Source organism: Mesorhizobium helmanticense, assembly GCF_003034915.1.
Lineage (GTDB): Bacteria > Pseudomonadota > Alphaproteobacteria > Rhizobiales > Rhizobiaceae > Mesorhizobium > Mesorhizobium helmanticense.
The window spans coordinates 110,106-166,687 of sequence record NZ_PZJX01000040.1; the positions used below are offsets into that span (position 1 = coordinate 110,106).

Sequence of the window (56,582 nt, forward strand, 5' to 3'; positions counted from 1 at the left end):
CGATACTGCCGAGGTACTTTGCCGGCGGCTTGCCAAGCGCCTTCTTGAACATGGTGATGAAGGCCGTGACGGAACCATAGCCGAGATCGCCAGAGACCTGCTGTACGCTGGCACCGGAGGCCAGTTCTCGAATTGCGACGATCAAGTGCAGTTGCTGGCGCCAGCGCCCGAAGCTCAGCCCCGTCTCCTTTACCACGAGGCGGGCGAGACTGCTCTCGCTGAGTGCAACGCGATTGGCCCATTCTGCCAGTGTGCTGCGGTTAGCAGGGTCTTGCGCCAACGCTTCGGCGATCCTCTTCAGGCGAGGCTCGGATGAGATCGGCAGATGCAGCCGCTGCACAGGCATACGCGGCAGTTCGCTGAGCAGCGTCCTGATCAAGAGCCCGTCCCTCGCCTCATCATCCTCCACGCTATCGGACAGCTCGATGATCAGTTCGCGCAGCAACGGCGAGATCGAATGTGTGCAGCACCGGTCCGGCAGATCGGCGGCTCCCGGTTCAATGTAGACGAAGAAAATCCGGGCATTGGCGGTCGCAACATTGCTGTGCTCCATGTCGCCGGGAATCCACACCCCGCAATGAGGCGGCACCATCCACAGGCCGCTGGGCACGTGGCATGTGACGCCACCTCCGAGCGCGAAGACGAGTTGGCCCTTGCGGTGCCGATGGGCGGGTACCTCCGCTCTGGTCTCGGGGACGTCGACGCGTACGGCAATCGCCGGCGCGGAAGGGTCATCCACATCGACATCGAGCCAAGGGTAACGGAGGGGTTGTCTCATGATTGACTGTTTTTAGCGATTAAATGCCTTGATATCCAGATTATTCGACAGGGAAAATCGATAAGTTTCCGCTCGTGAATGAGCGACTCTGGAGTCGTGCGTAGCTGGCGACCTTTCTTCGGCCGGCGGCCGCCGACGCTCCAAAGTCGAACCAGCAAGACCGGGCATACAACTGCCCTAAGAGCTGTGCGTCCGCGCAGCAGTGAGGTATGAACCATGCTCGCCCTTGTCATCTCTTCCGATAGCGCGACCGGACTGGGGATCGCGGAGCTCGCCGAGCCTCAAGCGGCCTCGAACGAGGCGCTTGTCTCGGTCCACGCAACCTCGTTGAACCGCGGCGAACTGCGCCTGCTCTCCATACGACCGAACGGCTGGATACCCGGCCAGGACGTCGTCGGAGTTGTCGAACGGGCGGCAGCCGATGGCTCCGGACCAGCCGTGGGCACCCGGGTTGCGGCTTTGGTCGACCAGGCCGGCTGGGCCGAACGTGTCGCCGTTCCTACCGACCGTCTCGCCGTCCTGCCAGATGACGTCAGCTTCGCTTCCGCCGCCACGCTTCCGGTCGCGGGCACGACGGCGCTAAGGACTTTGCGCCATGGCGGCGACCTTGCCGGCCAGCAGGTCCTGATCACCGGCGCAAGCGGCGCGGTCGGTCGGTTCCAGGTCCAGATCGCCCGCGAGCAGGGCGCGTCGGTGACCGCGGTCGCCGCTGCCCGGCATGCCGAGGATCTCCGCGGCCTGGGCGCCGGGCAAGTTGTCGAGTCGATCGAGCTGGCCGAGGGGCCTTTTTCGCTGATCACCGAGTCAGTCGGCGGTGAAAGCCTCGCACACGCGATCGAACGCGTCGCACCTGGCGGCACCGTTGTCATGTTCGGGTCGAGCAGCGGCGAACTCACACCCATCGGGTTCCGCCAGTTCGTTCCGGGTCACGAGGGGGCGAGGCTTCAGACTTTCGCCTACTACGCCTCTGGTCCGAGCATTGGTGCGGACATCGCCTCGCTGCTCGCTCTGGTCGCGGCCGGCCGGCTGGAAACCCGCGTGGCCATGACCGCGCCGTGGACAGACATCGCGCAGGCCCTGGACGCACTGCGGCACCGCAGCATCAGCGGCAAGGCTGTTCTCACCATAACCGAATGAGCAATCCTGCCAACAAAGCAGGCGCCGACACGATGATCAGAAGACCGCACCAATGCTATTCTTTTGAAATCGTGAGGCCTGCGTCGATCAACAGTTTTCTGATTTTTTGAACGTCTTCGGGCGGAACATCCCACTGCCATGTGACAGGCGAGAGTTGCCGCAGAGCGCCGTAGGCGTTTTCTTCAATCCAGTGCTCCAGTCGCTTGCCGTCCAGCCGGCGGTCCAGATGCCCCTGTGACAACAGGTTGAAAGGAAATACGTCGCGAAGATTTTCGTTCAGATGTCGTTTGTCCCTGTCGGCACGGAACGTTCGGCCGAATGCCAAGGATTGCTCTTTCATTTGTGCTGGCGGACCGTGGAGCGTCTTGTCGGCCGTCGCGAAGCGAGAAGACGATGAGCCATGTGCGAACGCTCTCGGTCCCCAAAAATATGGCATCGAGAGGCCAATCCCATAGATTGGTTGCAGCTCGTCGCTGACAAATTGGAGGATTCTCTGGAACGTCCCTTTCAAATCCGCAACTGCAGCCTGGTCTATGTGAATCTCGAACAGCTTGAAGCGATCGATGGAACAGCCAATTTCTATCGCAAAGTCCGACAACACATCGGGACTACGCTTCCATAGATAGCCGACCGATTCCCAATTTTTCTTGCTTATGACGTCGCGTTTGAGAAAATTGCCGTTGAGATAGTCCTTACCCGTTGTGCCATCGACAACGGTGGCCATGTCGGGCAATGAGCCAATGATTTCCGTGATTTGATCCAGAGCTTCGCTTGCACGGCGAATGCTGAGAGTTGCGGCCCACTCATAAATCAGGAGTGAGCCGACCACGTTGGTTTCCGTGAACCGCTCATATCGGCCAGTCTGCTCGCTCACACGTGCTGGCCGCCATTGATGTGGATTTCCGAACCCGTCACATAGGAGGCCTGCTGCGAGCACAGGAAGAAGATGATGTCGGCGACTTCCGCAGTGGTGCCGAGCCGTCGCAGCGGGATGGTCTCGACGATCTTTTCCGTGCCGGGCGACAGGATCGCCGTATCGATCTCGCCGGGCGCGATCGCATTGACGCGGATGCCGTGCGGGCCGAAATCATGCGCCATTTCGCGCGTCAGCGAGCCAAGTGCCGCCTTCGATGTCGCGTAGGCGGTGCCGGCAAAGGGATGCACGCGGGTGCCGGCGATCGAGGTGACGTTGACGATCGAACCCTTCGCCGACGCCAATTCCTTGAACAGCCCCCGCGCCAGCATGATCGGCGCGAAGAAATTGACCTGGAACACGTCGCGCCAGACATGCATCGGCGTGTCGATCGAGTTCATCCGGCTGTTGCCGTCCTCCAGCTTTGGCGAAATGCCGGCATTGTTGACCAGCGCATGCAGTTGCCCGCCATGCGCTTCCAGCCGATGTCGGATTTCCGAGACGGCAATGCCGACATCCTCCTGGTCGGCGAGATCGACCTTGATGTGGTCTTCCGGGCCGGCCGGCCACGGGCAGTCCTCGGCGAATGCCTGGCGCGAACAGGTGATGACGCGCCAGCCCTCGCGTGAAAAGCGCTTGACCGTCGCATGGCCGATGCCCCGGCTGGCGCCGGTCAGCACGATCGTCTTTCTGGTGTCGGTCTCGGCCATGTCGCGGTCTCCAACCGGAGATGTAGCGGAACACGGCAGCGGTGGCGAGGGGTGGATCAGAGCAAGATGAGGTTGGGTTTAGCCGTTCAGCCCCCGGTGAGGATGTCGAGGATCGAGGTCTGCCGCTTCTTGACCGGGCCGCCGACATTGCCGGGCGGCACCGGGTGCTTGATCGATCCCGTGGCGCCGTCATTGCCCGGCATGCCGAAGCCGCCGGCATCGACTGTTTCCGCGGGACGCGCTGCGCGCGCCGGTGCAGGCGCCTGGGCAGTCGAGGGCGCCCGGGCGGCCGGAGCCGGCTGGCCAACCGAAGCGGGCGGCGCCGGCTGTGCGGTATTGGACGGAATCTCATCCTGCACGATCGTATCCGCCGGCGTCGATTTCCATGTTCCGGGCAGCGGCCTGACCGGCACGCCTTCGTGTGCAGCGACCATGAATTCGTGCCAGGCCTGCGCCGGCAGCGCACCGCCGGTGACCTTCTTCATCGCGCTGCCATCGTCATTGCCGAACCAGACGCCGGTGGTGAGGTTGGCGGTGTAGCCGACGAACCAGGCATCGCGCGAATTCTGGCTGGTGCCGGTCTTGCCGGCCGACGGCCAGGCGAACGCCGCCTTCCTGGCCGTACCGACCTCGACGGTGCCTGTCATCATCGAGTTCATCATGCCGACGATCTCGGGTTTGACGACACGCGGCGCGCTGCCGCCATTGTTGTCGTAGAGCACCTTGCCGTCGGTCGTCGTCACGCGGCGGATGAAATGGACGTCCGGCCGATAGCCGCCATTGGCGAAGGGGACATAGGCCAACGTCAGCTCCAGCGGCGTCACTTCCGAGGTGCCGAGCGCGATCGACGTGTTGGCCGTCAAATCGGACTGGATGCCCATGCGATGCGCCGCCTCGACCACCGCGTCGGGTCCGACTTCCATGGTCAGCTGGGCGGCCACCGAGTTCAGCGATTTCGCCAGTGCGGTGGCCAGCGTCACCTTGCCGAAATACTTGCCGCCGTAATTGTCGGGCGTCCATTTGCCTATTTTGATCGGCGCATCGTTGCGTACGCTGTCCGGCGTCCGGCCGGCTTCCAATGCCGCCATGTAGACGAAGGGTTTGAACGCCGAGCCCGGCTGGCGGCGCGCCTCCGAGGCGCGGTCGAACTGGCTGGTCGAATAGTCGTAACCGCCGACCATGGCGCGCACCGCGCCGGAATTGTCGATCGACACCAGCGCGCCCTGGGTGACATTGAGCTTCTTGCCGCTCTCGTCGATCAGCCTGCGGATCGATTGTTCGGCGAGCTTCTGCAAATTCAGATCGACCGTGGTGTCGACGACGATGTCGCCGCGCACGTCGCCGATCAGGTCGGGCAGTTCTTCCATGATGGTGTCGGCGACATAGTTTTCCGAGCCGGTCCAGTAGGATGGCGAGCGGGTCGCCGGTGCGCTCATCGCGCTGGTCAGCTCCTTGGCGGTGATCTTGCCTTCGTCGCGCATGGCGGCGAGTACGAGTTGCGAGCGCTCCTCGGCCGCCTTCGGGTCGCGCGACGGCGACAGCCGCGACGGCGCCTTCAGAAGACCGGCCAGAAGTGCCGCCTCCGACAGCGTGACGTCGCGCGCGCTCTTGCCGAAATAGCGGCGCGAGGCCGCTTCGACGCCATAGGCGCCGGAGCCGAAATAGACCCGGTTGAGGTACATTTCGAGGATCTGGTCCTTGGTGTGCTTGTGCTCCAGCCACAGCGCCAGAAGCACTTCCTGCACCTTGCGCTCCAGCGTGCGGTCGGGCGTCAGGAACAGGTTCTTGGCCAATTGCTGGGTCAGCGTCGAGCCGCCCTGCGAGAAATGTCCACCGAGAAGGTTGGTGACCATGGCTCTGGAAAGACCGATCGGGTCGATGCCGAAATGCGAATAGAAGCGGCGGTCCTCGATGGCGATGACGGCCTCGGGAATGTATGGCGACATTTCATGCAGGCCGACGGCCTCGCCGCCGCTCATGCCGCGATTGGCAAGCAAATGCCCGTCGACGGAAACGATCTTGATGTTGGGCGCGCGGTCGGGGATGGCCCAGGTGGTGGCCGCCGGCATTTTCGCGCCGTAGTAGACGACGATGCCGGCAGCGGCGATGCCGCCCCAGATGGCCAGCACGAAGCACCAGTAGACTAGGCGGCCAAGCACGCCGAACAGGCCGCGCCGGCTTTTGCCGCGCCCACGACGCGACGATTTCGCCTTGGCCGATTTGCCTTTTGTGGCGCTCTTGCGGTTGCCCGGCACGACGCGATCCTCCTCGCTCACCGAAAACCCGGCCGATGATTTCGCCCCCGGGGCTCCCTCGAAGCTGGGTTCGATGCGGCTGTCTTTGCGGTTCGCCATGCGCTGTGCTGTCTGCCCCGATGCCTATGGCGCTCGGGGTGAAGAGTAGATGCGGCGATTTAAGGGCGCGTTAAGCCGAGGCCCTGCCAAGCCTTTGAAATCCGTTAGGAAATTGTTAATCTGTCACCGCGTGTTACCGTGGCCGGCCGACCGGTTATCGATACCAACGGAAAGAAGGCCAGCGTCTGCTCTTCGCAGGTTACGGCCACAACGCTGTTCGATCGATCGATATCGAGGCCTTTCGGCCCGCCTTCCTCGGCACTGGCCCTGCCCCGCGCAAACGTTTCATCGTCAATAACGGCGATCGAGTGGGAGGGCATGCGGCAGCCGCTCCAGCCGGCATCGCCATCGTAGACGTGAAGCATCGGACTGCCTGCATCGGCAACCAGGATCTGCCGGTCATCGCCGGTGAAACGCAGGCCATGCGGATAGTTCACGTTCTGCAGGATCCCGGCGGGTTCGGTGTCCGGTCCAAGCGACGCGGACATGCTATAAATCTTCACATCCTTGGTGCCGTGGCTGCTGACGGCGACCCACTGGCCATCGTGGCTGAGCGCAATGCCGTCCGGAATATCGAGGCCATGCTTGAGAAGCAGCTGGTTGCTGCTGGCGCGATATCCCCACCACCGGTTGACGACGTGCCGAGTTACCCGGTTTCTGTAGTTGTTGCAGACGAGAAGGCTGACCCGACCCCACGACTCGCGCCGAACGGCCACCGAACCAGGCGTTTTCAACTTGCAGAACAGGCCGCCTTTGATCTGGCGAATAGGTGCGATTTCGCACTGGCGGCCGGCCGGATCTCCCGAGGGCAAGGCGAATATCGCAATCAACCCATCGCGATTGGCGACTACCAGGGTCCGGTCATCGATGAAATCGAGGCCGTGGACTTCACCCATGCTTGCCGACGTCAACTCCATGAAATCATGGATTGTGATTTGCGGGCCACTTGGCGCCGATATGACATCGATCCGCAGCACCAGACAGCGTTTTCGTGCAAATCCTGCAATTGCCAGCAGCCGATTGTCCGGCGAAAAGCGCAGATCTTCCGTGCGCCCGATCGCTGAAAGCGCAGCGCGGACAGCTTTACTGGCTTTGAAGTCGATCCGAGGCGTCACCGGAGAGTGGGACCCGAAGGATGATGGAAGGTGGGTCATCTGCACCCTGGTGCACCTGACCGACGCGATCAGTTCTGCTGGATCGAAATGCCCTTGTCGTCGATCTTGAGCTCCACGCCCTTCGGCTTGGTCTGCTCGCGGTAGACATAGATGCCGAGCGCTATGACCACGACCAGAAGCGCGCCAACGAGAAGATAGAGCGTGTTCTGTTTCATGGCGCGCCCTTTTTCATATTGAACATCACGCTCGCTTCAGGACCTTGACCAGCACTAGCAGGATGACGGCGCCGATCGTGGCGTTGATGATGGCGGCGATGGTGCCGCCGCCAATGGCGAAGCCCAACCTTGGGAAAAGCCAGCCGGCGATCAAGGCCCCGACGATGCCGACGACGATGTTGCCGATCAATCCGAAGCCGAAACCCGAGACGATGAGGCCGGCGAGCCAGCCGGCGATGGCTCCGATGATGATGAAGACGAGAAGGCTTTCGATACCCATAGAGCGTTCCTCCGCGAGAAGAGGCTGCAGCGGAAAATCCGAATCAGCCTCGATATCAACGGCTTCAAGCTATGCGAAAGTGGCCGGTCCCGCCAGCGGCGGCGTCATTCGTCGTCGCTGTCTTCGGAGGTCGGCCGCCAGCTCGTCGGCTCGACCCTCTTTTGCGTGTCGCTGTCGATATAGGTCCACCAGCCCGCATCGCGATACTGCGCGATGGATTCGTTGATCACGCTGTTGCTGTCTTTCCAGTAGACGGTGACCTTGGAACCGTCCTTCGGCGCTGTCTCGATTGGTTGACGGGCAGCCATCTCATCCCCTCCATGGACCGACGGAACGCCGGGGAGCACACCCGGTTCCATCATCAACTATGTGCAAAAATATCCTCTTCGTCCCAGCCCATCAGGTCGAGCTTGGCACGCGTCGGCAGGAAGCGGAAGCAGGCGTCTGCTTCCTTGGTCCGGTTCTCGCGCGCCAGCCGAGCGCTCAGCACGTCGCGCAGCCGGTGCAGGTACAGCACGTCGGAGGCGGCGTATTCGAGCTGTTCGGGCGACAATGTCTCCGCCGCCCAGTCCGACGATTGCTGCGCCTTCGACAGGCCGACACCAAGCAGTTCGAAGCAGATGTCCTTCAGCCCGTGCCGGTCGGTATAGGTGCGGGTGAGCCGCGAGGCGATCTTGGTGCAGAACACCGGCTCCGCCATGACGCCGAAGGCGTTGTAAAGCACTGCCAGGTCGAAGCGGCCGTAGTGGAACAGCTTGGTCACATTGCGGTTCCTCAACAGGCTGACCAGGTTCGGCGCCTTCTTCTGGCCCGGCGCGATCTGGATGACGTCGGCCGAGCCGTCGCCCGGCGAGATCTGCACCACGCACAGCCGGTCGCGATGCGGGTTCAGCCCCAGCGTCTCCGTGTCGATGGCGACCGCCCCGACATTGTAGTGCGAAAGGTCGGGCAGGTCATTTTTGTGGAAGCGGATGTCGCTCATCGTCTTCTCCGGTGAGGGCGTGCATCGTCCTCGCCGCGATCCGATCAAAAATCAACAAAAAGTTGATTTTTCACGTCATTGTTGATTCTCAGCTGGTCAGCGCATCGAGAATGCGCGCCCATGAGCGCTGTCCCTTGTGGAAGGAACTCATCTCGTATTTCTCATTGGGCGAATGGATGCGGTCGTCATCGAGGCCGAACCCGACCAGCAGGGATTCGATGCCGAGATAGGTCTGGAAATCACCAACCACCGGGATCGAGCCGCCGCTCCCCGTGGTCACCGCCGGCTTCGGCCATTCGTCGGACAGCGCGTCCTTGGCTTTGGCGAGGAACGGCGAGTCGTAGGAGAGCTGGATTGCCGGCGAACCGCCATGCGGATGGAATTCGACGGAACAATCGGCCGGAATCCGCTCCCTGACGAACTTCTCGAAGGCGGCGCGGATCTTCTCGGGGTCTTGCTTGTGGACCAGACGGAACGACACCTTCGCCGAGGCTTCCGCGGCAATCACCGTCTTGAACCCCTTGCCGGTATAGCCGCCGGTGATGCCGTTGAATTCGGCCGTCGGCCGCGCCCAGGTGAGTTCGAGCACCGAGCGGCCCTTTTCGCCCGAGGGGATCGACAGGCCGACCGGCCCAAGGAAGGTCTCGGCGGTCTCGCCAAGAGTTTCCCACGATTTCAGCACCTGCGAAGGCGTCTCCTCGACGCCGTCATAAAAACCCGGAATGGTGACGTGGCCGTCCTTGTCGTGGATGTCGCCCAGGATCCTGGCCAGGATGCGGATCGGATTGGCGGCGGCACCGCCGTAGAGACCGGAATGCAGGTCGCGGTCGGCGGCTTTCACCGTGATCTCCTCGCCGACCAGCCCGCGCAGCGAAACGCAGATCGAGGGCGTATCGCGGTCCCACATGCCGGTGTCGCAGACAAGCGCGAAATCGGCCTTGAGCTCGGCCGCGTTTGCCTCGAGGAACGGCTTCAGCGACGGCGAGCCGGACTCCTCCTCGCCCTCGAACAGGATGGTGATGCGGCACGGCAGGCGGCCATGGACCTGCTTCCAGGCGCGGCAGGCTTCGACGAAGGTCATCAACTGCCCCTTGTCGTCGGCCGAACCGCGCCCGGTGATCACCTTGTGGCCGGGCTCGATCTCCTTGACGGCGGGCGCGAACGGGTCGTTTTCCCAAAGCTCGATCGGGTCGACCGGCTGCACGTCATAATGGCCGTAGAACAGCACATGCGGCGCGCCCGCCGGGCCTTCGTGATGCGCCACCACCATCGGATGTCCTGGCGTGTCGCGCACGCCGGCGTCGAAACCGATCAGCCCGAGCTCCGCGACCAGCCATTCCGCCGCTTTGCGACACTCCGCGGCATAGGCCGGATCGGTGGAAATCGACTTGATGCTGAGCAGGCCGAACAGCCGCTCCAGGCTCTGATCGAGATTGCTGTCGAGACGGTCGAGGACGGGGGAAACTGCGGACATTTTTCAAGCCTTTCGATTCAGAACCGGCACCGTAAAGGCAGGACTGGAAAACGAAAAGCCCGTGATCGTTGGACCACAGCCTCGGTGAATGCCTGGCAAAAGGCAAAAAAATGCCGCCGTGGTGGAGGGGAACCACGGCGGCCTTTTACTCGAAACGATGCGGCAGCCCGGAGAGGGGGGATAGGCTGCCGCAAGTGTCCGGGATAGGCGGGGGACGGGCCTTGCTCCGGACTTCGGCGAAAACTGCCGATGACGTCTATTTGTGTCTTCGAACGTGGCGATTCAAGGGCGTGAAAATTACACTTTTGTAACGTGCGCGTGATCGGCCCAGCCCTCGGGTTGGAAACTCCATCAGGTGGCCAGTTCTGTCAGGGTGTTGCCGGAACCGGTGATCAGCGCCGCCTTTGGCATGGACCGCAACGCCGCGCCGCGCTATCCCTGCCGGCATGAAAAAAGGCGATCATCTCTTTCTTGTCGACGGCTCCGGCTACATTTTTCGCGCCTATCACGCGCTGCCGCCGCTCAACCGCAAATCGGACGGCTTGCCGACCAATGCCGTGCTCGGCTTCTGCAATATGGTATGGAAGCTGATGCAGGATGCCCGCAATACCGACGTTGGCGTGGTGCCGACGCATTTCGCGGTCATCTTCGACTATTCGTCGAAGACCTTCCGTAACGACCTCTACCCCGAATACAAGGCCAATCGCTCGGCTCCGCCCGAGGATCTGATCCCGCAATTCGGCCTGATCCGCCAGGCGACGACGGCCTTCAACCTGCCCTGCATTGAAATGGAAGGGTTCGAGGCCGACGACCTCATCGCTACCTATTGCCGGCTCGCCTGCGAGGTCGGCGGCGACACCACCATCATCTCGTCCGACAAGGACCTGATGCAGTTGGTCGGCGCTACCGTCGGTATGTACGACCCGATGAAGGACCGCCAGATCGGCATTCCCGAAGTCATCGAGAAATGGGGCGTGCCGCCGGAAAAGATGATCGACCTGCAGGCGCTGACCGGCGACTCCGTCGACAACGTGCCGGGCGTGCCCGGCATCGGCCCGAAGACGGCGGCGCAATTGCTCGAACAGTTCGGCGATCTCGACGGCCTGCTCGCCCGCGCCGGCGAGATCAAGCAGGACAAGCGGCGGGAATCGATCATTGCCAATGCCGACAAGGCGCGCATTTCACGCGAGCTGGTGACGTTGAAAAAGGATGTGCCGGTTGTCGAAGGGCTCGACAATTTCGTCCTTCATGCGCCCGACGGACCGAAGCTGATCGGCTTCCTCAAGACCATGGAATTCACCACGCTGTCCCGCCGTGTCGGTGAAGCGACCGGAACCGAGGTCGGCGATGTCCAGGCCGTTGCGGTCACCATCGAACGCGCCGACACCGCGCATGGCCCCGATGTCGGGTCTGGAGCGCCGGCAGCCGCCGAAAACGCGGCTGGTGCCGGGCCTGACGAAGCGGCGTCCGCCAAGGCGCAGGCACCCTCGCAAGGCGACACCCCCTCCCTGCTCTCGGCGCTGCGCCTGGAGGCAGCTTCCGCTGGCAAGGTCGATGCATCAGCCTATGTCGCCATCCGCGATACCGCGATGCTGAAAGCCTGGTTGGCGGAGGCGAAGGAGACAGGTGTCGTCGCCTTCGATACGCAGACCACCTCGTCGGACCCGATGCTAGCCGACCTCGTCGGTTTCTCCATGGCCATCGCGCCAGGCCGCGCCGCCTATGTGCCGCTCGCCCACACGAGCGGAGACGGCGACCTGCTTGGCGGCGGGCTGATCGAGAACCAGGTCCCGGTCCGCGAGGCGCTGGCCCTCCTGAAACCCTTGCTCGAGGATCGCTCCGTCCTCAAGATCGTGCAGGACGTCAAGTGCGACATCGTCGTCATGAGCCGCCATGGCATCGACGTCGCGCCCTTCGACGACACCATGCTGATCTCCTACGTGCTCGACGCTGGAACCGGCCATCACACCTTGGCGGCTCTTTCCGAAAAATGGCTTGGCCATGCGACGACCCCGCTCAAGGATCTCGCTGGGTCGGGAAGAAGCTCCGTCGGTTTCGATCAGGTCGACATCGACAAGGCGACCGCCTACGCCGCCGGGCAAGCCGACGTGACGCTGAGGCTGTGGCGGGTGCTGAAGCCGCGACTTGCCGCAAAGGGCCTTGTCTCCGTCTACGAGCGTCTGGAGCGGCCGCTGGTGCCGGTGCTGGCGAGGATGGAGCAGCGCGGCATCTCGGTAGACCGGCAGATCCTGTCGCGGCTCTCCGGCGAGCTGGCGCAAGGTGCGGCACGGCTGGAAGAGGATATCTATGGACTCATTGGCGAGCGCATCAACATCGGCTCGCCCAAGCAGCTCGGCGATATCCTGTTTGGACGCATGGGCCTGCCGGGTGGTTCGAAAACCAAGACCGGACAGTGGTCGACCTCCGCGCAACTGCTGGAGGATCTCGCCGCCGAGGGTCATGAACTGCCCAGAAAAATCGTTGACTGGCGCCAGCTCACCAAGCTGAAATCGACCTACACCGATGCGTTGCCTGGTTTCATCCATCCCGACACCAGGCGCGTGCACACCTCATATGCGCTGGCCGCGACGACGACGGGCCGTCTGTCGTCCTCCGATCCCAATTTGCAGAACATCCCGGTGCGCACCGCCGAGGGCCGCAAGATCAGGACCGCCTTCATTGCCGACAAGGGCCACAAACTGGTCTCGGCCGACTACAGCCAGATCGAGCTGCGCGTGCTTGCCCATGTCGCCGAAATCCCGCAGCTCACGCAGGCTTTCGCCGACGGCGCCGACATCCACGCCATCACCGCCTCGGAGATGTTCAACGTGCCGGTCGAGGGCATGCCGTCAGAGGTGCGCCGCCGCGCCAAGGCGATCAATTTCGGCATCATCTACGGCATCTCGGCTTTCGGTCTGGCCAACCAGCTGTCGATCCCGCGCGAGGAAGCCAGCGCCTATATAAAGAAATATTTCGAACGCTTCCCCGGCATCCGCGACTATATCGAAGCGACCAAGGCCTATGCCCGCGAACACGGCTTTGTCGAAACCATTTTCGGCCGCCGCATTCATTACCCGGAGATACGCTCGTCGAATCCTTCGATCCGCGCCTTCAACGAGCGCGCCTCGATCAATGCGCGCCTGCAAGGCACCGCCGCCGACATCATCCGCCGCGCCATGGTGCATATGGACGAGGCGCTGGAGAAGGCAGGGCTCTCGGCCCGCATGCTGTTGCAGGTGCATGACGAGCTGATCTTCGAAACGGTGGAAGCCGAAGTCGAAGCGACGATTCCCGTCGTGCGCCAGGTGATGGAACACGCGCCGATGCCGGCGGTTTCAATGTCGGTGCCACTGCATGTCGACGCCCGCGCCGCCAGCAACTGGGACGAGGCGCATTAAGTCCAGGTTCAAGCCGCCTCGGCCAAACACTTGGCGCACGTCCCCCGAAACTCGATCACCGCCTTCTTGGCAGCGAATCCCGTGGAGCGCACCCATTCGTCCAGCCGGTGGCCGACATCGTGGTCGGACATTTCGGTCACTTGCCCGCATGTGTCGCAGATGGCGAAGGCGGTCATCGAATGGCTGTGGTCGTGCGGCTCGGCGCAGGCGACGAACGAGTTGAGGCTTTCGAGCCTGTGCACGAGACCGGACTTAACCAGCGTATCGAGCGCGCGATAGACCTGGAGCGGCGCCCGGAAACCACGCTCGCGCAGCTGGTCGAGCAACGTGTAGGCGCTGAGCGGCCCGCTGGCGGCCTCGAGTTTCTCAAGCACGCACAATTGGTTCTTCGTCAGCACATCCCTAGCCGCCATGATCCCGTTTCCAGCCTGTCTGCGCCATCTGCACGCCACGTCTGCATGCCAATGGATCCTCGTCCCTACCCAGATAGCGACGAACAGGCGTTTTTGCTACTGTTTCCGCCTGAAGGCTTCGTAGCGCAAAGGCGCGTCGCAGGCCGAGCGTGGCGCCGCATTCGAAATACCTGAGTGGGTACACGTTCGAATGAAAGACGGCGGGACCAAGCCCGCCGCCTTATATTTTGCCGGCTATTGATTACCGGTCACTTCCTCGGGGGGCCTTTGCGTTCGGCCGAGGCCGCCCACAGATTGATGTCGGCTTCGCGCGCGTAGGTGTCGATCTCGGCGAGTTCGGCATCACCGAAATCGAGCGCCTTCAGCGCGCCGGCGCAATCCTCGACCTGTTCCGGCCGGCTGGCGCCGATCAGCGCCGAGGTCACCCGGCCCTTGCGCAGCACCCAGGCCAAAGCCATCTGTGCCAGCGTCTGGCCGCGGCGGCCGGCAATCGCGTTCAGCGCCTTGATGTTGGTGATGGTCTTGTCGTTGATGAAAGCCGACTTCAGCGATTTGCCTTGTGAAGCGCGGCTGCCCTCGGGGATGCCGCCGAGATATTTGTCGGTCAGCATGCCTTGCGCCAGTGGCGAGAACACGATCGAGCCGACGCCGAGCCCTTCCAGCGTGTCGAGCAGTCCATCCTCCTCGACCCAGCGGTTGAGCATCGAATAGCTCGGCTGGTGGATGACGCAGGGCGTGCCGAGCTGCTTCAATATGTCGGCCGCTTCACGCGTGCGCTGCGAATTATAGGAGGAGATGCCGGCATAAAGAGCTTTGCCCGAGCGCACCGCATGGTCGAGCGCACCCATCGTCTCCTCCAGCGGGGTATCGGGGTCGAAGCGGTGCGAATAGAAAATGTCGACATAGTCGAGCCCCATCCGCTTCAGGCTCTGGTCGAGGCTGGCCAGCACATATTTGCGTCCGCCCCATTCACCGTAGGGTCCGGCCCACATTTCATAGCCCGCCTTGGTCGAGATGATCAGCTCGTCGCGATAGGCGGCAAAGTCGGCGCGCAGGATTTCACCGAAAGCGGTCTCGGCCGAGCCGGGCGGCGGGCCGTAATTGTTGGCAAGGTCGAAATGCGTAATGCCAAGGTCAAAGGCCTTGCGCACGATGGCCTGCTTGGTCTTGTGCGGCGTGTCGTTGCCGAAATTGTGCCAAAGCCCGAGCGAGATTGCCGGCAGCTTCAGGCCGGACCGCCCACAGCGGTTGTAGATCATCTTCTCGTAGCGGTTTTCGGCGGCGACATAGGGCATGGGAAATCCTCGTATCTGAACGGACCGAGGGCCGTCGTCGCGAATGTGACGAGGAGGCCCTGCGCGCCATCCTTACCCTCTCCCCAGGGCAACAGGGAGAGGGGCAATCAAAATTATCGATAATCGCTGCGGCTTATTTCTTCTTGGCCAGCAGCGCCTTCGCTTCCTCGATGCCGAGTGCGGCCGGCCGTTCGCAGCTCGTCTGCATGGCGACGAACTTGCCGGTCTCGCCGGAGAGCAATATGCCGGTCATGACGTCGACGGCATGCAGCGCCAGTTCCATCGAGCAGCGGTGCGGCCGCCCTTCGGTGATCGCCAATGCCATGTCGGCCAGGCCGGCGGTCCGGTAGTTGGCCATCATGCCGTGCGAATGCATCTCGTTGGCGACGCTGAACGGATGCTTCCATTTCGGCAGCTTCTTGACCGGCTTGGCCGCCTCGGTGAGACGCACTTCGCCACCGAAGAAATTCGGATCCGGCACGAACACCGTGCCCGCCTCGCCATAGAGCTCCATCGGCGCATGGCCATGGCTCCAGACGTCCCAGCTGGTATTGAGCGTCACCACGGCGCCATTCTCGAACTCCAGCAGACCGTGGATGGTCGTCGGCGTGGCGACCGGGATTTTTTCGCCCGCGCGCGGCTTGGACGAAATCGTCCGCTCTTTCGCCGGGATCGAGGCGAAGGCCGCGACTCGGCTGACCGGCCCGATCAACTGGATCAGATTGGTGATGTAATAGGGTCCGATATCGAGCACCGGTCCCGCGCCAGGCAGGAAGAAGAAATCCGGATTGGGATGCCAGTGCTCCATGCCGTGGCTCATCACATGGCAGGTGCCGCTGGTGATCTTGCCGAGCTTGCCGGTGTCGATCAGGTTGCGGACAAGCTGATGCGCGCCGCCGAGGAAGGTGTCGGGCGCCGAGCCGATGCGCAGCCCCTTTTTCTCTGCCCGTTTCTTCAGGTCGAGTCCTTCCTTGACCGACAGCACGAAGGGCTTTTCCGAATAGACGTGCTTGCCGGCATCGAGGATCTGCTTCGACACCGCGTAATGCACCGCCGGAATGGTGAGGTTGACGATGATGTCTATGTCGTCGTCCTTGAGCAGATCGTCGACGGTTTCCGCGTGCAGCTCGAATTCCTTCGCCCGCGCCTTCGCCGCCTCCATGTTGATGTCGGCGCAAGCCCGCATCTCGATGCCGCGGAACAGCGGGGCAAGCGAGAAATACGCCTTCGAGATATTGCCGCAGCCGATGACGCCGATACCCAGTTTTTTTGCCATGTTGGTTGTTCCTAGTAATTCTTGACGGATGCGATCGAGCGGCGGGCGAAACGCTCGACATCGTTGGGATTGTCCTGCTCCATGACGTAGTACTTGGCGGCGCTGTTGGCGCGCAATGCCTTGATCAGGCCGGCCCAATCGATGGTGCCGTGGCCGACATCCGACCAGCCGTCCTCGTCGAGCCCCTCGCCGGGCTTGGCCATGTCCTTGACGTGGACGGCGACGATGCGCTTGCCGTGCTTTTCGATCCACGGCAGCGGATCGCCACCGCCGCGCACCACCCAGGCGACGTCCATTTCCCAGCCGATGTCGGGAGCGGATGACAATATGTGGTCCTGCGGCACCGAGCCGTCGGCAAGCGTCTTGAATTCAAAATCATGGTTGTGCCAGGCAAAGCCGTAGCCGGCTTTCTCGGCGGTCTCGCCGACCTTGGCCAGACGCTCGCCGAAGTCGCGCCAGCCGGCCGCGTCCGCCGGCCTGGCCTCTGCCACCAGATAGGGGCAGATCAGCAGTGTGATGCCGAGCACGTCGGCGATTTTTCGCACGCCGTCGAAATCCTTCTCCAGCGCGTCGATCGAGAAATGCCCGGTCGGCATGGCAAGCCCGTTCTTGTCGAGCTCGGCGCGGAAGGATTTGGGATCGTCATAGACGCCGCCAAAGCCTTCGACTTGCGCGTAGCCGAGCTCGCCAAGCGTCTTCAGCACGCCCTCCCAGGGCAGGAAATTGCGGGCGCTGTAAAGTTGGAATGACCAGTTCATCGTCTCTGTCCGTTTTCTTGGGGGGATGGATCTCTTAGGGAGTTTAAAGGCGGTTGCCGGTTTTGGCATCGAACAGCGAGGCGCGCATCGGATCGAAACCGATGCTCACCGTGTCCGCATTGTTTGGCGTGCGTTCCGACGTCACCCTGACGGTGAAATTCTGCCCGCCGAGCTTCAGCCACACCAGCGTGTCGGAGCCCATCGGTTCGACGACTTCGACACTTGTCGTCGCGGTAAACGGCCAGCCCGCCCCGCTGTTGAAGGCGACATGTTCGGGGCGGATGCCGAACACCGCCGGCCCCGGCGTCGGCTCCTTCTCGAACGTGTAGGTCGCGAGCGGGATACGCACATCCTCGACGGCGAAATACCAGTCGCCTTTGTCCTTCTCCAGCCTGCCTTCCAAGAAATTCATCGCCGGCGAGCCAAGGAAGCCGGCAACAAACCGGTTGACCGGCCGGTTGTAGATCGTCTGGGGCGCATCGAGCTGCTGGATGACGCCGCCCTTCATCACCGCGATGCGGTCGGCCAGCGTCATGGCCTCGATCTGGTCGTGGGTGACGTAGATCATCGTGTTCTCAAGCTTGCGATGCAGAAGCTTGATCTCGACGCGCAGTTCGGAGCGCAGCTTGGCGTCGAGATTGGAGAGCGGCTCGTCGAACAGGAAGACATCGACGTCGCGCACCAGCGCCCGCCCGATCGCGACGCGTTGGCGCTGGCCACCGGACAGGGCGGCAGGCTTGCGCTGCAGCAGCGGCTCGATCTGCAGGATTTCCGCGGCGCGCGCGATGCGCTTGGCGATCTCGTCCTTGGCCAGGCCGGCGACGCGCAGGCCGAAGGAGAGATTTCTTTCCACCGTCATTTGCGGATAGAGCGCGTAGGACTGGAACACCATGCCGATGCCGCGGTCCTTGGGCTCTTCCCAGGTGACGTTCTTGCCCTTGATGAAGATGCGGCCGTCCGAAATGTCGAGCAGGCCGGCGATGCAGTTGAGCAAGGTCGACTTGCCGCAGCCTGACGGCCCGAGCAGCACGATGAACTCGCCCTCGGCGACGTCGAGGTTGAGCGTCTCCAGCACCGAGATCGCGCCGAAATTCAGCGACAGGTCCTGGATCGACACGCTGGGGTTGGCTATTGCTGTCATCATCACCCTTTCACCGCGCCGGCGGCGATGCCGCGCACGAAGAGCTTGCCGGAAATGAAATAGACGATGAGCGGCACAAGGCCGGTCAGGATGGTGGCGGCCATGTTGACGTTGTATTCCTTCACGCCCTGCACCGAGTTGACGATGTTGTTGAGCTGCACCGTCATCGGATAGGTGTCGGGGCGGGTGTAGACGACGCCGAACAGAAAGTCGTTCCAGATGCCGGTCACCTGCAGGATGACGGCGACGACGAAGATCGGCAGCGACATCGGCAGCATGATCCTGAGATAGATGCCCCAGAAACCGGCGCCGTCGACGCGCGCCGCCCGGAACAGCTCCTCCGGCATGGAGGAGAAATAGTTGCGGAACAGGAGCGTCAGGATCGGCATGCCGAAAATGGAGTGGACGATTACCAGGCCGCTCAGGCTGCCATAGAGGCCGATCTCGCGCAGGATGATGACGATCGGATAGATCATCACCTGATAGGGGATGAAGGCGCCGACAATCAGGATGACAAAGAACGTGTCGGCGCCCTTGAAGCGCCAGTTGGCGAGTGCGTAGCCGTTCACCGAGGCAATGGCGATCGACAGGATCACCGAGGGAACGGTGATGCGCACCGAGTTCCAGAAGCCACGTGAGAGCCCGTCGCAGTTGAGCCCGGTGCAAGCCTGCGACCAGGCCTTCACCCATGGTTCGAAAGTGATCTCGAGCGGCGGCGAGAAGATGTTGCCGAGGCGTATCTCGGGCATGCCTTTGAGCGACGTGACGACCATCACATAGAGCGGCAGCAGATAGTAGAGCGCCACGACAATGAGCGTGCCATAAAGGAAAATGTTGCGGCGCGAGAATGTATGCCGCGGCTTCGGCCCACGCGGCCCCAAGGCTTCGCGCCCGATGGTGGCAGGGGGCAAGGAGACAGCCTGGTCAGACACGCTTCCTGCCTCCGAACTCGAGATAGGCCCACGGCACGATGACGATCATCACCGACAGCAGCATCATCGTCGAGGCGGCGAAGCCCTGGCCGAGATTCTGGGCGAAGAACATGTAGTCGTAGACATACTTTGCCGGCACTTCGGAAGCGATGCCGGGGCCGCCGCTGGTCTGGGCGACGACGAGGTCATAGACCTTGACGATGCCGGAGGCGATGATGACGAGCGTGGTGATGAAGACCGGCCGCATCATCGGGATGATGATGAACAGATAGGTTTTCCACATGGGTATCCCATCCACCCGCGCGGCCTTCCAGATGTCCTCGTCGATGCCGCGCAGGCCCGCCAGCATCAGGCACATGATGAGCCCGGTGCCTTGCCAGAGTGCCGCGATCGATATGCCGTAGATGACGATGCTGGAATCATAGAGCGGATTGAAGCTGAAGCTTTCCCAGCCGAGGCTTCGCACCACATGCTGTATACCGAAATCCGGATTGAGCAGCCATTGCCAGACGAGGCCGGTGACGATGAAGGAGAGCGCGAAGGGATAGAGGAAGATGGTGCGGAACGTGTCCTCGAAACGGATCTTCTGGTCGAGCAGCGCGGCAAGGACGAAACCGATCACCAGCGAGAACACCAGCGACAGCACGCCGTAGATCAAGAGGTTCTCGATCGAGACCAGCCAACGCGGCGTCGACCACAGCCGGTAATACTGGTCGAGCCCGACGAAGTTCAGCCGCGGCAGCAGCTTCGAGTTGGTGAAGGAATAAAGCACCGTCCAGGCGGTGCCGCCGACGAAGACCACCAGCGCGGTGAGGATCATCGGGATCGATGCGACCTTCGCATTGAGATTGCGAAAAAGCTGGTTGGGGCGTTCGCTCTTGCTCATCTCGACAGCCGGGCTGGATCGGAAGGGCGGCACGATCCCGGCCACGCGCTCGCGCGGCCGGGAGTGGGGCGATTGGTCGAAAGGTCAGTCGGCCGAGCCGACGATGTCGGCGAAGCGCTTCTGTGCCTCTTCCACTGTCATGTCGGGCTTGGCGAAGAATTCGGAGAAAAGATCCTCCTTCTGCTTCTGGGTATCCTGCGAGAGCAGCTGGTCCGTCCAGGGCATGACGCTGCCCTTGGCCAGGATGTCCAGGCCCTTCTTCATGCAGTCATTCGCCGCTTGCAGGTCGACATCGCCGCGCACCGGCAGCGAGCCCTTCTTGAGGTTGAAGGCGACCTGCGTCTTGGGATCGAGCAGGGTTTCGGCCAGTGCTTCCTGCGCCTTGGCCTTGTCGGCGTCCTTCAGCAGGGGGAAGTAGAAGGCGTCGCCGCCTGTGGCGATCACTTCATTCAGGCCAAGGCCCGGAAGGCAGGTGTAGTCCTTGCCCGCGGTCTGGCCGGCGACCTGGAACTCGCCCTGCGCCCAGTCGCCCATGATCTGGCCGCCGGCCTTGCCGGTGATGACGAGGTTGGTCGCCTGGTTCCAGTCCTGCACATTGGTGTTCTTCGCCATCTTGCGGGCATCGTCGGCGGCCTTGAAGACCTTGGCGACTTCGGGTCCGGCGGCGAATGTCGCGTCCTTGTCCTTGTAGACCTTGAGGAAGGCGTCGGTGCCGCCCACCGCCGCCAGCAGCACGTCGAAGGCGCCGGAGGACTGCCAGGGCTGCCCGCCGACGGCGAGCGGGATGATGCCTGCCTTCTCCAGCGCGGGAGCGGCGGCCACATATTCATTCCAGTTTTTCGGCACCGGCACGCCGGCTTTTTCGAAAGCCGCGTTCGACAGCCACAGCCACTGCCAGGAATGGATGTTGACCGGTACGCAATAGATCTTGCCGTCGATGGTGCAACTGTCGAGCAGGCTCTTCGGCCGCACGACTTCCGTCCATTTGCCCTTGGTGGCGATATCGGTGAGGTCGCGCATCAGCCCGGCCTGCACCAGTTCTTCGGCCTGGCGGCCGTGGTTGAACTGGGTCGCGCCCATCGGGTCGCCGCCGGTGATGCGGCTGATCATGATCGGCCGCGCGGTGCCGCCGGAACCGGCGATGGCGCCATCCACCCAGTGATTGCCGGTGGCATCGAAAGCCTTGGCCAGTTCGGCAACCGCCGCCGCCTCGCCGCCGGAAGTCCACCAATGGGTGACTTCCAGATCCGTCGCCGCCGCCGGGCCGGCAAGCTGCAACGCGGCCGTCGCTGCCAGCGCAGCAGTCATAAGTCTGTATCGCATTTCGGTTCCTCCCAGAATCTGAAACGTTACAGATTTTCGATACGGCAATTGCACGATGCGCGCAACCCCTCGGGTGAAAGGCGGTCGATATTTTTTCGAAACCCGAACAAAATCACATCGCCGAGCGCGCTTTTGTGCGCCGCAGCACACAGAACTGCGCCGCAAAATGACAAAAGCCGCCAAAGAGCTCGCTCGATACGCCTGGGGCACTGATTTCCAACGGTTTTCCATCCCAGGGGCACCGAGGCCATACGATACCTGTCAGGATCATTCCTCGCGCAGTCGTGACAATCTGTAACGTTTCAGTATATTGCAATTCAGATCGGCGGAGAATCGCGATGGAAGCGGTTCGCCGATTGCCGGCCTGCCCGGCAACTGCTATGCGCCTGACGGGCGGGACGAATGGACAGACATCAAACTGAGAAGGACGACGAGACGTCGGCGCCAGGCCGGCCGACGCTGAAGACGCTCGCCTTCATGACCGGGCTGGGCGTCACCACCGTGTCGCGCGCGCTCAAGGACGCGCCCGAGATCGGCGCCGAGACCAGGCGGCGCGTCCAGCTCGTCGCCAAGCAGATCGGCTATCGGCCGAACCGCGCCGGCGTGCGCCTGAGAACCGGCAAGACCAACGTCATCAGCCTCGTGCTCAACACCGAGCGCGAGATCATGAGCTTTGTCTCAGATATCATCTACGGCGTCTCGGAAGTGATCGCCGACACGCCCTATCACCTGATCGTCACGCCCTACTCACGCTCGCAGGATCCGCTCGACCCGATACGCTATCTCGTGGAGACCGGTTCCGCCGACGGCGTCATCATTTCACGCGCGCAGCCGAATGATCCCAGGGCCCGTTACATGCTGGAGCGCGGCATCCCCTTCGCCACGCATGGCCGCACCGACATGGGGCTCGTTCACCCATATCATGATTTCGACAATTACGCTTTCGCGACCGAAGCGGTGCGCCATCTCGCCGGCATCGGCCGCCGCAGGCTGGCTCTGCTGGCGCCGCCTGTCGGCCTGACCTATCACGGCCACACGGTGAACGGCTTCACCGATGCGCTGAGCGAGGTCGGCGCCAGCGAGGTGCCGTTCAACACCGTTTCGATCGACCATTCGATCGAGCAGATCAGGATGAGGACGGCGCAGGTGATGCGCCGCCAGGACCGGCCGGACGGCTTCGTCAGCAGCGCCGCCGCCGCGACGCTCGCCGTCGTCGCCGGCATCGAGGACGCCGGCCTGAAGCTCGGCCGCGATGTTGACGTGGTGTCCAAACAGTCGTCGGAACTATTGCATCTGTTCCGACGCGAATTGCTGGTCGTCAACGAGAACTTCCGGCTGGCCGGCTCCGAGCTCGCCCGCGCCGTGCTGGGCTGGATCGGCGGCGCGGAACCTGGCTCCTTGCAAAGCCTGAGCGCGCCGGGCGAAGTTCTGGCCTATCGCCGCTCCGGCTAGAGCGGGATATGTCCAAATTGAACTGGCATCCGGCTCCATCTATTTGCCTTAGCCGCATTCTGCGACGCTAAGTGCTCCATTTGGCTGGAGAATGCGCGCTGCTGACTGGCAACCTTGGGGCCGGAAGCGGACTGTCGGCGTCTGGGGGGAGTTTGGCCCAAAGCTGATGTATCGTGCCGTGTATCTGGGTTTGGCACCTTCTGACGATTGGTGGCGCAGGACGACCTGACTGAGAGGAGTATCATCTGGCGGGGTCCAGAGCCTTCCTCAACCCTTCAGCAATGCGCGCACCCCGCGTATCGGAAGTTCTAGGCGCGGAACTCCTTCCTCTTTCCGTAGGCTGGCAACTGCGCGATACTACAGATGGTAGCCGCGAAGGAGTTCCAAGGGGAGGACAGGAGTCCCGAGGGGAAGAATGTGACTGACGACAGCTTAGCCGAACGGGCTCCAACGTCTTTCTCGTTCGGTCCTTTCACGCTTGTACCAAATCGCCAGTTGCTCCTGCAGGGCGAAGTCCCGGTTCGGATTGGCGGCCGCGCGCTTGATATCCTGACAGCACTCGTCGAGCGTCCCGGAGAAGTGCTCAGCAAGCGCGAATTGATGGTGCGCGCTTGGCCGAGCATCAACGTCGATGACAGTAATCTGAAGGTCAACATGGCCGCCTTAAGACGAGTTCTCGGCGACGGGCCAGGCGCAGCAGAGTACATTGCGACGGTCACAGGGCGAGGTTATCGGTTCATTGCACTCGTTCAACCCAGGGCGGCGTTCGTCTATCAGTCGGACTCCTGGTCAACGCCTCGCAGCAACAATTTGCCGATCGCGTCAACGAGAATCTTCGGTCGAAGAGAGGCGATCGACACTATTCGGCAGGATCTAGATAAATCGCGGCTTGTTTCGATTGTCGGCGCCGGCGGCATTGGCAAGACGACTGTAGCACTCGCTGCCGCTGAACACGCGCTCGGGTCATTCAAGGATGGCGTCTGGCTTGTCGATCTTGCGCTACTTAGAGACCCGACTCTTGCCGCCAACGCAATAGCGACAGCGATAGGCTTGGCCATGCACTCCGCGGACGCACTCGCCACGTTGCGCGAGCATCTGCGCGACCGCGAGATGCTGATCGTGCTCGACAGTTGTGAGCACATCATCGAGGCGGCTGCCCAGTGCGCGGACCTAATCCTGGCGGGCGCGGCAGGCGTTAAGATCGTCGTCACCAGCAGAGAGCCACTTCGCGTCAAGGGAGAGCGCGTGCGCCGACTGCCGGGGCTAGGCACTCCCGCGCCCTCGGCTCAGCCGGGCGCCGTGGAAGCACTGACCTACCCCGCCATCCAGCTCTTCGTGGAGCGAGCCACCGAGAGTTTGGAGCACTTCGAACTGACCGATGCTGACGCGCCAGCGGCAGCCGAGCTGTGCCGGCGGCTCGACGGGGTCGCGCTGGCGATCGAGCTGGCTGCGGCGCGCATCAACCCCTTTGGGGTCGGCGGCCTGATAGGGCAGCTCGACGACCGCTTCCGCCTGCTGGTGGGGCGTCGCGCGGGGCCGGCACGGCACCGCACGCTGATGGAGACATTGGACTGGAGCTACAGCCTGCTGACGGAACGCGAGGCAGCGCTCTTGCGCGCAGTTTCCGTTTTCGCCGGCGTCTTCAGCGTCGATGATGCTTCGGCGATCTCGAACATGGCTCTCGCCGATGCTACGGACGCGCTGGCAGAGCTTGCTGCAAAATCGCTACTTGCCACGGACCTCAATGCCGACGGCACTGCCTACCGGCTTCTCGAGACCATGCGCGCCTACAGCCTTGAGCAGCTGCGCGCCAGCGGCGAGGATCCGGCCGTGCGGCACCGTCACGCTAAACATGTGCTCAAGGCGCTCGAGCGGGGCGCGGACGAGTGGACGCAACGCCCGGCCGGCGAATGGGGGATTACCTACGGCCGCTTAATCGACGATTTGCGCGGCGCGCTCGTCTGGGCCGGGCAGGACACTGCCAATCGGCAGCTTCGCATCCGCCTGACGGTCGCGGGACTTCTGCTGTGGAACCATCTCTCGCTGACCGAAGAATGTCGCGTCCACGTTTCGCAGGCAGTCGATGAGCTGGTCTCGGCCGGGCTCGCGGGGACGTCCTTCGAGATGCAGCTCAAGGCCTGGCTCGGCGGCGCGACGATGTTCACGAAGGGCCTCCTGCCTTCGGCGATCGGCGCTATGCGACGAGCTCTGGAGATCGCAGTCGAGATCGGCGACATCGATTGTCACGTCCGCTGCCTCAGGCTGATCGGCGTGTTCCAGTTGTTCAACGGCGAGAACGACGCAGCAGTCCGCACGCTGGAGGAATTCGCCTCGATCGCGGCGGCGGAGGTCCCTTCCGCGGTGCTCGAAGCGGAAGTCGCGCTCGGTATCGGCGAGCTCTTCGTCGGCCGCCTCCAGGACGTCCGCGGACGCTTTGAGCGTCGCCAGGAGCTCAACCTGCGAGACATCAGCGACGCGCAGCGCCTGCGCCACCATGTGCGATATTTGTCCGACAGGATTGTCGATGTGACGAACCTGCTGTCGCACGCCCAGTGGCTGACTGGTTCGCCCCACACCGCGCTGAACACGGCTCGCGCGACGGTCGAGTACGCGCTGAGGACCAGGCATCACCTCTCGCTCTGTAATGCACTGTCCTGGGTCTGCCCGGTGTTCTACTGGACCGGGCGGCATGAGGAGTGCGCCCGCTATGTTGCAATGCTCGACGACCAGGCGAACCGACACGGCTTCGACGTCCGTCGGCCCGTTGCAATGTTCTATCGCGCGGCGCTGAGATGCGCGCAGGAAGACGCGGCAACGGATGAGATCGAGCATGTCGAGCGGGCGATCGAGGAATTCCACGCCACCGGACACCTTGCCAGGTTGCCCTACTATCTTGGCGTTCTGGCCGAGTTGCAGGTAAGACAGGGTCGCCTCCGCGAAGCCGGGATCACGATCGGAGCCGCGCTCGATCGGGCCGACGCGAAGAACGACCGATGGTGCGCGCCCGAACTCCTACGGGTCCACGCCGCGATTCTCAGCGCCGAGGGCAAGATCGACGACGCGCAGGCGGCTCTCCTCACCTCGATAGAACTCGCCCGTGAAACCCGTGCGCTGTCATGGCGGCTGCGTGCAGCCAGCGATCTCGCGCGGCTCTGGCACGCGGCGTCAAGGCTGCAGGACGCACGCAATGTGCTGCTGCCCGTATTCAGCGAGTTTACAGAAGGAGCCGACACGCACGATCTTCAGGTCGCCGCCGCCCTTCTCGCCTCGCTCCCACGCCCAAGGGGCGGTGAGATTGCCTAGGGGTCCTCCGGCTCGAGGCACCCTGGTACAAGCGTCCTGACAGTTTGCCCGCTCACCTTCGTGCGAGCGCGGCGGCGATCGAAGGCTCGTACCTCCCGTCGATCTGGATGAATAACATACGGCAAAGCTTTCCGGAGCGGTTCGCCCAAGCGTGGTTGGTGCCGCATTGGATCACCACGCTGCCGGGCTTCAGCTGCACCTCGGAATCATCGAGCACCAGCGTCATCTCGCCTTCGATGACGATGCCATAGTCGACCGCCTCACTGCGATGCATCATCGGGTGGGGTGAATCGGATTTTCTGGTCAACCCCTTGGCGTCGTTGACCTCCTCGAACAACTCCTTCATTTGCGACTCACCATCCGCTAGGTATTCCTCGTCTGGCGGCATGTCGACGAAGCGAATACGGGTACCGTGCTCCGGCGGCTGGTGCATCAGCGGACCGATAGTTGGGTCTGGGCTATTGTCGACCGGTGCCGGCGTGCCGCGAGTCTCCCAAACCTCATGGAAGATCATCCCGGGAATAGAGGCCATGTCAACAACGGTAGGCAGCGGGCCGTCGCTTGCCACAATAGACTTGCCATCGGCATGGTGTCCGGTGACGACGCGGTGGATAGGAGGAAAGGACATAAACAGCTCCCCGAGCATTACGAAGCGGTAGGATCCAAGGCCGCAGCACGACGCCCAACGACGCGCTCGTCGCCGACCTAATGCCGCAGGACCAATTTACCGGATCTTACCAGCCCTAACACCCGACCGGGCTACAAAAGCATAAGACGCAAGCCGTCGCTCTCTTCGGCGAGAAAGCAATGGGTGACGCATCCTAGGCTGCGCTAGCCATTCTTGTTGGCGACCAGGGCAGGCTCGAGGACAAAAGCGTTTCGTTCGGCGACGTCGTTGATAATCGACAAGTAGTTCTTGTAATGCGGCGTCTCCCGGTGTGCCGCCACCGCCGCGTTGTCGACATAGAGTTCGTCCAGCGCATAGCGGTCTGCTTTGGCCTGGTCCCGCCAGACATCCCATCGCAGGTTTCCCGGCTCTGCCCTGCAGTCCGGCGCCATGTTGAACAGCAGCGCTTCAAGCTGTCCAGCCTTGCCAGGCCGTGCCAGAAACGTCGCCATAATCTTGACGTGAGACATGGTCCAATTCTCCCGTTTCACTATTTCGCGGTTGCCGCGCTCTCGATGAAAGCCGCGACCTCACGCGGATGCGAGAGCATCACCGCATGGCTGCTGTCGATCTCGACGGTTGTGGCGCCGGACCGCTTGGCGAAAGCCCGCTGGAACGTCGGAGGGATCATCATGTCCTTTTTGGTGACCATAAAATGCGACGGCTTGGACTTCCACGCCACCTTGTCGACCGGAGTTTGCACCGCTTCCAAGCCCCACGGAACCTGGGCTACGGCCATGAAGCTGGTTACCGCCGCATCAACATCTGCTGCGAAAGCCGTCGGAAATCTTGAGGGATCGACCAGCAGGTAGCCATCTTTCGGCGGCAGCAGGGGCGCTCCCGACTCTCCTGCTGGCACGGGTTGCTCAGCGAGCGATGCCACCGATTCCTTGGCGTCGGGCGCAAAGGCGGCAAGGTAGACCAGGCTCTGCACCTTCGGATTGTCGCCTGCCTCGGTGATGACCATCCCGCCATAGGAATGGCCTACGAGGACGACAGGCTTGCTTGCCGCGGCGATCACACGATTGGTGGCTGAAACGTCGCCGCTTAGGCTGATCGTCGGGTTCTGCACGACCAGCACCTCGTACCCGTCGCCGGCCAGGATGTCGAACACTGCTTGCCAGCCGGAGCCGTCGACGAACGCGCCATGCACAAGGACGATCGAGACGGGTTTGTCAGTGGCAGCAGAGGCGGCTGAAGATGCGATAATCATGGCAGCGAGAAATCCCCAAATTGATCGTTTCATAATCGTCTCCATCAGTTTCTTGTTACAACTTGCGTCTGGGCGGCCGAACCGGCGTGCCTGCCTGTCAAGCTCGCGCGCGATTCCGGTTCAGCGCAGCGATCAGGGCGGCGGCGATCGGATGGTCTGAGCGCGGATTCTGGCCCGTGATCAGCTCACGATCCTCGATCACATAGGGCTCGAAATCTGGGCCTACGGTCGTTTTGGCGCCCGCCAGGTCTAAAGTTTTTGGCATGTAGAAATAGAGCTTGCCGTGGAGAATGTTGTCCTCAATGGGTTTTTCCTCGCTGGCCGAATAGACTGTCATCCTGTAGCCGGCATATTGCCATCCCTTCGCAAGTTCCGCAGCCTCGGCGCGGTTGCCCTGAATCAGTGCCTCGCGAAATTCCTTCGCCCGAGGCAAGGCGGAGATCGAAACGATCGGGCCGTGGCAGAGCAGTGCGGTAGGCTTCCCGGCGGCATGGAAATGACGAAGTATCTCGCCCGCGTCAGGGTCCTGCATCAGATCGACGACCGGCCCTTGGCCTCCCGGGGCGAACACGCCCGCATAGTTGTCCAGTCCCTCCTCGATCACCGATCGCAAGGTGCGGCCCTGGTTCGTCGACGGATCGTTGGCGAAGAAATCTTTGCCACGCCGATACGCCGCCTCATCGCCGCCGAAATGCTGGACTGCATCGGACGCCGGGTCGATGTATGGCTTGGCGCCTGAGGGGGTGGCGAGCAGAACTTCATAATCTGCCCCGACAAGCGCCATCATCGGCACCACTGTCTCGTTAAGATACTGTCCTGTCGGTCCCGTGTCGCCTCCCTGAATTTCGATACGTGTGGCGTTCGAGCCCAGCACCACCACTTTTCCCTTGCTCATGAAGCCTCCTGATGTTTCGCGGTGGTAGGAGGACCGAAGCCGGTCATCCTGAAGCTCCGAAGACGATAGGGTGGGAACTGCAAGGCGGCTGGTTAAATGAGGTAAAAAACGGAGCGGGTCGCGATGGCAGGGATCGGCCCGGCGGCGTTACGCGAATGCCTCAGGTTCCGGATAAGGCCCAGGAAAAGAACCGTTGCCGCGCCTCCGATGAGCAGCAGCGCACAGGCTTCGAGGAGTCCCGAATAGGTGCCCGTGCTGTCGAACGCGTAACCGAACAGGCTGGGCCCTACGAAAGCGCCCACCACGAAGATGCCGTACAGGGTGGCGTAGGTCGTAGGTCGCGACGCAGCTCCGCATCGCGAGAGAGCGGGGCAAACAAATAGAACATCAGGTCGAATTCCTCTCCCGAGGCGAAGCCTAGCTGGCGACGCAAGCCAAGGAGAAGCTCACTTGGTCCAGCGAAAGGACAAGCGAGGCGAGCTGACGACTTCTGTCGGCGACAGGCGCAATGAGCGAAGTATGTTCTCGATGTTGGCAGCGGCGCCGCGATGGCGAACGACAGCGGGACGTAGGATGGCGGCAGCCAACCCATCAAAACGTGCCCTCTCTGGAATGTCCGCTTTCAGGATGCGGCCGTTATCAGGCTAATGACTTCAAGGAGGCGCAGTCCCGACGTCCAGATGGCGAACCGCCGGACCGGCCCAAGAAACGGCACGCTTGAGATCACCCGCGCGCGGCTCTACTAGTCCGAAAACCTCACGCTCACGCCGCGCTGCCGAAAATAGGCCTGCATCAACTTGCGCCCCGAGCGGTTGTTCTGCGCCAACTTGGTCGGATCGAACACCGCCTGTTTTATGCCTTCTCGTGTCAGCGCCGCTTTAAGCGTCGCGATATGTGCGTCGATGTCGGCATTGTCCGCCCGCAGCGAGGCATAGATACTTTCGGTCGCCTGGGCCACGTTCGGTTCGCTCACAGGTGTCGTCCTTTGGTTGGTTGAGCGGCGGCTTACCACAGATTCGCGGCTCCGCCGATACCGATGAGAACGCCAATCGTCGCTACCGGCATAGCAGGTTCCTGGCGCGACCCGGTTGGTCGCTGGAGATGTCTGCTTTCTGGCAACCGCAAAATTGGACTCTAAGCAGGCATTCATGGGCTGGCCCACGAATGCCTGCTTAGATTCTTTGATTTGTCGCAGGTTCTCGTCGCAAAACCGTGGGACACTTTTGCGGACCCTGCTGAGGTCCAAGTCGCGGCGCTAACCCGCCGCGCCACTGCCCCACGGGCCATGGAAGGCGCCCTGCCCGTCGATGCGCTCGAAGCCGTGCGCGCCGAAGAAATCGCGCTGCGCCTGGATCAGGTTCGAAGTGCCCCGGCCCTGGCGATAGCTGTCGAAATAGGCAAGCGCCGAAGACAGTGCCGGCACGGGCGCGCCGGCCTCCGACGCGCCCGCCACGATGCGCCTGAGCGACGGATGCGCCTCCTGCATCATCGTGATGAAGGCCGGCGCCATCAACAGATTGGTCGAAGCGCTGCCGGCGCCAAGGGCTTCCGCCATCGTGTCCAGCATTTGCGAGCGGATGATGCAGCCGGCCCGCCAGATCTTGGCGATGGTCGGCATCGGCAGGTTCCAGTTGAATTCCTTCGACGCGCCGCTCATCACCGCGAAGCCCTGCGCATAGGCCGCGATCTTGCCGGCGAACAGCGCCAGTTCGAGATCCCTGAGAAGCGCGTCCCTGTCGCCGGAGATCTTTGTCACGCCGCCGCTGCCATAGGCCTTCTCGGCGGCCAGACGCTCATCCTTGATCGACGACAGCACGCGCGCCGCCACCGCCGCTTCGATCGCGGTGGCCGGTATGCCGAGCTGCTGCGCCTCGATGACCGACCATTTGCCGGTGCCTTTCTGGCCGGCGCGGTCGAGGATGATGTCGACCACCGGCTTGCCGGTCTTCGGATCGTCGGCGGCCAGCACCTTGGCGGTGATCTCGATCAGGTAGGAGTTGAGCCGGCCCTTGTTCCAGCCGGCAAACACCTCGCCGATCTCCTTCGGCCCCATGCCCAGGCCGTCGCGCAGGATGCCGTAGATCTCGGCGATCATCTGCATATCGGCATATTCGATGCCATTATGGATGGTCTTGACGAAATGGCCGGCGCCGTCGGTGCCGAGCCATGCCGCGCAAGGTTCATCCCTGAACTTGGCCGAAATCGCGGTCAGCACCTTTTCGACGCGCTTCCACGACTCCTCGGTGCCGCCGACCATGATCGAGGGGCCATGGCGCGCGCCTTCCTCACCGCCCGACACACCCATGCCGATGAAGGTCAGGCCCGAGCCGGAAAGTTCGGAGAAACGCCGCATCGTATCGCGGAAATTGGCGTTGCCGGCATCGATGACGATGTCGTTGGCCGACAGCACGCCGCGCAGCGACGCGATCTGTTCGTCGACCGGCTTGCCGGCCAGCACCATGATGATGATCGGGCGCGGCGGCCGGATCGCGGCGGCGAGTTCCTCGAGGCTGTAGCAAGGCACGACCATGTCCTTCAGCCCGCCCGCATTTTCGACAAAGGCGTCGCTGCGCGCCCTGGTGCGGTTGAAGACGGCGATGCGGTGCCCATGCTCGGCGATGTTAAGCGCCAGGTTGGAGCCCATCGTGCCAAGGCCGATCAGGCCGATTTCGGCTTTTTCCATCGTTTCTTCCCTGCTTCCGGATTTTGTTGGGACCGCGTTTTGTGGCGATGATTGACGGGCCTTGGCGCCTACGTCAACCGCCTCGCCGAATTGTGTCACTGGCCGGCAAGATGTTCGATCATTCTGCTCTGATATCGATCTGTGCCTCTATCTTCACCATCTCGAAGTCGGAGACGAGGATATCGAGCCGCGCCGTCCATCGGCCGGCAACCGGAATGACGAGGTCGTCGACGCGCCATGTGCCGTCGCCCGGCTTGGTCGCCGGACGCTTGATCGGTTCGATGCCGGAATCGGGCTTCGACAGCACCAGCGTCACTTGCCTGGCATCGAGTGGACCGAAATCGCCTGTCATGACGACGATCGAGGCTGAGACCGGCCCGGCATGGCCGGGCGTGATGCTGAGGTCGGCCATCGCTTTCGGCGTATGGATATGGATCGATGCCGGCTGTGCCGCGGCGATCGCCAGCGCGCGCGGCGGCGGCGTGAAGCGCCAGCCGGCGGCCACGCCGAAGATCGCCAGCACAATCAGCATTTCGACGCCGATCGAGCGGACCAGCCTCCTCTGGACTTCGGTCTCTCCCGCTTCAGCCGGAGCAGTGAGCTTCCAGCGGTTGGTCGCAGCGAGCGTGAACAGAAAGAACAGCAGCGCCAGTTTGACCAGCAACAGCCGGCCATAGGCAGTCCCGAGCAGCGCTGCGGGCGCCTGCACCTGGATGACGGCCAGCGCGATGCCGGTAGCGGCGAGCACCGCAACGACGGGCAGGATCGCCTGGGAGAACCGGTGCAGGAATAGCCCCGCCTCGGCCGGCTGCCGCCTCACGGCAAGGCCGAGCGGCGCCAGCGCTCCCGCCCAGAAGGCAATGCCGACGCCGTGCAGAAACACCATCGGCCGCGTCAGCCATTGCGGCTCGGCGGCACTGGCATGCCCGCTGGCGGCGAGCGCGGCGCCGACACTCGCCAATCCGGCAAGGGCGAACAGCCTTGCGTCGGCACGCGGCCCGACCAGCGAGAAAAGCCCAAGCCCGAGCGCAATCAGGGCGATCAGCACCGTCCAGCCAAAGCTGGTGCCAAGTCCGGTCTGCCAGACAACCGGCTGTGACAGATGCGTAAGCGGCGCGCCGAGCGCGTCGAGCCCCTGGAAGCCGAGCGACAGAGGCGCCGCCACCAGTCCGCACAGCATCGCGGCGATTGCGAAGCGTTGGCCGGAACGCCCGCCCTTTGCCAGCCAGGCAATGGCGAAGGCGCCGCCGACGCCGAGAAACAAGCCGATATAGAGCAGGACCCTGCCGGTCCAGATCGCCGACCGCAGCCCCCAGTCGACGGCTTCGGAGACGATGGGCGCCGCGCTCGGCGCGCCGATGGAAAACAGCACCGAACCGCCGACCGGATGGCCATCGGCGGAAATCACCCGCCAGCTCAGCACATGCGTGCCGGGCCCGAGCGTCCGCGGGTTGTCGATCTCGACGGTCTGGTCGTTGAGGCGGAATGCGGTGAGCGGAAGTGGCGTACCGTCGGGCCGCACCAAAGTGAGCACCAGCGGTGAGACCGGCTCGCTGAAAGTCAGCGAAAACTGTGTCGGGCTTTGTCCCAGCACCATGCCGTCGGCCGGATCGGCCGTGACCAGCGCCGCATGGGCAAAGGCCTGATTTGGCGCGGCAATGACGGCGAGCAGCATGATCGTGGCCAGACCAATAGCAAGCCAACCGGCGCGCTTGCCGAACCTGCAGGTCGTCCACTGGAAAGATGCCACGCTCATGTCACTGCCACGCAAACGACGGCCCGCTCCCCCAACGGAGCGCGCCGCCAGAGAGATCATTTCTTCGGCAAAAGCTTGATGCCGGGTGCCGGATATTCCAGCGCATCCTCGTCCTGCCCGGCCGCCGGAATCTCGATCCAGCGATCGGCCGCACCGTCGCATTCCTGCACCACCGGGAAGTAAAGCGTCTGGCCGGCCGGCAGGTCCGCCGCCAGTGTGCCGCGGAAGACGAACTCGTCGTAGAATTCGTCCGGCAGGCTGCCGCCGCTCCAGTCGACTTCCCTGACGCCCGATGTCACCGCCTCGCCATAGAGCTGGTAGGATTTCTCGTATTTGCCCTTCTTGACCTGCAGCGTCCAGCCGGGCTTCGGCATCGGTTTCACCGAAATGACCCCTTCCGGTATCTGCACGCGCACAGCGGTCGTCGCCTTGCCCTCGCAGCCATGCGGCACGCGCAAGATTGCCTTGTAGGTCGAACCGACAGCCGCTTCCTGGGTTTCGAGCGTGATGTGGGCGAAAGCCGTGCCCGTCCCGAGAGCCAGCGCGCAGCCCGACAAAAGATATTTATTCATGATGGTCCCTCTGATCTTCAATTTTGCGGCCGGCTCAATTGGCGTGGTCGTCCATGCCGCCCGTTCCGCCGATGCCTTCGACGGCGAATTCGACGGTGACCGTGCCGGACTTCTCGAAGGTCAGCGTGGCGGAAAACTCTTCGCCTTGCTTGGGCTGCTGCTTCAGGCCGATGAACATCAGATGATAGCCGCCGGGCTTGAGCGCGACCTTGCCGCCGGCCGGGATTTCGAGGCCACCGTTGACCGGCCGCATGGTCATGACGCCATCCTTGACGCCCATTTCGTGCAATTCGGTCTTGTCCGAAATGTCGGAAGAGATCGACAGCAGCCGGTCCGCCGAACTGCCTGTGTTGGTGACGGTGAGATAACCGCCGGCGACCTTGGCGCCGGCAGGCGTCGCTCGCGACCAGGGATGTTCGATTTCGAGATCGCCGAGCTTGAACTCATGCGCGAAGGACGACTGGGCGCCAGCGACCAAAAGAACAAGCGTGACGACAATGATGCCGAGGCGTTGCCCGGCACGGCGCAGGAGGGAGGCTCTGTGGCCGGGTGCGCGCGCATGCGCGGCGGCGCGGAAGAAGCAGGACATGATGGCTCCATGGATATGGTATCGCGCCGTTGGCCGGCCGCGAATGATTTCAGCTTTGGACGGGTGCGCCCGCGAAAGGTTCCGCGAGCCATGCTGGCTTACACGACAGGCGGCGCGCGCGGATTCGATGGAGAGCGGGCGCGGGCGAAGTCGAGATGCCTGAACGCCGGCAACACGAAGGCGACGGCTTCGAAAACGAGGCTGCGGGCCAGCGCGGCGGCATCGGGCGGCGGTGCATGAGCTGCCGAAACCATGCTGCAGCCAAGCATGCAGCAGGCCGGCATGTGTTGCCGGTGCGGATCGCCGCCGGGAAGCTCCGCCGCGCCGTCATGGGTGCAGATGACATTGCCGAAGGCATCGAGCTGCGAAGCGGCCGGGCTCAAGCCGAAGGCGAATGCGCCAAGCGCCGACTGGAGCACGAGCAGATAAGCCGCGACCAGCGCGGCCGGCATGCTCCATCGTCTCCGCCGGATGTTCAAAGCCCTGCCTCTTCACGCAGCAACGTCAGCTACCTAGCACGGGGCAGGCACGCCGAAAATCGTGAAATCAGTGCTGCGGCAACGCGGCACGATCGGGGATGGAGGTCAAAAGCGTGTGGCGCGCGGATTTCAGGTGCTTGCGGCAGGCCGCGTCGACCTTGCCGAGATCGCGCGACTTGAGCGCGGCTATGTAGGCCAGGTGTTCGGCGACCGCCACTTCGTTGCGCTCGCGTTCCTGCGCCTTGTTCCACTGGTAATGGTAGTGGAAGATCATGGCGATCACGTCATAGAAATCGACGATGAAGCGGTTGTGCGAGGCGCGGTGGATCAGCCGGTGGAACCGTTCGTCGAGCTCCGAGAATGCGTTGAAGCGCGTGGCGATCTCGCGCGCCAGGACGCGATGCTCTTCCTCCAGCAGGTCGAGATCGGCCCATACCGGACTGTCCTGCGGCAGCGCGGCAAAGGCGGCGGCCGAGCGCAGTTCGAATATCTCGCGGATTTCGGTCAGTTCCAGCGCGAAGGCGCGGGTGAAGCCCTTCAGCACCCAGTGGCTGTTGCGGCGCTTCTCGATCAGCCCGAAGCGGGAAAAGCGGATCAGGAATTCGCGCACGCTGGTCGTGCCGACGCCGATCTCTCGCGCCAGCTCAAGCTCGTTGATCTGCATTCCGGCCTCGGCGCCGCCCGCGAGCAGCCGCCGCATGAAGGAGCGCTCGATGATCTGCGACAGCGTGTCGGTCTCTTCCTCGGGGAAAAAATCATCCGGCCGCGGCGCGCGCAACACCGTCTTGCTGCGCTTGTTCCAGGCGATCAGTCCCGTCTCTTCCATCCGCGCAAGGATGGTGCGGATCGTCGTGCGGCTGACGCCGAGCAGCGTGCCGAGCTCCGGTTCCGACGGCAGGCTCTTCGTTTCGTCGAGCAGCCTGAGACCGCGATTGTAGGCGTCCTTGTAGACGTTGTTGCTCTTCGACATCCCCTGCCCCGTTGCGCGCCGACGCTTGCAGCGGCTGGCTTGAAGCGCGATATGACAGATGTTCCTAGCGTATGCCCCCGAAAAGCGGAATCGCTTTCCAAAAGGGATGCGCGGCTCCGATGCCGGAGCGCCCTGCAAGACCCAAGACGCCCGGCGCATCCATGAAAAAACGATTGACGCAAAAATGTTTTTTCACGATAAAAGACATTATATGTTAAGCAGCGCGTGTCAATCCGCGCCCATCCCAGGACCATACCCAGGAAACCGCCCGTGAACGCCGCAAACAGCATTCTTCTGTCTCCCGCCGACAATGTCGCGGTCGCCAATGGCCGTATCGAGATCGGTACGCCATTGCCGGGCGGGGCCGTCGCCGCCGCGCTGATCGAGCCCGGCCACAAAGTGGCGATCAAGCCCATCGCGGCCGGCGAGGCCGTGGTGAAATACGCCCAGGCGATCGGCCGCGCCACTGAAGCCATCGCACCCGGCGAGCATGTCCACTCGCACAATCTGGTTTTCGAGTCCGGGCGGCTGCCGGTGGTGCCGCCGAGCGAGGCCGAGCATGCGACGGAGGCCGATCGCGCCCGCACCTTCATGGGCTACCGCCGCGCCGACGGCCGCGCCGGCACCCGCAATTTCATCGGCATCCTCGCCAGCGTCAACTGCTCGGCCACCGTCTGCCACTCCATCGCCGATCAGGCCAACCGCGAGCTGCTGCCGAAATATCCGGGGATCGACGGCTTCGTCCCGATCGTCCATGGCCAGGGCTGCGGCATGAGTGCCACCGGCGACGGCATGATGGTGCTGCACCGCACGCTGGCCGGTTATGCCCGGCATCCGAATTTCGGTGGCGTGTTGATGGTGGGCCTGGGCTGCGAGGTCAACCAGCTCACCCTTTACGGCCAGAAGGGCGTCGCAGCCGGCAAACGTCATTTCAACATCCAGGAGGCTGGCGGCTCGCGCAAATCGGTCGAGAAGGCGATGGGCGTGCTGGCCGAGATCTGCGAGGAAGTCGGCCAGTTGAAGCGTGAGCCGATCCCGGTCAGCGAGATCGTCGTCGGCCTGCAATGCGGCGGCTCCGACGGCATGTCGGGCATAACAGCCAATCCGGCGCTGGGCGCCGCTGTCGACATCCTCGCCGACGTCGGCGGCATCGGCATCCTCTCCGAGACCACGGAGATCTACGGCGCCGAGCACCTGCTCGCCTATCGCGCCGCGACTCCGGAGATCGCGGCCAAGCTCGACGGCTATATCAAATGGTGGGAAGACCATGTCGCCAAGCACGGCGCCTCGATCGACAACAATCCCTCGCCCGGCAACAAGCGCGGCGGCCTGACCACCATCCTGGAAAAGTCGCTGGGCGCGGTGGCCAAGGGTGGCCAGACGCCGCTCAACGGCGTTTTCGGCTATGCGGAGAAGGTCAGCGGGCACGGCTTGGTGTTCATGGATACGCCCGGCTACGACCCGGTCTCGGCCACCGGTCAGGTGGCGGGCGGCGCCAATGTCATCGTCTTCACCACCGGGCGCGGCTCCTGCTTCGGCTGCCGGCCGACGCCGTCGATCAAGGTCGCCACCAACTCGACCATGTACCACCAGATGGAAGAAGATATGGATGTCAATTGCGGCGTCATCGCCTCGGGCGAGAAGACCATCGCCGGCATGGGACGCGAGATCTTCGAGATGATCGTCGAGACCGCTTCGGGCCGCAAGACCAAGAGCGAACAGTTCGGCTACGGCGACAATGAATTCGTGCCCTGGCATCTCGGAGCGACCCTCTGATGCATGTCGCATGATTCCCATCCGGCGCCACGCGCTCTGAACCAGAACCGCCCTGAGCAGTCGACAAGCGCCGAACGCCTGCGACCCCAACAAAGAATGAACATTCCATATTTACACAAAGATGGAATTGGTATTCCATATCGGTCGGGAGGATCGAGAACAGTTGAATGGCGACGGGCAGTCTCTTTCCTGCCGGGCCATACGGAAACGTTACGAAACATCGCTTGCGTCGGCCGGACCGATGCAATATCAAAATGCGGTAAATGTTTTTTATTGATAAAGTTCTGTTTGGGCCGCGCCTATCCGAATGGGGCTTCCGTAACGTTCACCGGGCGACTTAGGGAGGAATCCTAAATGAAATTCGTGACCAGCATTCTCAACCGCCGCGCCTTCGTGGCGCTTGCAGCCGCCTCGATGCTTGCCGGCGTGGTGCATTCGGCACCGGCTTCGGCGGCGGACGTGACCATTCCGATCATCGTCAAGGACACCACCTCTTTCTACTGGCAGATCGTTCTGGCCGGCGCCCGCAAGGCCGGCAAGGACCTCGGTGTCAACGTGCCGGAACTTGGCGCCCAGGCCGAGACCGACGTCAACGGCCAGATCTCGATCCTCGAAAACGCCGTCGCCGGCAACCCGGCCGCCGTCGTCATCGCACCGACCGAAGCCAAAGCCCTCGGCAAGCCGATCGACGAGGCCGCCACCAAGGTCAAGATCATCGGCATCGACTCCGGCGCCGACTCCAAGGCCTTCACCTCGTTCCTGACCACCGACAACATCCAGGGCGGCCGCGTCGCCGCTGACGGACTGGCGGCGGCGATCGGCGAGGCCAATGGCGGCAAGGTCGAGGGCGATGTTGCCCTGATCACCGCACTTCCGGGCGCCGGCTCGCTCGAACAGCGCGCCCAGGGCTTCAAGGAACAGCTCGCCGCCAAATATCCCGGCCTGAAGCTTGTCGCCGACAAATATGCCGACGGCCAGGCAACGACCGGCCTCAACATCGCGACCGACCTGATCACCGCCAACCCCAACCTCAAGGGCATCTTCGCCTCCAACCTGATCATGGCGCAGGGCGTCGGTCAGGCGATCGCCGAGAACAATCTTGCCGGCAAGGTCGGGCTCGTCGGTTTCGACAGCGACGAGAAGCTGATCAAGTTCCTCAATGACGGCGTCATTTCGGCGCTCGTCGTGCAGGATCCGTACCGGATGGGCTACGACGGCATCAAGACGGCGCTTGCCGCCTCGAAGGGCGAGAAGGTCGAAGCCAATGTCGACACCGGCGCCAATCTGGTGACCAAGGCCAACATGAAAGAGCCGAAGATCGACGCGCTGCTCAACCCGAAGCTCGACTGAGCATTGCACAGGCGCACTGTTTCCGGGGCTTTGCCCCGGAAACGACCTACACTCGTGCCAATCGTGAGGCCAGTCTGGGAGGATTGTCATGACGTCCACGGCGCAGGAACTACACCCGGCCCCAACGCTGGAACCCGGCAGGACGATCCTCGAACTGAAGGGGCTGGAAAAGCGCTATCCCGGCACGCACGCGCTGAAGCCGGTGGACCTCGCTTTCAAGGCCGGAGAGATCCACGCCATCGTCGGCGAGAACGGCGCCGGCAAATCGACCCTGATCAAGCTTCTGACCGGCGTTATGCCGCGCACGTCCGGCGAGGTCATGTGGGAAGGCCAGCCGGCGGCGCTGGCGACCCCGCACGAGGCGATGGCGCTTGGTATCAATGCCGTGCATCAGGAGGTCGTGCTTTGCCGCCACCTCACCGTCGCGGCCAACATGTTCCTCGGCGAGGAGGATTCGCGCTTCGGCATCCTGCAGCAGCGGGCCATGGTCAGGCAGGCGCAGAAGATCATCGACGATCTCGGCTTCGACCTGCCGGCGCACGTCGTGCTTGGCGATCTCACCATCGGCCAGCAGCAATTGATCGCCGCCGCCCGCGCCACCGTGCGCGGCACCAAATTCCTGATCTTCGACGAACCGACCGCCTACCTCACCCGCAAGGAAGCCGACCAGTTGTTCACGCTGATCCGCCGGCTGAAGGGCGAAGGCGTCACCATCATCTATATCAGCCATCGCATGGAGGAGGTGTTCGAGCTTGCCGACCGCGTCTCGGTGCTGCGCGACGGCACGCTGGTCGGCACCAGGAACATCAGTGAGACTAACGATGCCGAGCTGGTCAAGATGATGATCAACCGGTCGATCGAGCAAGTCTACCACAAGGAGCATTTCACACCGGGCGCGGTGATCGTCGAAGCGCGGAACCTGTCGGGCAAGGGTTTCGAGAATGTCTCGATGTCCGTCCGCGCCGGCGAGATCGTCGGGCTCTACGGCCTGATCGGCGCCGGGCGCAGCGAATTCGTCACCACGCTCTACGGCCGCCACCGCAAGTCGGCCGGCCAGATCCTCTGGGAGGGCAAGGAGGTCCAGGTCAACTCCGAGCACGATGCGATCAGGCTTGGCATGGCGCTGGCGCCGGAAAGCCGCCGCGACCAGGGCCTTTGCCTCAATTTGCCGGTCAGCCTCAATCTCAATTTGCCGATCTACAAACGCATCTCGAACAATCTCCTGATCTCGAATGCGCAGGAGAAGACCGAGGCCGATCGCCAGATCGCCGATTTGAGGATCAAGACGCCGACACGCAACGCCTTGGCTTCCAGCCTGTCCGGCGGCAACCAGCAGAAGATCGTCATCGGCAAATGGCTGGCCCATGGCGCCAAGCTGTTCATCTTCGACGAGCCGACGGTCGGCGTCGACGTCGGCACCAAGGCCGAGATCTATCGCCTGTTCGGGGCGCTTCTGTCCAAGGGCGCCGGCATCATCCTGATCTCGTCCTATCTGCCGGAGGTCTATGAACTGGCCGACACGCTGCACGTCTTCCGGCGCGGCAAGCTGGTGGCCACGCATGGGTTCCGCACCGCCGATCACGAGGAAATTCTCACACAGGCCCTCGCCGAGAAACAAGAAAAGCTGGGAGGACAGACATGAGCACGGAGGCTATTCCCGCCGAAAAGCCGAAGCGCAACTACAACGCCCTGTTCGGGCTGACGCTGCTGGCGCTGCTGGTTCTTTTGTGGATCATCCTGTCGGTGGCGACGCCGAGTTTCGCCTCGGCCAACAACATTTCGAACCTGTTGCGGCAGGGCTCGATGATCGCGATCCTGGCGGTCGGCCAGACCTTCGTCATCATCACCGGCGGCATCGACCTCTCCGTCGGCGCCGTCGTTGGCTTCGCTACCGTCATCGTGGCGATGCTGATCAATGCCGGGGTACCGCTCTTCCTCGCCATCCTGATCACCTTGCTGGTCGGCGTCGCCATCGGCATGTTCCATGGCTTCGGCATCGTCAAGATGGGCCTGCCGCCCTTCATCATCACGCTGGCGACGCTGACGTCCCTGCGCGGCATCGGCCTGCTGATGACCAACGGCAACTCGATCTCGATCAACAACGATGCCTTCCAGCTTTTCTCGCGCAGTTCCTTCCTCGGCGTCCCCAATCTGTTCTGGATGGTGATCCTGGTCGGTATCCCGGCCTACATCTTCCTGCATCACAGCCGCTGGGGCCGCTATCTGTTCTCGGTCGGCTCCAACGCCGAGGCCTCGCGTCTGTCCGGCGTCAATGTCCAGCGCACCATCTACATGGCCTACACGCTGTCTGGCCTGTGCGCGGCCTTCGTCGGCGTACTGCTCGCCTCACGCATCGGCATCGGCAATCCAACACAGGCGGAAGGCTGGGAATTGCAGGCGATCGCCTCGTCGGTGATCGGCGGCACCTCGCTGTTCGGCGCGGTCGGCTCGGTGCACGGGCCGCTGCTCGGCGCCTTCATCCTCGCCACCATCAACAACGGCGCCAATCTGCTGAACGTCAACGCCTTCTGGCAACGCATCATCACCGGCGCGCTGATCATCGTCATCGTCTATTTCGACGGATTGCGCCGCCGCGGCAAATAGACCCCATCCAAAGCCACCGGCCTCGGCGACAGCCGATGGCCGGTGGCGCCACGAACCGACTGGATAGAAGCATGAAAGCCGTCGTCTGCCGTTCGCCCGGCGACCTTGTTATCGAAGACCGCCAAGTGCCGGGCGCCCCGCCGTCCGGCTGGGCGCTGGTCGCGGTCAGCCATGTCGGCATCTGCGGCACCGACTATCACATCTTCGAAGGCAAGCATCCGTTCCTCGCCTATCCCCGCATCATGGGCCACGAGGTGTCCGGTACGGTGATCGAGGCTGGCCAGGGCGTCGACCTTGCCATTGGCGAAGCCGTGATCATCAACCCCTATCTCGCTTGCGGCAAATGCATCGCCTGCCGGCACGGCAAGCCGAATTGCTGCGTCAGCATTGAGGTGCTCGGCGTCCACCGCGACGGCGCCATGTGCGAGAAAATCCTGGTGCCGGCGCAAAATCTCTATCCGGCCAACGGCCTGTCGCTGGCGGACGCCGCCGCGATCGAGTTCCTGGCCATCGGCGCGCACGCAGTGCGACGCTCGCGGGCTGATCCCGGCGCACGCACGCTGGTCATCGGCGCTGGCCCGATCGGGCTCGGCACGGCACTGTTTGCCCGCATCGCCGGGCTAAATGTGAGCCTGCTCGACATGAGCACGGAGCGGCTGGACTTCGCCGCGAGCGAACTTGGCTTCGCGACCCTCGACGGTTCGCGGGCAGCGGCGGCCGATCTGGTGCGGGACGCGACCGGCGGCGAGGCCTTCGACATGGTTTTCGACGCCACCGGCAACACCCGGTCCGTGCAATCGGCCTTCGCTCATGTCGCGCATGGCGGAACCCTGGTCCTGGTCAGCGTCGTCAAGGACGACATCGCCTTTTCCGACCCCGAATTCCACAAGCGCGAGATGACGCTCATCGGCAGCCGCAACGCGCTGCGCGCCGATTTCGACCATGTCGCCGCCTCGATCCGCAACGGCGCGGTGCCGCTGGCAAAGCTCGTCACCCATCGCACGACGCTTGATGAGACGCCGCGCGACCTCGCGCGCTGGGCGCATGAGAAATCCGGCCTGATCAAGGCTGTGATCGAGGTGGGGTCATAAGATGGCAGGCGGTGAACCCGACCCGAATTGACGACGCCCCGCGCAGGGTCGACCCCCCAAACGCGAAGCCGCTGATAAGTAAGCGCGACCGAGCTGATATCAGCGTGAGTCAGATAAATCACGGTCTCGTATAAGGCCGGCACTACCTACAGCGCCGACAATTTGAGCTCCACCCGCTCGGCCGGAAACCGCGTCTCGGCGAACTGGATCGGCTGGCCGTCGGGCGTGACGTTGACGGCGACGGTGACCAGCACGATGGCGCCGGGCTGCAGGTCGAGATCGGCGAGATCGGCGGCATCGGCATGGCGCGCCGACAGCACCGTCGATTGCCTGAGATAATCGCTGACACCGAAGCGTTCGAGCGAGGCGGTGATCGATCCCGTTTCCGCCATGGCCGCATCGATGCCGGCAAAACGCCTGGCCTCAAACCAGCTCGTGGCGCGTGACACGGACTGTCCGTCGGCTTCACCGCGCGCCTCTAGGCGTATCACATCGGCCCCTCTGGCAAGTTTCAAGGCATCGGCGACGCGACGGCTGGCCGGCTCAACAATAGCCTCGAGCAGCACACTGCGGCGCTCGGATGCCTGTCCTTGCAGACCGGCCGAAAAGCGCGTGCGGGCGCCGATCGGATAGGACAGCCGCTTGCGCGACAGCACGAAGGTGCCGCGCCCCTGCTCGGCGCGAAGCACCCCCTCCTGCACCAATGCGGCGATCGCGGCGCGCACCGTATGGCGGTTGACGCCATAGCGGTCGGCAAGTGCCATCTCCGGCGGCAGCGCCGCGTTCTCGACGAAGTCGCCGATCGCTATCGAATGCAGGATCTGGTCCGCGATCTGCCGCCACAGCGAGACACCGCTGCGCCGCTCGATGCTCTTGGCCACCGGCCTGTTGACCATTGCCCTCTTGATCATCGCTTGTCCGGTCATTTCCTGTCCCGATTTTCCGCTTGTCACGCACTCGTCATGGACTCACGCTAAGCAAAGGTATAAATTGTATAGTTGTCTATATCAATAGACAAATTTTACGCAACTGGAGTGCAAGCCATGCGAGGACAGGAAGCGCGCGAACAGGCCGAACGCAAGGCCGTGATGGCGACGCTGGCGCAATCCTCCGGCGACGACATCGTGCGCCTCTGGAACGAGGCCGGACTGCCTTCGGAGGCGGAACTGCTGCGTGGTCCTGAAACCGGCCTGGTCACCGTGCGTGGCCGTATCGGCGGTGGCGGCGCGCCATTCAATGTCGGTGAGGCGACGGTCACCCGCGCCACCGTCCGGGTGCCAGCCGGACAGGTCGGCCATTGCTATGCGCTCGGCCGCGACCGGGAGAAGGCGAGACTGTCGGCGATCGCCGACGCGCTCTGGCAGGACCCGGCCCGCCGCGGCGAAATCGAGGCCAGGCTGGTCGCACCGCTGCGGGCTGCTCAACACGAAGCACGCGAAAAACGCCGCGCCGAGACGGCGGCGACGAAGGTGGATTTCTTTACCATGGTGCGCGGAGAAGACTGATGGAGATCGCAACGCAATCGATCGAAGGCGGCTTTGCCGATCCGGTGTTCAACGCGCAGACGGTGTTTCGCGCCGTCATGGACGCGATGGCCCAGCCGGGCAGCGTGCAGCCCCTTCCGGCCTTTGCCCATCCGCCGGCACCACTGTCTGCTATGGCCGGCGCCGTCGCCCTGGCGCTGTGCGACAATGACACGCCGCTCTGGCTCGACCCTGCCTTGCAGATCTCGGCGGCGGTGAAATCCTGGCTCGGCTTCCACGCCGGCGCGCCGCTTGCCAACACGCCGGCCGATGCGCATTTTGCGCTGATCGCCGCGCCGGCCGAGATGATGGCGCTCGACGGTTTTTCGCAAGGCACCCAGGATTATCCCGACCGTTCGACCACGCTGATCCTGCAGGTGAGCGATCTCACGTCGGGCACGCCTTTGCTGCTTCAAGGCCCCGGCATCGAGAAAACCGCAACGATCGCGCCGGCGCGGATGCCGCGTCATTTCGTCGAGCAATGGAAGCAGAACAGCCAGCGCTTCCCGCGTGGCGTCGACATCATCCTGGCCGCCGCCGACAGCATCGCCTGCCTGCCGCGCACGACGCGTATCAAGACGATGGAGGCGTGAGATGTATGTCGCGGTAAAGGGCGGTGAAGCCGCAATCGCCAACGCCCATCGCCTGCTTGCCGACCGCCGGCGCGGCGACCGCTCGGTGCCAGCACTTCGCCTCGACCAGATCGTCGAGCAACTGGCGCTCGGCGTCGACCGGGTGATGAGCGAGGGCTCGCTCTACGACCGTGAATTGGCCGCGCTTGCCATCGTCCAGGCGCGCGGCGACATGATCGAGGCGATCTTCCTGGTCCGCGCCTATCGCACCACGCTGCCCCGCTTCGGCTACACCAGGGCGGTCGAAACCGGCGCGATGCTGGTCGAGCGGCGCGTATCGGCGACCTACAAGGACCTGCCCGGCGGCCAGCTTCTCGGCCCGACCTTCGACTACACGCATCGCCTGCTCGATCCCGAGCTTGCCGCCGGCGGCGACGTCGAGGAGCCGCTGCGCCGCGAGAACGAAGCGGAAGCCATGCCGCGCGTCTCCGCAATCCTCGCCCGCGAGGGTCTGATCGAACCCGACGGCGACATGCCGCGGGACCATATCCCTGGCGACATCACCCGCGAACCGCTGGAATTCCCGATGGCGCGCGACATCCGCCTGCAGGCGCTGTCACGCGGCGACGAGGGCTTCCTGCTGGCGCTCGGCTATTCCACCCAGCGCGGCTATGCCCGCAACCATCCCTTCGTCGGCGAGGTCCGCATCGGCGAGGTCGAACTGGAACTCGACGTGCCGGAACTGCCCTTCGCCGTGCCGCTCGGCAGCATCCGCGTCACCGAGTGCCAGATGGTCAACCAGTTCAAGGGTTCCGCCAAGGCGCCGCCGCAATTCACCCGCGGCTACGGCCTTGTCTTCGGCCAAAGCGAGCGCAAGGCGATGGCCATGGCGCTCTGCGACCGCGCTCTTCGTGCAACCGAATTCGGCGAGGATGTCGTCGCCGCGGCCCAGGACGAGGAATTCGTCATCTCACATTCCGACAACGTCCAGGCGACCGGCTTCGTCGAGCATCTGAAATTGCCGCACTATGTCGACTTCCAGGCCGAACTCGACCTCGTGCGCCGCATGCGCGCCGAGCACGATGCCCGCGAAAATGCCGGCAAGGCCGAAGAGAAGAGGGAGGCCGCGGAATGACCGCACAACCAACCGATATCGCCACCTACAACTTCGCCTATCTCGACGAGCAGACCAAGCGCATGATCCGCCGCGCGATCCTCAAGGGCATTGCCATCCCCGGCTATCAGGTGCCGTTCGCCTCGCGCGAAATGCCGATGCCCTATGGCTGGGGCACTGGCGGCGTGCAGGTTACCGCCTCGATCATCGGCCCGGACGATGTGCTGAAGGTCATCGACCAGGGCGCCGACGACACCACCAATGCCGTCTCGATCCGCGCCTTCTTCAAGAAGGTCGCCAATGTCGCGGTCACCACCGAAACGGCCAAGGCGACCATCATCCAGACCCGCCACCGCATCCCCGAGCATCCGCTGGCGGCCGGCCAGGTGCTGGTCTATCAGGTGCCGATCCCCGAACCTTTGCGCTTCCTCGAACCGCGTGAAACCGAAACGCGCAAGATGCACGCGCTGGAGGAATACGGCCTCATGCATGTGAAGCTTTACGAGGACATCGCCAGGCACGGCCGCATCGCCACCACCTACGCCTATCCGGTCAAGGTCGAGGGCCGCTATGTGATGGATCCGTCGCCGACGCCGAAATTCGACAATCCGAAGATGCACAATTCGCCGGCTTTGCAATTGTTCGGCGCCGGCCGCGAGAAGCGCATCTATGCACTGCCGCCGTTCACCGAAGTAGTCAGCCTCGACTTCGAGGATCATCCGTTCGAAGTGCAGACCTTCGATCAGCCCTGCGCGCTGTGCGCGGCCGAGAATGTCTATCTCGACGAGGTTATCCTCGACGACCATGGCGGCCACATGTTCGTCTGCTCCGACACCGATCATTGCGAGAAGCGCCGCGAAGAGGGCCATCGCGGCCATCTCGCGCCTGAAACCCGTCTTGCCCCAGAAAAAATGGAACCGGCGCAATGACCGACGAACCGCTGCTGCGCGTCTCGGCGCTGTCCAAATTCTATGGCTCGCGCGTCGGCTGCGAGAACGTCACCTTCGACCTGTGGCCCGGCGAAGTGCTGGCTGTCGTCGGCGAATCCGGTTCGGGCAAGACGACGCTGCTCAACTGCCTGTCGACCAGGCTGCTGCCCTCTTCCGGCACCGCCAGCTACCGCATGCGCGACGGCCAGTTCCGCGAGCTCTACCGCATGAGCGAGGCGGAGCGCCGCTTCCTGATGCGCACCGACTGGGGCTTTGTCCATCAGAACCCGGCCGACGGGCTGCGCATGACGGTGTCGGCCGGCGCCAATGTCGGCGAACGGCTGATGGCGGTCGGCGACCGCCACTATGGCAAGATCCGCGCCACCGCCGTCGACTGGCTGTCGCGCGTCGAGATCGACGAGGACCGCATCGACGACGAGCCGCGCGCCTTTTCCGGCGGCATGCGCCAGCGCCTGCAGATCGCTCGCAATCTCGTCACCGGGCCGCGGCTGGTGTTCATGGACGAGCCGACCGGCGGCCTTGACGTCTCGGTGCAGGCGCGCCTGCTTGACCTGTTGCGCGGCCTCGTCACCGATCTTGGCCTCGCCGCGATCGTCGTCACCCACGATCTTGCGGTGGCACGGCTTTTGTCTCAGCGCATGATGGTGATGAAGGACGGTCGCGTCGTCGAAAGCGGCCTCACCGACCGCGTGCTCGACGATCCGCGCGCACCCTACACCCAGCTCCTTGTTTCCTCGATATTGCAGGTGTGACCATGGCAACTCCTCTTGTTGTCTCCGACGTCGCCAAGAGCTTCACCATGCATCTGCGCGACGGCATCAGGCTGCCCGTTGTCGCCGGCGTCTCGTTCTCGATCCAGGCCGGAGAATGCGCGGTGCTCGGCGGTCCTTCCGGCGCCGGCAAGAGCTCGATCCTGAAGATGCTCTACGGCAACTATGCCGTCGACGAAGGACAGATCATCGTCCAGCATGATGACGGTCTCATCGATCTCGCGACAGCCAGTCCGCGCACGGTGCTTGCCGTGCGCCGGCAAACCATCGGCTATGTCAGCCAGTTCCTGCGCACCGTACCGCGCGTCTCGGCGCTTGATGTCGTCGCCGAGCCGCTGGTCGAGCGCGGCGAGGAACGCGAGATCGCGCGGGAGAAATCTCGTTCTCTGCTGGCTGAGCTCAACCTGCCGGAAAAGCTCTGGGCGCTGCCGCCGGCGACGTTTTCCGGCGGCGAGCAGCAGCGCGTCAACATCGCGCGCGGCTTCATCACCGAGCACCCGATCCTGCTGCTCGACGAGCCGACCGCATCGCTCGACGCCAGGAACCGCGACGTGGTGATTGCGCTGATCGCCGCCAAGAAGGCCGCGGGCGTCGCTTTGCTCGGCATCTTCCACGATCATGACGTGCGCGAGGCGGTGGCCGACCGCATCATCGACGTGACCGCCTTCGCCGCCGGGAAAATCGCCGCATGAGCAAGAAGCTGTCGGAAGCGCCGCTGGTCCATGAGACGGCGCAGGTCGAGAATTCGACGCTCGGCCGCTGGACCGAGATCGCCGACCGCAGCCGGGTTTCGGAAAGCACGCTCGGCGACTATTCCTACATGATGCAGGACTGCGCCGTCTGGTGCGCGACGATCGGCAAGTTTTCCAACATCGCCGCCAGCGTGCGCATCAACGCGACCAACCATCCAACCTGGCGGCCGACGCTGCACCATTTCACCTACCGCGCCTCGGACTACTGGGACGACGCCGAGCACGAGAGCGAGTTCTTTGCCCAACGACGCGCCAGGCGCGTCACCATCGGCCACGACACCTGGCTTGGCCATGGCTCGACCATCCTGCCCGGCGTCACCGTCGGCGATGGCGCCGCGGTCGGCGCCGGGGCTGTCGTGTCCAGGGATGTCGCCCCGTACACGATCGTCGGTGGCGTGCCGGCCAGACCGATCCGCGAGCGCTTCGACCGCCGCACGGCGGAACGCTATCAGGCGCTGGCTTGGTGGGACTGGGATCACGCCCGGCTGCGCGCCGCGCTCGACGATTTTCGCGCGCTGGAGGCGGAAGCCTTTCTGGAGAAATACGGCGGATAGGTCATCACCACATTGTCACGGGCGGGCTCCCTTTCATATCCCTGACACATGACTCGGACAGGACGCGGTCTTTCCCTGGAGATCGCCATGCTCGACAAGCCAAGATCCTCGCTCACCGGATTTTTCGAAGGCACCAACCCGACCCCTCCGGTGCATCTCGGCAGGCGCTACGACACCTCAGGTAATTTTCTCAACGAGCCCGGCAACACCGTTGTCTGCCATCTCGTCAACGGCTCGCCGTCTGAGGCAGTGGTGGTCGAAGTGCGTGAGCGGATGCGCGCCATGCCCGATGCCGACCGGCTGGCCTTCACGCCGGTCTCCAGCCTGCACATGACCCTGTTCCAGGGCATCATCGAATACCGCCGCAGGCTTCCCTATTGGCCGGCGGATGTGCCGCTCGACACCAGCATCGACGACATGACCCGCCTCTATCAGGAACGCCTGAACGGCTTCGAAGGTCGCGATGCCTTCAAGGTCAAAGTGATCGATGTCGTGCCGACGGGCTTGACCGTTGCCGGCGCGAACGATGAGGACGTGCGTATCATGCGCGAATGGCGCGATGCCTTGGCAGTGCCGTTCGGATACCGGCATCCCGACCACGATGCTTACGTCTTCCACATCACGTTCGCCTACCAGATCCGTCGCCTGGCGGACGAAAAAGCGTCCGAATGGCAGGATCTGTTCGACGATTGCCTCTCGCTGTTTGCCCGGCAGGCTCCGGTGATCGAGCTGCGGCCACCCGCCTTTTGCAGCTTCAGGGACATGGAGCATTTCGAGGAACTGCTGGTCCTCGGCTGATCCCTGCATGCCGCCCAGACGGCAGGGTCTGGGTCAACTCGCCTTCCCTCTCGACGCGCCTGTGGGCGGTAACAAAACTGACATCAATCCGACACCGCAGGTTCATGCCGTTGCGCTAGCGAGGGTTAACAGACCTTCAACCGCGATTGGACTGGAGCTTACCCCATGTCAGCAACGCAAGAAATGTCAGCAACGCTCGAAATTCGCGGCGTCACGCGCCGGTTCGGCAAGAACACTGCCGTCAGCAATGTCGACATCTCGATCCCGCACGGACAGATGGTCGGCATCATCGGTCGCTCCGGCGCCGGCAAATCGACCCTTTTGCGCATGATCAACCGCCTCATCGATCCGAGCCAAGGGTCGATTTTTTTTGACGGCGCCGAAGTTTCGCGGCTGCGCGGCTCGCCGCTCCGGCGCTGGCAGCGTGACTGCGCCATGATCTTTCAGCAGTTCAACCTGGTGCCGCGCCTCGACGTGCTGACCAATGTGCTGCTCGGCCGGCTCAATCATCGATCGACCCTTGTCAATCTGCTCGGCGTCTTCTCCCGCGAGGAACGGGCCGAGGCGATCGCGGCGCTCGAGCGCCTCGACATTGCCCGCACGGCGTTGCAGCCGGCCGGCACCTTGTCCGGCGGCCAGCAGCAGCGTGTCGCCATCGCCCGCGCCATGATGCAGCAGCCCAAGGTAATCCTCGCCGACGAGCCGATCGCCTCGCTCGACCCGCTCAACGCCAAGGTGGTGATGGATTCGCTGCAGGATATCAATCTGCGCGAGGGCCTCACCGTCGTCACCAATCTGCACACGCTGGATACCGCGCGCACCTATTGCAACCGCATCATCGGCATGGCCGCCGGCAAGGTCGTGTTCGACGGCCCGCCCGAAGACCTCAACCGCGAGGCCGTGCGCATGGTCTACGGCGCCGACAGCAATGGCGGCGAAATCTCCGAGGCCATCACCTCGACCAGTGTCACCATCAAGCCAAAAATCGCCGCATCCGCCGGACCGCTCGAGCCCGCATTTCCTGGCTACTAGCTCCATGATCCCAACCAGTGGATACCGGTATACGAAAAAGATCATGGACAGGCAAAAGAGCGCCTGGATCGCCAGCCCGCGTCAAGGGCGCTGTCAAAATTCGAACGCTGCCGGCGCGATGCCGGAACCAACAGGAGAGACGCGAATGTTTAGAAAGATACTTCTCGGTGCCGTTTCCATCCTCGCCATGGCGATGGGCGCGGTCCAGGCACAGGATCTGAAGGAGTTCCGCATCGGCATTCTGGGCGGCGAGAACGAAGCCGACCGTCTGCGCAACTACCAGTGCTTCGCCGACCACATCAAGGAAGTCCTCGGCGTCGAGAAGGTTTCGCTATTCCCGGCCGCCGACTACGACGGCGTCATCCAGGGCCTGCTCGGCGGCACGCTTGACTATGCCGAACTGGGCGCTTCCGCCTACGCCAAGGTTTATCTTGAAAACAAGGACGCGGTTGAACCGATCCTGACGACGGTCCAGACCGACGGTTCGACCGGCTACCATTCGGTCATGGTCGCCCGTGCGGATTCCGGCATCAAGACGCTCGCCGACATGAAGGGCAAGAAGCTCGGTTTCGCCGATCCGGATTCGACTTCGGGCTATCTGGTCCCGGTCACTTCACTGCCCAAGGACATCGGCATGGATGTGAAAAGCTACTTCGCCTCGACCGGTTTCGGCGGCGGCCATGAACAGCTTGTCCTTGAAGTGCTGAAAGGCACCTTCGATGCCGGCACCACCTGGGCTTCCGGCGTCGGCGACTTCAAGGACGGCTACAGCTCGGGCAATCTGCGCAAGATGGTCGACAAGGGCGTCCTCAAGATGGACGATCTCGTCGAATTGTGGCAGTCACCGCTGATCCCGAACGGCCCGCTGGTAGTGCGTACGTCGATCGACGCCGGCGCCAAGCAGAAGATCACCGATTTCCTGACCAATCTTCCGCAAACCGATCCGGCCTGTTTCTCGGCGGTACAAGGTGGCGATTACAAAGGCTATTCGCCGGTTACGCCGGCGTTCTATCAGCCGATCATCGACGCCCGTAAGGCGAAGATCGGCTCGTAAGCAAACTGCCACAACGCCGCCGGGGCCATGTGCCGCCGGCGGCGTTGCCGCATCAGGGGCCGGGGATCTATCGATGAGTGCGACCGATGTTTACCGCGCGCCTGCGCTTTCACCGGAGGGAGCCACAGTCGAGCGGCACTGGCGCGACCTGACCGCCCGCCGGCGCCTTTACACGATCGGCGGCCTGGTTTTCCTGCTTCTTGCACTCTCCGGCTCGCTCTGGTTCGCCAACGAAACCAACGCCGGAAAGTTCTTCGACCGCCTTCCCCACGTCGCCGATTTTTTCACCGAGTTGAAGCCGCGCGACTGGTTCGACCCGGTGCGCGCGCTGTTCGACTTGCCGTCCCCCTATGACGATGGCAGCCTCAAATTCGACTACCCCGAAGGCCGGGTCTACCTGACCCAAAGCATCTACATTCCGGAGTATTTCCACCGGATGATCGAGACGCTGAACATTGCCCTGTTTTCGACGCTGGTGGGCTCCACATTCGGTTTCCTACTCTGCTTCCTGGCGGCAGGCAACATCACGACCAGCCGCTGGCTGCGTTTCACCACGCGCCGCTTCCTTGAAATTGTCCGCGCCTTTCCCGAAATCGTTATCGCCGGCTTCTTCCTGGCGATCTTCTCGCTTGGACCCATTCCGGCGATCCTCGCGGTCAGCATCCACACTGTCGGCGCACTCGGAAAAATGTTCTTCGAAGTGGTCGAGAATGCCGACATGAAGCCTGAAGAAGGCTTGCGGGCCGTCGGCGCCAACTGGGTCGAACGGGTATGGTTCGGCATCGTACCCCAGGTCCTGCCCAACTTCATGAGCTATTTCCTGCTCCGCTTCGAGATCAATGTGCGCGCCTCGACCATTCTCGGCGCCGTCGGCGCCGGCGGCATCGGCGAATCCCTGCGTCTTTCGATCGGCCAAGGCCATGAGGCCAAGACCATTGCCATCGTCTTTCTGCTGTTCTGCACGATTGTCGCCGTCGACCAGTTTTCGGCATGGCTGAGACACCGTCTTGTCGGCAGACAGGCGTTCGCATACGGGCGCGGAGAGTAACGCAATGAACGCCGACGCCATCAACGACATCGCCGCTCGCCATCCGGATGCATTCCGGCCATCCCTGTGGAAGCGTTATGCCACCCCGATCGGCATCCTTCTCTGCATTCTCTACACCTTCTATTGCGCGTGGTTTTTCTCGGTCGGCGCCGTTCTCGAAAAAGCGAACTGGAACCTTGCCGGCGCCTATCTCGCTGACTGGGTATCCTACGAAATCCGGCCCGACATCGAGTTCAAGGACAACCACCTGACGATCAACTACTCCCGCTTCTCCAAGCTGGGATCCAATCCAAACCCCGACTGGGTGACCAAGCAGATGGCCGTGATCGAACGGCGGGTCGACGCAGCGCCAGCACCAGTGATCGCGACCAACAAGTCGTCGCAGGATTCGTTTATGGCGCCTGGTGCGCCAACCGCTGAGAACCCGGCCGCCCCGTCAGGCCAATCGGTTCCGGCTGCGTCTGAAATAGTGCGCGAAAACGCCGTCGTGGCGGCGACCGTCGCCCTTGGCAATGGGCAGATCGCCATCACGCCAAACCTTGTCACCGTGACACGCGGCGCCGAAAGCGTCACCTTCGACATCGCCAAGAACAGTTCTGTGACGCCGCGCACACCGCTGCCTGACTGGATCGAGCAACGCAGGCCAGGCTCGACAGCCTATGTCTCGTTCGGCTTTCTCGGTCGCGCCGAGGTGCAAAATGACGAAGTGATCGCCTGGAGACGTTTTTTCGGCTGGGCCAATTTCGTGTTCGACACGAATTCGCCATTCTGGGGAAAGCCGATCAGTGAGGTCGCTTCACTGATCGTTTCCGGGGCACGCATCGACCCGTCACGGTCAAACGCAGCGCTCGCCTGGGACAACATCCTCAACAATGCCGAGTGGCAGCACGGCGACGTCTGGCTGAAACTCTTGCAAACCATCGTCATGGCTTTTGTCGGCACGGTTCTGGCCTCGATCGTCGCCTTTCCGCTCGCCTTCCTGGCTGCGCGCAACGTCACGCCGAGCCGGATAGCCAATCAGGTAACAAAGCGCTTCTTCGATTTCCAGCGGTCTGTCGACATGCTGATCTGGGCGCTGTTCTTCACGCGCGGCTTCGGTCCGGGCCCGCTGGCCGGCATGTCGGCGATCTTCTTCACCGACACCGGAACCCTGGGCAAACTCTATTCCGAGGCGCTGGAAAACATCGACGACAAGCAGCGCGAGGGCATCCGTTCGGTTGGCGCTGCGCCGGCAATGGTGCAGCGCTACGGCGTGCTGCCCCAGGTTCTGCCGGTATTCCTTAGCCAATCCCTATATTTCTGGGAATCGAACACGCGGTCAGCGACGATCATAGGCGCCGTCGGCGCCGGTGGCATCGGCCTGAAATTGTGGGAGGCCATGCGCACCAACACCAATTGGGCCAATGTGTTCTATATGGTTCTGCTGATCCTGGTCGTGGTTTTTGTCTTCGACAACATCTCTAGCTATCTCCGCCGCAAGCTGATGGGGGGCTCCCCAAACGGCAATGACGAGCGGCGCGCTCACGTGCTGCCGGCAGCTCAGATCGCCTGAGAGGAAGCCTGCGCCGCCCTAGGCGCCTGCCTTCTTCCAGCCGTTCCTGATGTGCTTGTAGCCGTCGCGGTAGACAGCCTCCGGGCTTTCCGAAAAATCGCGCCACACCTTGGTGGCCGCTGCCAGATCCTTGAGCGAGCGTCCAAAGGCTTCGATCGTCAGCCAGTCATCATAGCCGCACTTGCGGATGACCGAAAACGTCTCTTGCCACGGAATATTGCCTCGGCCCGGCACACCGCGATCATTCTCTGAAATGTGGATGTGGACGATGTTTTTCCGGTTCCGCCTATAGGCGCCGATCGGATCGGCCTCCTCGATATTGGCGTGGAAGGTGTCGTACATCGCCTTGATGTGCGACCGGTCAATGGCGTCGATATGCTCGGACAAATCGTCCATCGTATTGAACAGGTAGCATTCGAAGCGGTTGAGCGCCTCCAGCCCGATGGTGACGTCCCTCTTGCCGGCATGGTCGCCGATGGCGCGTTGCGAGGCGACCGAACGCTTTTTTTCCGCCGCTGTCGGCCCGCTGCCGGAGAAGGCGCCCAATGTCGAATGCAGCGGGCCGCTCAACGTGCTCGCGCCAAGCGCCTGAGCGCAGTCGATCGCCCATTTCATGTAGTCGATGCCGGCCTTGCGCGTTGAGCCATCGGCCGAGATCAGGTTCATCGCCGGATCGCCCATGGCCGAAACGGCGGTGCGTTCCAGCCCGATGCGGTCAAGCAGCGCGCCGAGCTTTTTGTAATCGTCCGGCGTGCCGGAAAAGATCGGGATCTCGACGCCGTCGAAACCGGTCGCCTTGATGTCCCGGAGCAGCGGCTCGTGTTTCTTCGAAACGGTCGTTGTCCACAAGAGCATGCACATGCCGATTTTCATCGACGCCCCCTCCCCCTGAGTTCTCGGTTGTTTTAGAGCTTCGTCCACGCCCCATTCTTCTTCGACGACTTCACGCAGGCCTCGATGAAGGCCATGCCTTCGACGCCATCTTCGATGGTCGGGAAGACGACATCCTTTGCCGGCTTGCCACCCTTCCTGCGCGCCGCGCGGATGGCGCGGGCCGCCTCCTGGTAGATGTTGGCGAAGCCTTCGAGATAGCCTTCCGGATGGCCTGACGGCACGCGGCTGACACGCCCCGCGACCGGCAGCGCGCCGGCGCCATTTCGGGTGAGCAATTGCTTCGGCTGGCCGAACGGTGTGTACCAGAGATAGTTTGGGTCGGCCTGCACCCATTCCAGCCCGCCCTTCGTACCGTAGATGCGCAATTTCAGCCCGTTCTCGTGGCCGGGCGCCACCTGGCTCGCCCACAACATGCCCTTGGCCGGATGCGTCTTGCCGACGGGTTTGAAGCGCAGCATCACATTGACATTGTCGTCGAGCTGTCGCCCCGGCACGAAGGCATCGAGATCGGCCGACAGCGCGTCAAGCTCCAGCCCGGAGACGAAACGCGCCAGATTGTAGGCATGCGTGCCGATGTCGCCTAGCGCGCCACCCGCACCGGCCTGCTTGGGATCGGAGCGCCAGGACGCCTGCTTCTGCCCCGTCGCCGCTAGGTCCTCGGTCAGCCAGTCCTGCGGATATTCCGACTGCACGATGCGGATGTCGCCGAGGACACCCTTGGCCACCATCTCGCGCGCCTGCCGCACCATTGGATAGGCGGTGTAATTGTGGGTGAGCACGAACACCTTGCCGGTCTTCTCGACCAAGGCGGCAAGCTTCTTTGCTTCCGCCAGCGTGGTGGCCAGCGGCTTGTCGCAGATGACATGGATGCCGGCTTCGAGAAAGGCCTTCGCCGCCGGCACATGCACATTGTTGGGCGTGACGATGGCCACCGCCTCAATGCCGTCCGGCCGCTTGGCCTCGGCCTTGGCCATTTCGGCGAAGGAGCCATAGCTACGCGCCGGGTCGAGCCCGAGTTCGGCGGCCGATGCCTTGGCACGCGCCGGATCCGACGACAGCGCGCCGGCGACCAGCACGAAATCATTGTCCATGCGCGCCGCGATCCGGTGCACGGCACCGATGAAGGCGCCCTGCCCACCGCCGACCATGCCATAGCGGATCGGGCCGCCTCCCGTTTCCGACTTCGATG

General features: G+C 63.1%; 53 protein-coding genes (2 of these 53 cut by a window edge). 21 read left to right on the plus strand and 32 right to left on the minus strand.

From position 1 onward, the window contains the following. Positions 1–778, minus strand: the 5' portion of a protein-coding gene (locus C9427_RS21975) for an AraC family transcriptional regulator (protein ID WP_107651192.1). 32 nt of this gene lie to the left of the window's left edge; 778 of the gene's 810 nt are visible here — the first part of the coding sequence; it begins with the start codon at positions 776–778; the stop codon falls past the left edge of the window. 216 nt (positions 779–994) lie between these two features. On the opposite strand from C9427_RS21975, the gene C9427_RS21980 reads away from it, so the two are divergent. After that, the gene (locus tag C9427_RS21980) at positions 995–1,915 is read left to right on the plus strand and encodes a zinc-binding dehydrogenase (RefSeq protein WP_107651193.1); all 921 of its coding nucleotides are present in this window, start codon (positions 995–997) and stop codon (positions 1,913–1,915) included. Positions 1,916–1,970: 55 nt separating this feature from the next. Here the strand turns inward: C9427_RS21980 and C9427_RS21985 are convergent, their stop codons facing one another. From C9427_RS21985 to C9427_RS22025, 9 genes are all read right to left on the minus strand, one after another. Next, positions 1,971–2,744 (minus strand): hypothetical protein, encoded by a 774-nt coding sequence (locus C9427_RS21985; protein ID WP_146172579.1) that lies wholly within the window; start codon positions 2,742–2,744, stop codon positions 1,971–1,973. Positions 2,745–2,785: 41 nt separating this feature from the next. Next, the gene (locus C9427_RS21990) at positions 2,786–3,538 is read right to left on the minus strand and encodes an SDR family NAD(P)-dependent oxidoreductase (protein WP_097574298.1); all 753 of its coding nucleotides are present in this window, start codon (positions 3,536–3,538) and stop codon (positions 2,786–2,788) included. Positions 3,539–3,624: 86 nt separating this feature from the next. After that, complete coding sequence (locus C9427_RS21995; protein ID WP_107651195.1) at positions 3,625–5,892, minus strand: transglycosylase domain-containing protein; 2,268 nt, start codon at positions 5,890–5,892, stop codon at positions 3,625–3,627. Positions 5,893–5,996: 104 nt separating this feature from the next. Then, positions 5,997–7,046, minus strand: a complete 1,050-nt coding sequence (locus C9427_RS22000; protein ID WP_107651196.1) for an NHL repeat-containing protein — start codon at positions 7,044–7,046, stop codon at positions 5,997–5,999. Positions 7,047–7,075: 29 nt separating this feature from the next. After that, on the minus strand, positions 7,076–7,222 hold the full coding sequence (locus tag C9427_RS22005; protein WP_097574303.1) for a hypothetical protein: 147 nt from the start codon (positions 7,220–7,222) through the stop codon (positions 7,076–7,078). A 25-nt stretch (positions 7,223–7,247) separates the two neighbouring features. Next, the gene (locus C9427_RS22010; RefSeq protein ID WP_097574305.1) at positions 7,248–7,502 is read right to left on the minus strand and encodes a GlsB/YeaQ/YmgE family stress response membrane protein; all 255 of its coding nucleotides are present in this window, start codon (positions 7,500–7,502) and stop codon (positions 7,248–7,250) included. A 104-nt stretch (positions 7,503–7,606) separates the two neighbouring features. Next, entirely contained in the window at positions 7,607–7,810 is a 204-nt protein-coding gene (locus C9427_RS22015) for a hypothetical protein (protein WP_107651265.1), read from the minus strand. A 53-nt stretch (positions 7,811–7,863) separates the two neighbouring features. Beyond that, positions 7,864–8,484 carry a ribonuclease D gene (locus tag C9427_RS22020; protein WP_107651197.1) on the minus strand — a complete coding sequence of 207 codons (621 nt, stop codon included), beginning with the start codon at positions 8,482–8,484 and terminating at the stop codon, positions 7,864–7,866. 88 nt (positions 8,485–8,572) lie between these two features. Further along, a complete protein-coding gene (locus C9427_RS22025) occupies positions 8,573–9,958 on the minus strand; it encodes a M20/M25/M40 family metallo-hydrolase (RefSeq protein ID WP_107651198.1) in 1,386 nt (461 codons plus the stop codon). A 446-nt stretch (positions 9,959–10,404) separates the two neighbouring features. Between C9427_RS22025 and polA the strand changes: the two genes are divergently transcribed. After that, positions 10,405–13,356 carry a DNA polymerase I gene (polA, locus tag C9427_RS22030; RefSeq protein WP_167434440.1) on the plus strand — a complete coding sequence of 984 codons (2,952 nt, stop codon included), beginning with the start codon at positions 10,405–10,407 and terminating at the stop codon, positions 13,354–13,356. A gap of 8 nt (positions 13,357–13,364) precedes the next feature. On the opposite strand, the gene C9427_RS22035 is transcribed toward polA, so the two are convergent. The 8 genes from C9427_RS22035 to C9427_RS22070 form a co-directional block, all read right to left on the minus strand. Continuing rightward, positions 13,365–13,769 (minus strand): Fur family transcriptional regulator, encoded by a 405-nt coding sequence (locus tag C9427_RS22035; protein WP_107651200.1) that lies wholly within the window; start codon positions 13,767–13,769, stop codon positions 13,365–13,367. 248 nt (positions 13,770–14,017) lie between these two features. After that, positions 14,018–15,064, minus strand: a complete 1,047-nt coding sequence (gene mgrA / locus C9427_RS22040; protein ID WP_107651201.1) for an L-glyceraldehyde 3-phosphate reductase — start codon at positions 15,062–15,064, stop codon at positions 14,018–14,020. Between the two features lie 133 nt (positions 15,065–15,197). Continuing rightward, entirely contained in the window at positions 15,198–16,340 is a 1,143-nt protein-coding gene (locus tag C9427_RS22045; protein WP_107651202.1) for a Gfo/Idh/MocA family protein, read from the minus strand. 11 nt (positions 16,341–16,351) lie between these two features. After that, complete coding sequence (locus tag C9427_RS22050) at positions 16,352–17,098, minus strand: sugar phosphate isomerase/epimerase family protein (RefSeq protein ID WP_107651203.1); 747 nt, start codon at positions 17,096–17,098, stop codon at positions 16,352–16,354. A gap of 43 nt (positions 17,099–17,141) precedes the next feature. Beyond that, on the minus strand, positions 17,142–18,239 hold the full coding sequence (locus tag C9427_RS22055) for an ABC transporter ATP-binding protein (RefSeq protein ID WP_107651266.1): 1,098 nt from the start codon (positions 18,237–18,239) through the stop codon (positions 17,142–17,144). A 2-nt stretch (positions 18,240–18,241) separates the two neighbouring features. Beyond that, positions 18,242–19,171 carry a carbohydrate ABC transporter permease gene (locus C9427_RS22060; protein WP_107651204.1) on the minus strand — a complete coding sequence of 310 codons (930 nt, stop codon included), beginning with the start codon at positions 19,169–19,171 and terminating at the stop codon, positions 18,242–18,244. Further along, complete coding sequence (locus tag C9427_RS22065; protein WP_107651267.1) at positions 19,164–20,057, minus strand: carbohydrate ABC transporter permease; 894 nt, start codon at positions 20,055–20,057, stop codon at positions 19,164–19,166. Before C9427_RS22065 ends, C9427_RS22060 begins: the two co-directional genes overlap by 8 nt. 84 nt (positions 20,058–20,141) lie before the next feature. Continuing rightward, positions 20,142–21,380 carry an ABC transporter substrate-binding protein gene (locus C9427_RS22070; protein WP_107651205.1) on the minus strand — a complete coding sequence of 413 codons (1,239 nt, stop codon included), beginning with the start codon at positions 21,378–21,380 and terminating at the stop codon, positions 20,142–20,144. A 402-nt stretch (positions 21,381–21,782) separates the two neighbouring features. Here C9427_RS22070 and C9427_RS22075 point away from each other — a divergent pair, with 402 nt between their 5' ends. Together C9427_RS22075 and C9427_RS22080 are read left to right on the plus strand one after the other, a co-directional pair. Further along, positions 21,783–22,832: a LacI family transcriptional regulator gene (locus C9427_RS22075; RefSeq protein ID WP_107651206.1), complete on the plus strand. Its 1,050-nt coding sequence runs from the start codon at positions 21,783–21,785 to the stop codon at positions 22,830–22,832. Positions 22,833–23,249: 417 nt separating this feature from the next. After that, positions 23,250–26,135 (plus strand): ATP-binding protein, encoded by a 2,886-nt coding sequence (locus tag C9427_RS22080; protein WP_107651268.1) that lies wholly within the window; start codon positions 23,250–23,252, stop codon positions 26,133–26,135. Between the two features lie 52 nt (positions 26,136–26,187). Here the strand turns inward: C9427_RS22080 and C9427_RS22085 are convergent, their stop codons facing one another. From C9427_RS22085 to C9427_RS22140, 11 genes are all read right to left on the minus strand, one after another. Continuing rightward, positions 26,188–26,763, minus strand: coding sequence for a cupin domain-containing protein (locus C9427_RS22085; protein WP_107651269.1), 576 nt, complete (start codon positions 26,761–26,763; stop codon positions 26,188–26,190). A 203-nt stretch (positions 26,764–26,966) separates the two neighbouring features. Further along, a complete protein-coding gene (locus C9427_RS22090; RefSeq protein WP_107651270.1) occupies positions 26,967–27,272 on the minus strand; it encodes a putative quinol monooxygenase in 306 nt (101 codons plus the stop codon). A gap of 20 nt (positions 27,273–27,292) precedes the next feature. Beyond that, positions 27,293–28,048 carry an alpha/beta fold hydrolase gene (locus tag C9427_RS22095; protein ID WP_107651271.1) on the minus strand — a complete coding sequence of 252 codons (756 nt, stop codon included), beginning with the start codon at positions 28,046–28,048 and terminating at the stop codon, positions 27,293–27,295. Positions 28,049–28,112: 64 nt separating this feature from the next. Beyond that, positions 28,113–28,910 (minus strand): DJ-1/PfpI family protein, encoded by a 798-nt coding sequence (locus tag C9427_RS22100; protein ID WP_107651207.1) that lies wholly within the window; start codon positions 28,908–28,910, stop codon positions 28,113–28,115. Positions 28,911–29,652: 742 nt separating this feature from the next. Continuing rightward, entirely contained in the window at positions 29,653–29,883 is a 231-nt protein-coding gene (locus C9427_RS22110; RefSeq protein WP_107651272.1) for a hypothetical protein, read from the minus strand. A gap of 282 nt (positions 29,884–30,165) precedes the next feature. Beyond that, a complete protein-coding gene (gndA, locus tag C9427_RS22115) occupies positions 30,166–31,593 on the minus strand; it encodes an NADP-dependent phosphogluconate dehydrogenase (protein WP_107651209.1) in 1,428 nt (475 codons plus the stop codon). 118 nt (positions 31,594–31,711) lie between these two features. Beyond that, entirely contained in the window at positions 31,712–33,349 is a 1,638-nt protein-coding gene (locus C9427_RS22120) for a copper resistance CopC/CopD family protein (RefSeq protein WP_107651210.1), read from the minus strand. 56 nt (positions 33,350–33,405) lie between these two features. After that, on the minus strand, positions 33,406–33,921 hold the full coding sequence (locus C9427_RS22125; RefSeq protein ID WP_107651211.1) for a YcnI family copper-binding membrane protein: 516 nt from the start codon (positions 33,919–33,921) through the stop codon (positions 33,406–33,408). 34 nt (positions 33,922–33,955) lie between these two features. Then, a complete protein-coding gene (locus tag C9427_RS22130; protein ID WP_107651212.1) occupies positions 33,956–34,510 on the minus strand; it encodes a copper chaperone PCu(A)C in 555 nt (184 codons plus the stop codon). A gap of 98 nt (positions 34,511–34,608) precedes the next feature. Continuing rightward, positions 34,609–34,962: a DUF2946 family protein gene (locus tag C9427_RS22135; RefSeq protein WP_107651213.1), complete on the minus strand. Its 354-nt coding sequence runs from the start codon at positions 34,960–34,962 to the stop codon at positions 34,609–34,611. Between the two features lie 94 nt (positions 34,963–35,056). Then, positions 35,057–35,959, minus strand: a complete 903-nt coding sequence (locus tag C9427_RS22140; protein WP_107651214.1) for a GntR family transcriptional regulator — start codon at positions 35,957–35,959, stop codon at positions 35,057–35,059. A gap of 270 nt (positions 35,960–36,229) precedes the next feature. Here C9427_RS22140 and C9427_RS22145 point away from each other — a divergent pair, with 270 nt between their 5' ends. From C9427_RS22145 to C9427_RS22165, 5 genes are all read left to right on the plus strand, one after another. Next, the gene (locus C9427_RS22145) at positions 36,230–37,735 is read left to right on the plus strand and encodes a UxaA family hydrolase (RefSeq protein ID WP_107651215.1); all 1,506 of its coding nucleotides are present in this window, start codon (positions 36,230–36,232) and stop codon (positions 37,733–37,735) included. A 354-nt stretch (positions 37,736–38,089) separates the two neighbouring features. Continuing rightward, complete coding sequence (locus C9427_RS22150) at positions 38,090–39,085, plus strand: ABC transporter substrate-binding protein (RefSeq protein WP_107651216.1); 996 nt, start codon at positions 38,090–38,092, stop codon at positions 39,083–39,085. A gap of 88 nt (positions 39,086–39,173) precedes the next feature. Further along, positions 39,174–40,727: a sugar ABC transporter ATP-binding protein gene (locus C9427_RS22155; protein WP_107651217.1), complete on the plus strand. Its 1,554-nt coding sequence runs from the start codon at positions 39,174–39,176 to the stop codon at positions 40,725–40,727. Further along, positions 40,724–41,689 carry an ABC transporter permease gene (locus C9427_RS22160; protein WP_107651218.1) on the plus strand — a complete coding sequence of 322 codons (966 nt, stop codon included), beginning with the start codon at positions 40,724–40,726 and terminating at the stop codon, positions 41,687–41,689. The genes C9427_RS22155 and C9427_RS22160 overlap by 4 nt, the downstream gene beginning before the upstream one ends. A gap of 71 nt (positions 41,690–41,760) precedes the next feature. Beyond that, entirely contained in the window at positions 41,761–42,780 is a 1,020-nt protein-coding gene (locus tag C9427_RS22165) for a zinc-binding alcohol dehydrogenase family protein (RefSeq protein WP_107651219.1), read from the plus strand. A gap of 146 nt (positions 42,781–42,926) precedes the next feature. Here C9427_RS22165 and phnF read toward each other — a convergent pair whose 3' ends face one another. Continuing rightward, positions 42,927–43,691: a phosphonate metabolism transcriptional regulator PhnF gene (gene phnF, locus C9427_RS22170; protein ID WP_425351673.1), complete on the minus strand. Its 765-nt coding sequence runs from the start codon at positions 43,689–43,691 to the stop codon at positions 42,927–42,929. 132 nt (positions 43,692–43,823) lie between these two features. On the opposite strand from phnF, the gene phnG reads away from it, so the two are divergent. From phnG to phnE (C9427_RS22230), 12 genes are all read left to right on the plus strand, one after another. After that, complete coding sequence (phnG, locus tag C9427_RS22175) at positions 43,824–44,285, plus strand: phosphonate C-P lyase system protein PhnG (protein ID WP_107651220.1); 462 nt, start codon at positions 43,824–43,826, stop codon at positions 44,283–44,285. Continuing rightward, positions 44,285–44,896, plus strand: a complete 612-nt coding sequence (gene phnH, locus C9427_RS22180; RefSeq protein ID WP_107651221.1) for a phosphonate C-P lyase system protein PhnH — start codon at positions 44,285–44,287, stop codon at positions 44,894–44,896. The genes phnG and phnH overlap by 1 nt, the downstream gene beginning before the upstream one ends. Before the next feature lies 1 nt (position 44,897). Further along, complete coding sequence (locus C9427_RS22185; RefSeq protein ID WP_107651222.1) at positions 44,898–46,010, plus strand: carbon-phosphorus lyase complex subunit; 1,113 nt, start codon at positions 44,898–44,900, stop codon at positions 46,008–46,010. After that, positions 46,007–46,918, plus strand: coding sequence for an alpha-D-ribose 1-methylphosphonate 5-phosphate C-P-lyase PhnJ (locus tag C9427_RS22190; protein ID WP_107651223.1), 912 nt, complete (start codon positions 46,007–46,009; stop codon positions 46,916–46,918). Before C9427_RS22185 ends, C9427_RS22190 begins: the two co-directional genes overlap by 4 nt. Continuing rightward, positions 46,915–47,691, plus strand: coding sequence for a phosphonate C-P lyase system protein PhnK (gene phnK / locus C9427_RS22195; protein ID WP_065009749.1), 777 nt, complete (start codon positions 46,915–46,917; stop codon positions 47,689–47,691). The genes C9427_RS22190 and phnK overlap by 4 nt, the downstream gene beginning before the upstream one ends. A gap of 2 nt (positions 47,692–47,693) precedes the next feature. Then, positions 47,694–48,401, plus strand: coding sequence for a phosphonate C-P lyase system protein PhnL (phnL, locus tag C9427_RS22200; protein WP_107651224.1), 708 nt, complete (start codon positions 47,694–47,696; stop codon positions 48,399–48,401). Beyond that, the gene (locus C9427_RS22205) at positions 48,398–49,015 is read left to right on the plus strand and encodes a DapH/DapD/GlmU-related protein (RefSeq protein WP_107651225.1); all 618 of its coding nucleotides are present in this window, start codon (positions 48,398–48,400) and stop codon (positions 49,013–49,015) included. The genes phnL and C9427_RS22205 overlap by 4 nt, the downstream gene beginning before the upstream one ends. 87 nt (positions 49,016–49,102) lie before the next feature. After that, a complete protein-coding gene (locus tag C9427_RS22210; protein WP_107651226.1) occupies positions 49,103–49,813 on the plus strand; it encodes a DUF1868 domain-containing protein in 711 nt (236 codons plus the stop codon). Between the two features lie 165 nt (positions 49,814–49,978). Continuing rightward, the gene (gene phnC / locus C9427_RS22215; protein ID WP_107651227.1) at positions 49,979–50,845 is read left to right on the plus strand and encodes a phosphonate ABC transporter ATP-binding protein; all 867 of its coding nucleotides are present in this window, start codon (positions 49,979–49,981) and stop codon (positions 50,843–50,845) included. Between the two features lie 145 nt (positions 50,846–50,990). Then, positions 50,991–51,899 carry a phosphonate ABC transporter substrate-binding protein gene (gene phnD, locus C9427_RS22220; protein ID WP_097577229.1) on the plus strand — a complete coding sequence of 303 codons (909 nt, stop codon included), beginning with the start codon at positions 50,991–50,993 and terminating at the stop codon, positions 51,897–51,899. Positions 51,900–51,972: 73 nt separating this feature from the next. Continuing rightward, positions 51,973–52,947: a phosphonate ABC transporter, permease protein PhnE gene (gene phnE, locus C9427_RS22225; RefSeq protein WP_107651228.1), complete on the plus strand. Its 975-nt coding sequence runs from the start codon at positions 51,973–51,975 to the stop codon at positions 52,945–52,947. 4 nt (positions 52,948–52,951) lie between these two features. Beyond that, complete coding sequence (gene phnE / locus C9427_RS22230) at positions 52,952–54,499, plus strand: phosphonate ABC transporter, permease protein PhnE (protein WP_107651229.1); 1,548 nt, start codon at positions 52,952–52,954, stop codon at positions 54,497–54,499. 18 nt (positions 54,500–54,517) lie between these two features. Here phnE (C9427_RS22230) and C9427_RS22235 read toward each other — a convergent pair whose 3' ends face one another. Both C9427_RS22235 and C9427_RS22240 read right to left on the minus strand, forming a co-directional pair. Further along, on the minus strand, positions 54,518–55,372 hold the full coding sequence (locus tag C9427_RS22235; protein WP_107651230.1) for a sugar phosphate isomerase/epimerase family protein: 855 nt from the start codon (positions 55,370–55,372) through the stop codon (positions 54,518–54,520). Positions 55,373–55,404: 32 nt separating this feature from the next. Continuing rightward, on the minus strand, positions 55,405–56,582 hold the 3' portion of the coding sequence (locus C9427_RS22240; protein WP_107651231.1) for a Gfo/Idh/MocA family protein. It continues 10 nt past the right edge of the window; 1,178 of the gene's 1,188 nt are visible here — the last part of the coding sequence; its start codon lies beyond the right edge, outside the window — the gene reads right to left on this strand; it ends in the stop codon at positions 55,405–55,407.

What these genes read in the sequence shown, in the direction of transcription:
- C9427_RS21980 (WP_107651193.1), top strand. Translation starts at nt 995, where the DNA reads ATGCTCGCCCTTGTCATCTCTTCCGATAGCGCGACCGGACTGGGGATC.
- C9427_RS21990 (WP_097574298.1), bottom strand. Translation starts at nt 3,538, where the DNA reads ATGGCCGAGACCGACACCAGAAAGACGATCGTGCTGACCGGCGCCAGC.
- C9427_RS21995 (WP_107651195.1), bottom strand. Translation starts at nt 5,892, where the DNA reads ATGGCGAACCGCAAAGACAGCCGCATCGAACCCAGCTTCGAGGGAGCC.
- C9427_RS22000 (WP_107651196.1), bottom strand. Translation starts at nt 7,046, where the DNA reads ATGACCCACCTTCCATCATCCTTCGGGTCCCACTCTCCGGTGACGCCT.
- C9427_RS22005 (WP_097574303.1), bottom strand. Translation starts at nt 7,222, where the DNA reads ATGAAACAGAACACGCTCTATCTTCTCGTTGGCGCGCTTCTGGTCGTG.
- C9427_RS22010 (WP_097574305.1), bottom strand. Translation starts at nt 7,502, where the DNA reads ATGGGTATCGAAAGCCTTCTCGTCTTCATCATCATCGGAGCCATCGCC.
- C9427_RS22015 (WP_107651265.1), bottom strand. Translation starts at nt 7,810, where the DNA reads ATGGCTGCCCGTCAACCAATCGAGACAGCGCCGAAGGACGGTTCCAAG.
- C9427_RS22020 (WP_107651197.1), bottom strand. Translation starts at nt 8,484, where the DNA reads ATGAGCGACATCCGCTTCCACAAAAATGACCTGCCCGACCTTTCGCAC.
- C9427_RS22025 (WP_107651198.1), bottom strand. Translation starts at nt 9,958, where the DNA reads ATGTCCGCAGTTTCCCCCGTCCTCGACCGTCTCGACAGCAATCTCGAT.
- polA (WP_167434440.1), top strand. Translation starts at nt 10,405, where the DNA reads ATGAAAAAAGGCGATCATCTCTTTCTTGTCGACGGCTCCGGCTACATT.
- C9427_RS22035 (WP_107651200.1), bottom strand. Translation starts at nt 13,769, where the DNA reads ATGGCGGCTAGGGATGTGCTGACGAAGAACCAATTGTGCGTGCTTGAG.
- mgrA (WP_107651201.1), bottom strand. Translation starts at nt 15,064, where the DNA reads ATGCCCTATGTCGCCGCCGAAAACCGCTACGAGAAGATGATCTACAAC.
- C9427_RS22045 (WP_107651202.1), bottom strand. Translation starts at nt 16,340, where the DNA reads ATGGCAAAAAAACTGGGTATCGGCGTCATCGGCTGCGGCAATATCTCG.
- C9427_RS22050 (WP_107651203.1), bottom strand. Translation starts at nt 17,098, where the DNA reads ATGAACTGGTCATTCCAACTTTACAGCGCCCGCAATTTCCTGCCCTGG.
- C9427_RS22055 (WP_107651266.1), bottom strand. Translation starts at nt 18,239, where the DNA reads ATGACAGCAATAGCCAACCCCAGCGTGTCGATCCAGGACCTGTCGCTG.
- C9427_RS22065 (WP_107651267.1), bottom strand. Translation starts at nt 20,057, where the DNA reads ATGAGCAAGAGCGAACGCCCCAACCAGCTTTTTCGCAATCTCAATGCG.
- C9427_RS22070 (WP_107651205.1), bottom strand. Translation starts at nt 21,380, where the DNA reads ATGCGATACAGACTTATGACTGCTGCGCTGGCAGCGACGGCCGCGTTG.
- C9427_RS22075 (WP_107651206.1), top strand. Translation starts at nt 21,783, where the DNA reads ATGGACAGACATCAAACTGAGAAGGACGACGAGACGTCGGCGCCAGGC.
- C9427_RS22085 (WP_107651269.1), bottom strand. Translation starts at nt 26,763, where the DNA reads ATGTCCTTTCCTCCTATCCACCGCGTCGTCACCGGACACCATGCCGAT.
- C9427_RS22090 (WP_107651270.1), bottom strand. Translation starts at nt 27,272, where the DNA reads ATGTCTCACGTCAAGATTATGGCGACGTTTCTGGCACGGCCTGGCAAG.
- C9427_RS22095 (WP_107651271.1), bottom strand. Translation starts at nt 28,048, where the DNA reads ATGAAACGATCAATTTGGGGATTTCTCGCTGCCATGATTATCGCATCT.
- C9427_RS22100 (WP_107651207.1), bottom strand. Translation starts at nt 28,910, where the DNA reads ATGAGCAAGGGAAAAGTGGTGGTGCTGGGCTCGAACGCCACACGTATC.
- gndA (WP_107651209.1), bottom strand. Translation starts at nt 31,593, where the DNA reads ATGGAAAAAGCCGAAATCGGCCTGATCGGCCTTGGCACGATGGGCTCC.
- C9427_RS22120 (WP_107651210.1), bottom strand. Translation starts at nt 33,349, where the DNA reads ATGAGCGTGGCATCTTTCCAGTGGACGACCTGCAGGTTCGGCAAGCGC.
- C9427_RS22125 (WP_107651211.1), bottom strand. Translation starts at nt 33,921, where the DNA reads ATGAATAAATATCTTTTGTCGGGCTGCGCGCTGGCTCTCGGGACGGGC.
- C9427_RS22130 (WP_107651212.1), bottom strand. Translation starts at nt 34,510, where the DNA reads ATGTCCTGCTTCTTCCGCGCCGCCGCGCATGCGCGCGCACCCGGCCAC.
- C9427_RS22135 (WP_107651213.1), bottom strand. Translation starts at nt 34,962, where the DNA reads ATGCCGGCCGCGCTGGTCGCGGCTTATCTGCTCGTGCTCCAGTCGGCG.
- C9427_RS22140 (WP_107651214.1), bottom strand. Translation starts at nt 35,959, where the DNA reads ATGTCGAAGAGCAACAACGTCTACAAGGACGCCTACAATCGCGGTCTC.
- C9427_RS22150 (WP_107651216.1), top strand. Translation starts at nt 38,090, where the DNA reads ATGAAATTCGTGACCAGCATTCTCAACCGCCGCGCCTTCGTGGCGCTT.
- C9427_RS22155 (WP_107651217.1), top strand. Translation starts at nt 39,174, where the DNA reads ATGACGTCCACGGCGCAGGAACTACACCCGGCCCCAACGCTGGAACCC.
- C9427_RS22160 (WP_107651218.1), top strand. Translation starts at nt 40,724, where the DNA reads ATGAGCACGGAGGCTATTCCCGCCGAAAAGCCGAAGCGCAACTACAAC.
- C9427_RS22165 (WP_107651219.1), top strand. Translation starts at nt 41,761, where the DNA reads ATGAAAGCCGTCGTCTGCCGTTCGCCCGGCGACCTTGTTATCGAAGAC.
- phnF (WP_425351673.1), bottom strand. Translation starts at nt 43,691, where the DNA reads ATGATCAAGAGGGCAATGGTCAACAGGCCGGTGGCCAAGAGCATCGAG.
- phnG (WP_107651220.1), top strand. Translation starts at nt 43,824, where the DNA reads ATGCGAGGACAGGAAGCGCGCGAACAGGCCGAACGCAAGGCCGTGATG.
- phnH (WP_107651221.1), top strand. Translation starts at nt 44,285, where the DNA reads ATGGAGATCGCAACGCAATCGATCGAAGGCGGCTTTGCCGATCCGGTG.
- C9427_RS22185 (WP_107651222.1), top strand. Translation starts at nt 44,898, where the DNA reads ATGTATGTCGCGGTAAAGGGCGGTGAAGCCGCAATCGCCAACGCCCAT.
- C9427_RS22190 (WP_107651223.1), top strand. Translation starts at nt 46,007, where the DNA reads ATGACCGCACAACCAACCGATATCGCCACCTACAACTTCGCCTATCTC.
- phnK (WP_065009749.1), top strand. Translation starts at nt 46,915, where the DNA reads ATGACCGACGAACCGCTGCTGCGCGTCTCGGCGCTGTCCAAATTCTAT.
- phnL (WP_107651224.1), top strand. Translation starts at nt 47,694, where the DNA reads ATGGCAACTCCTCTTGTTGTCTCCGACGTCGCCAAGAGCTTCACCATG.
- C9427_RS22205 (WP_107651225.1), top strand. Translation starts at nt 48,398, where the DNA reads ATGAGCAAGAAGCTGTCGGAAGCGCCGCTGGTCCATGAGACGGCGCAG.
- C9427_RS22210 (WP_107651226.1), top strand. Translation starts at nt 49,103, where the DNA reads ATGCTCGACAAGCCAAGATCCTCGCTCACCGGATTTTTCGAAGGCACC.
- phnC (WP_107651227.1), top strand. Translation starts at nt 49,979, where the DNA reads ATGTCAGCAACGCAAGAAATGTCAGCAACGCTCGAAATTCGCGGCGTC.
- phnD (WP_097577229.1), top strand. Translation starts at nt 50,991, where the DNA reads ATGTTTAGAAAGATACTTCTCGGTGCCGTTTCCATCCTCGCCATGGCG.
- phnE (WP_107651228.1), top strand. Translation starts at nt 51,973, where the DNA reads ATGAGTGCGACCGATGTTTACCGCGCGCCTGCGCTTTCACCGGAGGGA.
- phnE (WP_107651229.1), top strand. Translation starts at nt 52,952, where the DNA reads ATGAACGCCGACGCCATCAACGACATCGCCGCTCGCCATCCGGATGCA.
- C9427_RS22235 (WP_107651230.1), bottom strand. Translation starts at nt 55,372, where the DNA reads ATGAAAATCGGCATGTGCATGCTCTTGTGGACAACGACCGTTTCGAAG.